The organism is Actinomyces sp. oral taxon 170 str. F0386 (genome assembly GCF_000195595.1).
Classification (GTDB): domain Bacteria; phylum Actinomycetota; class Actinomycetes; order Actinomycetales; family Actinomycetaceae; genus Actinomyces.
The window spans coordinates 173015-230027 of the sequence record NZ_GL882544.1; the positions used below are offsets into that span (position 1 = coordinate 173015).

Below are 57013 nucleotides of genomic sequence, written 5' to 3' on the forward strand. Positions count from 1 at the left end.
CGCGCTGGGCGTCGTATCCCTCGAGCCACTCGTTGGTCTCCGGGTCGAAGCCCTCGGGGTACTTGTAGTTGCCCTGCTCGTCGTACTCGGCCGCCATGCCGTAAAGGCTGGGGTCGAAGTCCTCGGAGGCGGGGTCGACGCCCTCGTTGGCCTGCTTCAGCGACAGAGAGATGCGACGACGCTCCAGGTCGATATCGATGACCTTGACGAAGACCTCGTCACCGACCTTGGCCACCTGCTCAGGCACCTCGACGTGGCGCTGAGCCAGCTCGGAGATGTGGACCAGGCCCTCGATACCGTCCTCGACGCGGACGAAGGCACCGAAGGGAACCAGCTTGGTGACCTTGCCGGGAACGACCTGGCCGATGGCGTGAGTACGGGCGAAGGCCTGCCACGGGTCCTCCTGGGTCGCCTTGAGCGACAGGGACACGCGCTCGCGGTCGAAGTCGACGTCCAGGACCTCGACCGTGACCTCGTTGCCGACCTCGACGACCTCGGAGGGGTGGTCGATGTGCTTCCAGGACAGCTCGGAGACGTGGACCAGACCATCGACGCCGCCCAGGTCCACGAAGGCACCGAAGTTGACGATCGATGACACGACGCCGGAGCGGACCTGTCCCTTCTGGAGGGTCTGGAGGAAGTTGGTGCGAACCTCGGACTGGGTCTGCTCGAGCCAGGCGCGGCGGGAGAGGACCACGTTGTTGCGGTTCTTGTCCAGCTCGATGATCTTCGCCTCGAGCTCGCGGCCCACGTAGGGCTGGAGGTCACGCACACGGCGCATCTCCACCAGGGAGGCGGGGAGGAAGCCGCGCAGACCGATGTCCAGAATGAGGCCACCCTTGACAACCTCGATGACGGACCCCGTGACGACGCCGTCCTCCTCCTTGATGCGCTCGATCGTGCCCCAGGCACGCTCGTACTGCGCACGCTTCTTGCTCAGGAGCAGACGGCCCTCCTTGTCCTCCTTCTGCAGGACAAGGGCCTCGATCTCATCGCCGACGGAGACGATCTCGTCAGGGTCGACGTCGTGCTTGATGGACAGCTCGCGAGCGAGGATGACGCCTTCGGTCTTGTAGCCGATGTCGAGGAGGACCTCATCGCGGTCGACCTTGACAACAGTGCCCTCGACGATGTCGCCGTCATCGAAGTACTTGATGGTCTCGTCAACGGCGGCGAGGATCTCCTCGGTCGAGCCGATGTCGTTGACGGCGACCGGGGCGGGGCTGGGCGTAGTGGTTGTCATTGAGTGGATGCTCCGAATGCGGATAGTTGGATCGGGTTGATAGAGACTGCGTGCTCCCCAGCGATGCAAACCGGCCCGGACCAATTCATCACCCTGGTTGGATTACTCTCATAGGAGACGCCCAGGAGCGCACGAGTGAACCTTAGCAGCACGTGACGAATCCGTAACTAGAGGATCCTCAAGCATTCTCCCGTACACGCGTGCAATCGCTCACGTCATCTGACAACTAGGTGTCAAAAGGATGACGCAGCGATCTCATTCACATATCAACGGCTTTCTCAGGCACTGATCGACGGCTTCTGGAGCAGATCTAGTGGGCTGCCTCACGCCAGGTGCGTCCCCGTCCGACAGCGACATCCAGAGGGACCGAGAGCTCGGCAGCCCCGCCCATCTGCTCCTTGAGGAGCGTCTCAACCGCCTCGACCTCTGCGGAGGCGACCTCGACCAAGAGCTCATCATGGATCTGCAGTAGAACACGACTGCTCAGTCCCTGCTCGCTCAGCGCGCGGTCAACATCGATCATGGCCTTCTTGACGATGTCGGCAGCACTGCCCTGGATGGGGGCGTTGAGAGCGGCCCGCTCAGCCATCTCTCGGCGTTGCCGGTTGTCGCTGGTCAGGTCGGGCAGGTAGCGACGGCGACCGAACATCGTCTGGGTGTAGCCATCGCGACGTGCCTGCTCCACCACGGACTCCAGGTAGTCATGAACTCGTCCGAACCTGGCGAAGTAGGCGTTCCTCAGGTCTGCGGCCTCAGCGTTACCGATACCGAGCTGACGGGCCAGTCCGAAGGTGGACAGACCGTAGGCCAGGCCGTAGCTCATGGCTTTGACATGGCTTCGCTGCTGGGCGGTGACGTCGTCGACATCGATGCCATGGACCAGGGCGGCGACGTAGCGGTGTAGATCCTCCCCGCTGCGGAAGGCCTCGATCAGCGCCTGGTCGCCGGACAGGTGCGCCATGATGCGCATCTCGATCTGGGAGTAGTCGGCGGTCATGAGGCACTCGTAGCCCTCGCCGACGGTGAAGGCCTGGCGGATACGCATCCCCTCCTCGTTGCGGGCTGGGATGTTCTGCAGATTGGGGTCGGTCGACGACAGCCGCCCTGTGGCGGCGATGGTCTGCTGGAAGGTGGTGTGGATGCGCCCGTCGCTCTGGATGGCCTTGCGCAGCCCTTCAACCGTCTGCCTCAGCTTGATGGCGTCGCGGTGCTCCAGAAGGTTCTCCAGGAAGGGGTGCGAGGTCTTGGCGTACAACCCGGCCAGAGCCTCGGCGTCGGTGGTGTAGCCGGTCTTGGTCTTGCGGGTCTTGGGCATCTTCAGCTCGTCGAACAGGACGGCCTGGAGCTGCTTGGGGCTGGAGAGGTTGAGCTCGCGCCCGGCTGCGGCGTAGGCACCCTCGGCTGCGTGCGTCACGCGGGCGTCGAGCTCAGTCTCGCGGACTGCGAGCACGGCGTCGTCGACGGCGATACCGACGTCCTCCATGACGGTCAGAGTCGCGGCCACAGGCATCTCCAGGTCGGCGAAGAGCCCCAAGGCATCACGATCCGCCATCTGCTCATCGAGCACGACCTGGAGCGGGAGCAGGACGGCGGCCCGACGCGCGCTGGCCAGGTGGGCCGCGGGGACGGCGTCGGAGGCGAGAGCATCGAGGTCGAAGGCGCTCTGGGACTGGCTGGAACCTGCATCCGCCTGATTCTGCCCCTCACCGACGACTGCCAGGTCGATGCCGAGCCAGCGCTGGGTGAGGGTATCGACGTCATAGCTGCGCTGCTCGGGGCGGCACAGGTATCCGGCCAGTGAGGGGTCCGCGACGACGCCGTCCATGGTGAGTCCCCGGGCTCTCAGAGCGTGCCAGCTTCCCTTGGCGTCTGCGACCAGCTTGGGGCGCTCGACGTCGGCCAGGAGCTCGGCCAGAGCAGCCTCGTCCTCGGGCAGGATCTTGGTGAGGTCGATGGCCACCGCGCGGACGCCGTCGGAGAGCGAGACGAGTGCAGCATCACCCTCCACAGGCTTGAGGACCCCGACGACGTCGACTCCCAGGAGACGGGAGCCATTGCCGTCGTCCGCCGACAGGTTGGTCTCCAGCCACTGAGACAGACCTCGCGCCGCGAGATCATGGCCAAGTGAGGCGAGCTCCAGGCTCTCCAGTGCTCCTAGAGGTCCGGATGCCTCGCCTTCGACGGGCTCGGCGTGGTTGGAGGTGTCGGTGAAGGTCAGGGTACGCAGCGCCCGCTGGTGCAGGGTGCGGAACTCCAGCGCCTCGAAGACGCGTGCCAGGTCGGCGCGGTCGGCGCCCGAGACGCGCAGGTCTTTTCGGGGGGCGACTCCCAGGTCCAGGTCGGTGAGCAGGTGGTTGAGACGGCGGTTGCGCATGACGTCGTCGAGGTGGTCTCGCAGTGACTGCCCGGCCTTGCCCTTGATCTGGTCGGCGTGAGCAATGACGCCGTCGAGTCCGTCGTAGAGGTTGATCCACTTGGCGGCGGTCTTGGGGCCCACGCCCGGAACCCCCGGTAGGTTATCGCTGGTCTCCCCCACGAGGGCGGCGAGGTGCGGGTAGCGCTCGGGCGTCACCCCGTAGCGACCCTCAACCTCCGCCGGCGTCATACGGCGCAGCGTGGAGACACCCTTGACCGGGTAGAGCACGGTGCACCGCTCGGTGACGGTCTGGAAGGAGTCCCGGTCTCCGGAACAGAGAAGCACCTCCATCCCCTCCGTCTGGGCAGAGGCCGCCAGGGTGGCCAGGATGTCGTCCGCCTCGTAGCCCGGGGCGGTAAGAGCCTTGACGCCCATGGCTTCCAGGACCTCCTCGATGAGCTCGACCTGCCCGAGGAAGGGCTGTGGCGTCTCATCGCGGGTTCCCTTGTACTCGGCGTACTCCTCGGTGCGAAAAGTGCCTCCCGGCAGGTCGAAGGCAACCGCCACATGCGTGGGTCGCTCGTTCTCCAGGAGCGAGAGGAACATGGAGACGAAGCCGTGGACCGCGTTGGTGGACTGGCCGGTCGATGTCGTGAAGTTGTCGACCGGCAGCGCGTAGAAGGCGCGGAAGGCCATGGAGTGGCCATCGATGAGAAGAAGCCGCTCGGGAACCGAGTCTGAGGGGCTCTGAGGTGTTGGGCTCGTCGCAGGGCTGGTCGCGGTGGTGCTCACCGTGCCAGCCTAGGCCCATGAGCCATCCACAGTCCGACTCGCCCCTCTCCCCCGTCAGCGGAGGAGAGCCCTTCGACTCTCAGGCTTCTCCCGTCTCCCCACCCTCTCCCGTATCCTCTACGCCTCTTGATCCCACCGGTTCCGCACAGTGCGGTAGGTCCGGTGAGCCCGTCTCCGCCGAGTCTCCCGTGAAGTCGGAGACGGTCGAGTCCGCAGACTCCTCCAGCTCACCTGCGATCGTGGGGCCGCTGGGTCCCGTGGGCCGCGTCACTGCGGCCTCCTACTCCGGTGCGAGCACCGCGGCCGTGGCCTTCCCGGACCCAGCCCGGCGCCCGTACCCCGATCCTCGTCCCGCCGGTTCCGCCGTCTCCGCCTCCTCCGCGCTGCACGCGGTGCTGGAGGACAGTGAGGAGGGAACGCTGATGGACACGCTCGGGATGGAGGTGGTGACCCGCGATCCGGACCGCACTGAGGTCCGGATGCCGGTTGAGAGAGCCCGACAAGTCGTGGGGATCCTTCACGGCGGCGCCACGGCCGCGCTCATTGAGACAGCCGCCTCTGTAGCAGCACGTGCGGCGGCGCCCGAAGGCGTCATCCCGGTCGGGGCGGAGCTGACGGTCAGTCACCTGCGTTCCGTGTCCCGGGGCTGGGTGACGGCCACTGCATCCCCCCTGCATCGCGGTCGTCGTACGGTGGTTTACCAGGTGGCAGTGACTGACGAGGACGAGCGGACAATCGCCGTCGGGACGCTCCGCAGCCTGTTCACCTGACACAGCGGGAAGGACGCGTTCAGTCCTTCTTGCCAGCCCCCACCTGCTCGATGACGGCGTCGGCCACCTCGCGCATGGTCAGACGTCGGTTCATGGAGGTCTTCTGCAGCCACCGGAATGCCTCCGGCTCGCTCAGTCCCATGCGCTCCATGAGCAGGCCCTTGGCCCGATCAACGCGCTTACGGGTCTCAAAACGCTCAGTGAGGTCAGAAATCTCACTTTCCAGAGAGATGATCTCCTCGTGGCGGGACATAGCGATCTCAAGCGCCGGAATGAGGTCCGCCGGGGTGAAGGGCTTGACGACGTAGGCCATGGCACCGGCGGCGCTGGCTCGCTCCACCAGTTCGGTCTGGGAAAAGGCAGTCAGCATGACGACGGCGCAGTTGTGCTTCTCAAGAATCCTCTCGGCCGCCGTGATGCCGTCCGTCACCGGCATCTTGACATCAAGAACGCACAGGTCAGGCGTGTGTTCGTCGGCCAGATGGACGGCCTCCTCCCCATCTGAGGCCTCAGCGACGACCTCGTACCCGGCGTCGGTGAGGGTCTCGACGATGTCGAGGCGGATGAGGGTCTCGTCCTCAGCGACGAGTACCCGACGGGATCTGGTGGTGCTGGACTCATTGCTCACGGCTGCGATCCTAGTATGATCTCGCTGTTGGCGCCCCCGCAGAGCGGGAACCACACGCCTCCGTAGCCCAATTGGCAGAGGCATCCGACTCAAAATCGGAGTGTTGTGGGTTCGAATCCCACCGGAGGTACTCATCATCAAGAGGGGCCTCCCACCATGAAGGTGGGAGGCCCCTCTCAGTTGTTCAGCGGCGACGCTCAGACCTTGTAGTCGACCGTCTCACCCACGGTGTGAACACGGATCGAGTTGGTGGAGCCAGGCGTGCCCGGGGGCATACCGGCCACGATGACGACGGTGTCGCCTGGCTGCGCCAGGTGCTTGTCCTGGAGGATCTCGTCGACCTGAGCCACCATGTCATCGGTGTGCTCAACCTCGGGAACCTCGTAGCACTGCACGCCCCAGGAGACAGCGAGCTGGTTGCGCGTCTCATGCAGAGGTGTGAAGGCCAGCAGCGGCAAAGGCGAGCGCAGACGCGAAAGGCGCCTGGCGGTATCACCGGACTGGGTGAAGGTCACCAGGTAGGTGACGTCGAGGTGCTCACCCATCTCGGCGGCGGCGCGGGTCAGGGCCCCGCCGCGCGTCTGCGGGTAGGAGCCCAGGCCGGGAATGCGCTCCCCACCGTGCTCCTCGACGTTCTCGATAATGCTGGCCATGGTACGAACAGCCTCGATCGGGTAGGCGCCCACGGAGGTCTCTCCGGAGAGCATGACCGCGTCGGCGCCGTCGAGGATCGCGTTGGCGCAGTCGGAGGCCTCGGCGCGGGTGGGGCGCGGATTCTGGATCATGGACTCCAGCACCTGGGTGGCCACGATGACTGGCTTGGCCTGACGGCGCGCCAGCTCGATGGCGCGCTTCTGTACCAGCGGGACAGCTTCGAGGGGCATCTCCACACCAAGGTCGCCACGGGCCACCATGATGCCGTCGAAAGTGGAGACGATGTCGAAGAGGTTTTCCACCGCCTGAGGCTTCTCGATCTTGGCGATGACTGGGATGCGAACGCCGACCTCGTCCATGATCTCGTGGACGTCCTTGATGTCGTCGGCATCGCGCACGAAGGACAGCGCAATGAGATCGGCGCCGATCTTGAGCGCCCAGCGCAGGTCCTCGCGGTCCTTCTCGCTGAGGGCAGGAACCGAGACGGCGACACCGGGCAGGTTGATGCCCTTGTTGTTGGAGACGTAGCCGGGCACCTCAACCTTGGTGACGACGTCGGTGTCCGTGACGGCGACGACACGTACCGCGACGTTGCCGTCGTCGATGAGGAGCCGGTCGCCGGGGCGGCAGTCTCCGGGAAGTCCCTTGAAGGTGGTGGAGGCGCGCTTGACGGTGCCGAGGACGTCATCGATGGTGATCGTGAACTCGTCACCCTTGTTGAGCATGACCTTCTGATCATCGACGAATCGGCCCAGACGGATCTTGGGACCCTGGAGGTCCACCAGGACGGCGACGGCGCGACCGGAGGCGGCTGCGGCCTCGCGGATACGGGCGATGACCTCCTCCTGGTCCTCGGCACGGCCGTGGGAGCGGTTGATGCGCGCGACGTTCATGCCAGCGTCCACGAGCGCTTGCACCTGCTCGGGAGAATCAGTGGCGGGTCCGAGGGTACATACGATCTTGGCTCTACGCATGGGCTCAGGATACGGGACGCCGGGCCCTGTGCACGAGGACGAATCCCGGCACTCGTCAGGTTGCGACCATCCTCACCCGGATTCCTTCCACCCGAGAGGCAGGCCGGCTGCCCGAGTGGGTCTCTACGCCTCTACCTCATCGTGAACGGCTGACGCCGCAGCGCCGGATTCCACCGGCGAGGTGCCCTCGGGTGAGTCCTCCTCAGAGGCGTCGTCTTCTTCCGCATCACCCTTCTGCGTCTCCAGCCCGGATCGCTCGATGGCGCCACTGAGGGGCCGTCGGGACGAGATTGCCAGACCAATGGCGCCGACGAGGAAGATGACGATGGACGTCCACACGTTCAGGCGCAGGCCGAGAATCGTCTCGGCCTCGTCAATGCGCAACATCTCGATCCACACCCGGCCAGCGGTATAGACCATGAGGTAGACCCACAGCAGCCTGCCTCCGGTGAGCCCGCGGCGGGCCAGCATCCTTCGTCCGATCCACACCAGCAGGGCGGCCCCGGCGAGGTTCCACAGGGCCTCGTAGAGGAAGGTCGGGTGAAACAGGGTACCGGGCGGGTAGGTGGAGCCGGCAGGCAGATGGGCGTCATCGATCTGGAGTCCCCAGGGCAGCGTCGTCGGCGCACCGTAGAGCTCCTGGTTGAACCAGTTTCCCAAGCGGCCGATCGCCTGCGCGACCAGCAGCGCCGGGGCTACGGCGTCGGCCAGAGGGGCCACACGTAGGCCGCGGTGGCGCAGGAGAAGCACTCCGGCCAGGACACCACCTGCGATGCCGCCCCAGATGCCCAGGCCCCCCAACCACACCTGCGGAATCAGTGCCAGGTCACCGTTCGGACCGAAGTAGGCCTCGGGCGAGGACAGGACGTGATAGATCCGGGCCCCGATGATTCCAGCCGGGACGGCCACAATGGCGACGTCGAGAACGACCTCCGGTTCTCCTCCTCGCGCCCGGTAGCGTCGATCAGACCACCACACGGCCACGAAGACCCCGGTGAGGATGCACAGGGCGTACGCCCTGATCGGGATGGGACCGATATGCCAGACACCCGAGGAGGGGCTCGGTATACCGGCGGGTATCGTTGCCGTGACCGACATCGCTGACATCATGGTGGAAAGCGTGGTGACAGGCACTCAGAGGACCTCTCGATGGGCGGAGGGGATCAGTGCTGGGTGGGCACCGGCGGCGACCAGCTCAGCGACGAACTGCTGGGGATCGGTGGAGCGGATGATCGCCTCACCGACGAGGACGACGTCGGCGCCGCAGCGGGCGAAACTCATGACGTCGTGAGGTCCCCGGACTCCCCCGGCCGCGATGCGTACAACCTGCGTGGGCAGAACATCCGTGACCTGATCGAACAGGCTGCAGTCGACGGCGAGCGTGTCAGGATCCCGGGTATCGATAGCGACGATACGGGCACCCGCATCGACCGCTGCCAGTGCCTCTCGGCGGGTTCTGGCCTCGACAACGGCACTCATGCCCAGGGAGTGGACTCTCTCAATGAGCCCTTCGAGCACCAGGGTCTCGAGACGGGCATCGAGCATGAGCAGGTCGGCGCCGTGAGCCCGAGCCTCATGCACCTGGTACGGGGTGACCACAAGGTCGTTGGCAAGGACGGGAAGGTCCACTGCCGCCCTGACGGCATCCAGGTCCTTGAGCGATCCTCGCGTCGCGCTGGGCCCGGTGACCACGGAGACGCAGGCGGCACCACCGGCGGCATAGAAGCAGGCCAGCATCCCGGGATCGCCGACTCCACTGAGGTCTGCAAAAGTCGCCGTCGAACGCTTGACCTCCGCGATGACCGTGACCGCGCGGTCGTCGGTGCGAAGTCTGGACAGGGCGCTGATGGCGCCGGGGGCCAGGCGTGAGGACTCTCGCAGACGAGTCAACGGGACGCACGAAGCCCGGCGGTCGACTGCCGCTCTGGCCTCGGCCACCATCGCCTCGAACGAGGTCATCACGCACCTCCTCGACCTCAGCTACCGGCGCTCCAGGAGGGCGCCCGTCCGTATCCATCGTGACGGCCTGAGGCCGTCTGTTGCAAATCGCTGAACCGCGTCGCCTGAGGAGCGCTCAATCAGGACGCTCTCCCACTCGCGCACCCAGATCACCGCCGGCCAGGAAGCAGGTGTGCTCGCCGGTGTGGCAGGCCGCTCCGACCTGGTCGACCTCAACCAGAACTGCGTCCCCATCGCAGTCCAGGTGAACAGCCTTGACGTACTGAGCATGCCCGGAGGTGTCCCCCTTGCGCCAGTACTCACGCCGAGACCGCGACCAGAAGGTCACCCGCCCCTCGGTCAGGGTGCGCCGGAGCGCCTCGTCGTCCATCCAGCCCACCATGAGCACATCACGTGAGTCGTGCTGCTGCACGACGGCGCAGACCAGACCATCTGCGTTGCGCTTCAGACGTGTAGAGATTTGAGAATCGAGAGCCACAGCTGCATTATGCACACTGATCCCCCGTCACCCCGGGGGGGGCCGAGCAGGGGCCCGAGGTAGACCCACATTCCTGGAAGGTTTCGCACCACGGCAAAAGCAGCGCACATCGCACCAAGAAGGATGGCCTCTCTCCCCGTGACGAGCTGCCGGCGCCGGCCTCTGGCGAATGCGAGCAGCCAGCGCACAACCAGGGCGACGGCGAGCACCTCCACCACGAGTGCGAAAGGGTTGTAGCCCAGAGCCGTCCACACGTCGCCGTGAATGAGCTCCCGAGTCGCCCGGGTGCCACCGCACAGAGGGCACCACAACCCCGTGATCCGATGAAGCGGACAAAGGTCCGGAAGTCCCGGAGAGTCTCGAGGCAGCGTTAGTGTCCGTAGGACGATGAAGCCGCCCGGCGCAGCCGCGAGTGCCATCAGAAGCCCCAGGCCTATTCGGCTGCGAAGAGGGAGGCGACCACGACACCTATCAAGACTTCTAACCATGAATCCCTCAGATCCCCAACATGCTAAAGTATATGATGAGGAAAGACACATAAATGACGTTGAACGCAGTGAAGATGCTCCCCATAGCCACTCCGGCGATCGACATTCCTTTATTCGTGGCACGCCCTTCATCCGCGGCACGCATCCCCTTCACGCCGACAACGATTGCAGGAATCCCGCACAATGCCCCGAGGTAGCAGTTGAAGAACACGCTCGCGATACCGAGTCCGAGCGCCCAGCCTCCCAGGGCATTGTCCTCGTAACGCCGCGGATCATAGACCCCGCCCCAGTACGCGCTAGGACCGTACGGCATGTAGGGGCCATAAGGAGTGGGCGGATATGGGTACTGCTGACTATACGGCTGGCCATAGGGCTGATGATACTGTTGGCCATAGGATTGCTGAGGTGGCCCCGAGTACGGAGTCATATGACTTCCAGCAGGAGACAGGTACGGGTCGGGCTGACTGCTCGAAGCATAGCCGGCACTGTAGTATCCGGCTCCACCGGCGAGTGAGCTTGTCCCACCCGAGAACGGATACTCTTGCGCAGACAGATCAGCATGATCGCCAGCATTTCCCTGCGAGTAAGGACCCGCCTGATAAGGATTCAAGTCACTCATTGTTCCCCCAGAGGACGAAGTACACTGTGCAGACTACATGACCAGGGGCATCACATCACCGTGACCGCACTCTGTCCTATGGGGACTACACCCCACCAGCGTCGCCTGAGAAATATCCCACCTCAAGGAATCAGCTCAAGACTGAAACAGCGGAACATGTGATGACCTCAATACATCACCATCTCGAGGGCGACCGCAATATGCGACCGCGTGATGATGGATTTTTTCGCTCTCCATGAGCTTAACGCACGGGGTGGCCGGCATCTCGTAGGGACTCCTTGGCCTCGGCAATGGTCATCGTTCCGTAGTGGAAGACTGAGGCCGCCAGGACGGCGTCGGCACCATGGTCTGCTGCGATGGCGAAGTCCTCAGGGGCTCCGGCGCCGCCTGAGGCGATGAGAGGAACTCGAACCTGCTCGCGGACGGCGTCGAGCATCTCGGTGTCGAACCCCTCGGTGACGCCGTCGGCGTCCATGGAGTTCAGGAGAATCTCCCCGGCGCCGAGCTGCGCGCCTCGAACCGCCCAGGTGACGGCGTCGATCCCGGTGGAGGTGCGTCCGCCGTGGATGGTCACCTCGTAGCCGGAGGGTGTGGAGACTCCGAGCGGGCACCGGCGTGCGTCGACCGACAGAACGACCACTTGGTTTCCGAAGCGCTGCGCCACCTCCGCCAGCAGCTCGGGACGAGTGATGGCAGCGGTGTTGATGCCGACTTTGTCCGCGCCCGCCCGTAGAAGCTGGTCCACATCGTTGACCGAGCGCACTCCCCCACCAACAGTCAGGGGGACGAACACCTGCTCGGCGGTACGGGACACCACGTCCAGCATGGTGGCGCGTCCTTCATGCGAGGCCGACACGTCCAGGAAGGTGATCTCGTCGGCCCCCTGAGCGTCATAGCGAGCAGCCAGCTCCACCGGGTCTCCGGCATCCTTGAGGCCCTGGAAGTTGACACCTTTGACGACACGGCCGTCGTGGACGTCAAGGCAGGGGATAACGCGGATGGCCACGCTCATGACTGATCCTGGGTTGTGGGGCGAGGAGATGCGGAGGCCTGGGGTGTAGCGGCCGGTGTTCCGCCCGTCTTTCCTTCGGAGGATCCGGAGGACTTGGCTGAGTCAATGGCGAGGACGTCAATGACCACGACAACGGGCTCGTTTCCCTGTGCCTGCTCCGCCGGCAGGGAGAGGACCACTCGCGAACCGACCGTGATATCGACCAGGTTCTGGGAGACGCCCACCAGCGCATTACTCATGTCGAGCTGCTTGGGCGGGGTCTGATAGCCGAAGGTCGATTCCTCAAGAGGCTGGCCTGTCGCCCAGCTGACCATCGTGGTGCGAGCGATGAGCTTGTTCTGCGGGCCGATCTGAGGACCGGTGCCCTTGATGAGAACTGACGTGGAAGCGCGAGTAGGAGCCGGGAGGCCAGCACTGCTGACCGTGATGGACCCGTCCGTTCCTTCACTGACGGTAGGGGCGCCGGGGGCAGGCTCCTTGGCCTCCCCGGTCGCCGTGGTGGGGAGGAGGTCGACGATGGTGATCTTCGTTGTCCTGGAACCGTCCTGCTCATCGGCGGGTTCACGAAGAACGATCCGTGTCCCTTCACGCTGGCCTGAGACCGCCGCGTTGATGTAGTCGCCCACCGCGGGACCCAGCATCCCCTGCCAGAGCTTGTAGCCGTCGGCGCTGCCGGTCGTGTTGCGCCCATCAAGGCCGGAGAACTGGGATACCTGAAGGATCACCGGCGAGCCCTCTGAGACCGCGCGACCCTGGCCTGTCTCGACGACGTCTGTCAGCACGTCACTGGGGGCTGACAGGGAGGCCTCATTGTTCAGGGCGATGGAGGGGGCCGAGCCCGAGCCGATTCGACCGCTGATCGTCAGCAGCTGGTTCAAGGGGGCACTGCCATCCAGCACGGTTGACTGGGCCACAGTGCTGTCCCCCGAGCCGTTCCTGCCCGAGATGAGCTTGTTGACGGCCAGGGGCACCAGGATCATCGCGAGGATGACGACACCGACAAGGGCGACGGCCAAGGGCCCCCTGGGCATACGGCCCAGAGGGCCTCCCAGGGCGCGCCGCGGCCTCGCCTGTGACTCATCTGACTCATCAACACCGCCACCTTGATGCTCAGGCTCGTCGTAATCGCCTTGCGGGTCGTTCGGGTAGGCGACACGGTGATAGCGGCTCTGGTCACCACCGGTCCTCGGTCTCATGGGTGGCGGACCGTTATCCACCGTCCGCTGAGGAGGAAGTCCTTGAGGCGAGGGGACGTTGATCTGCCAGTGAGCCTGCGGCTCGACGGCGGACGACGCCGTTGCGCCAGTGAGACGTGAGCCGGTGAATCGTGCCTCCTCTGCAGGTTGGGAGATCGCCGGCAGGTTCTCGGTGTGCGCGTCCTGCTGATTCTGCTGAGCCATCTCCTGAGCTCGTTCGAGCGCACGGCGCTGACGCCGGGTCAGGGGAACGCCTGCTCCGGAGTCCGGGCTGGAGGTAGTGCTCATGCTGTGTCTTCCGTCGGTCAACTCACCAGTGCTGTCAACGTTGCCATTCACACCCCGGTGGGGAGGTCGGTTACCGAGTGTTCCATGCTCTCCAGGAGTGCGTCGATGCGCTCATCCGCGGCGCGGAAAGGATCACTCAGGGTAACAGTCGGGGAGGCGCCGTCGTCGAGTCGAACGCCCACCCAGTCGACCGTCAGGTCACGGCGCAGGTCCTCGGCTCTGGCCACGACCGCACCGCGCAGGTGCGCGCGCGTTGTGGCAGGCGGGGTACTCATCGCACGTCGGCACGCCTCATCGTCGATGAAGCGGCGCAGCATGCCTGCGCTCTCCAGACGTTGGCGCAGACCCTGCCCGGGTGAGACGTCGTGATAGGCCAGGATCAGCCGGGTCACCCGCGGATCAGTGAGGTCAGTACCGTGCCGCTGACAGTAGCGGGTCACCAGCTGGTGCTTGGCCGCCCAGTCCAGTTCCGTGGCCACGCGTTCGGGCTGCTGAAGGCGGACGGCCTCAAGGCCTCGCTCCCACAGGTCCAGTGCGGCGGCGTGCAGGCCCGTCACCTCGATGTCTCCTCTGAGGGCGTGGTCACGCAGCCGCTCGAGGTGCTCGGCCTGCATCTCCAGCGCCGTCAGGGTGCGACCGTCGGAGCGCTCCAGAAGCGCACCCCCACTCAGATCGCGACAGGTTTCGCGAATGGCCCGCATGGGATCGGCCAGGGCCAGGTCCCTCAGGTCTCCCCCGGCCTCCAGATAGTCCAGAAGCAGGTCCATGGCCGCCACCTTGAGCAGGGTGGATCCCTGGGCGATGTTGGAGTCCCCGACGATGACGTGCATGCGGCGGTAGCGCTCGGCGTCAGCATGTGGCTCGTCACGAGTGTTGATCAGCGGTCTGGCGCGGGTCGTGGCCGAGGAGACGGCGTCCCACATCTGGTCGGCCCGCTGGGAGAAGACGTACCCCGAGTGTCCGGGACCGGCGAGGTGAGCCACGGGGCGCCTCTCGGCATCTCCTGTGATGTGGCCGGCACCAACGAGGATCTGCCGGGTCACCAGGTGTGGGACGAGGGTGCGCGCATCGTTCCAGAAGTCGCCTCGGCGGCGCACGAGGTAGTTCTCATGACAGCCGAAGCCGTTGCCCTCGGCGTCGAGGTTGTTCTTCAGCAGGTGGATCCGCCCGGGGACGCCTGCAGCGGACAGCCGGGCGTTGGCCTGCTGGGCAAGATCAGCCATGACCAGCTCGCCGGCGCGGTCCTGAGCGAGCAGATCCTCAAGGCGATCGCACTCGGCGGTGGCGAACTCCGGGTGTGAGCCCACGTCCAGGTAGAGTCGGGCGCCACCGCGGGTGAAGACGTTCGAGGAGCGCGATCGCTGAACCACCGGTTCAAAGAGTTCGCGAGCGGCGTGGTCGGCGTCCAGGGGCGGCAGGCCGTCCCCCGTGGGGGCGCAGGTGATGCCGTACTCGGTCTCCACCCCGATGATGCGACGTGCCGGGGGCCGCGAGCCGCTCATGCTCACTGGCCGCCCTTCTGGATGAACCCCTGGACGAAGGCCGCCGCATTGGACTCGATGACCGAGTCGATCTCATCGAGGATGCTGTCGACGTCACTGAACGGGCCGGCCACTGCTGCCTGCGCCGACGTCGATGTCCCGGCACCGACCTCCTCCTCGGTGTCCTCGGCGGTGGACTCGACGCCGGCGCGACGAACCTGTCCGTGAGACTGATCGGCATGCTGCGGCGTCATCAGGGCTCTCCTTCACTCGTCCTCTGGGACAGCGCGTCGGTGACGAGCGCTGTCAGGCTCAGTCTCTCGCAGGTGCTGCCCGACGACCAATTTCCTCCAGGATGGTTGCCGTCTCACCCGCTCCGACGGCGACGTCGTCGGGCAGGCGCAGACGCAGCAGGTCAGGGGCACCAGGGACGTCGAGAACGAGGCAGGTCCAGGAGGCGCTCACGATCTGCGGGTAACGGTTGATGGCGGTTCCGCGGATGGTAGCGCGCGTGCCCTCAGGAGCCACGTCGGCGGCGCGCTGGACCTCGGCCTCAGTGACCAGACGATGGATCCGGCCAGCAGCATCGAGCTTGTCGACGACGGAGCGTCCCGGGCGCAGATCAGCCCACTGGATATCAAGCGCAGCCAGGCGGGGATCGTCCCATCCGGTTCCCGACCGGCGGCGCATTCCCTCGCAGAGCTCGTACTTGGCGACCCACTCCACGAGCTGGGCGGCCGGGCCCGATCCATCGCTGCGCCACTGCTCCAGGGCGTCGAGGATCTGTCCCCACAGGAGCAGGGCGCGCTGTGCCTCTCGCTCGCCGGTGCGCTTCACGACTGGAGTAATGATCTCCAGATAGGCGCGCTGGATCGCCAGGGCGCTCATGGCTCCACCCTGTGTGGTCAGCTCGTAGGAGAGAGTGGGGTCGTGGGACACGGCCCAGTGCTCCTCAACGGGGTCACCGATGATCGCCAGGCGCCCCAGGTCACTCATGGTGTCCTTGAGCACGCCGGAGCCCTCCGCGTGTGCCTGCTCCAGGAGCCACACGAGCAGGTCGGTTGTGGCGACCTTGAGGTAGATGGGGACGTCGAAGCGGTTGGCGTCGCCGTTGATGACGTGCAGCCGGCGCCAGCGCGCGTCGTCGGCGTGCGGCTCGTCCCGGGTGTTGATGATGGGGCGGTTGAAAGTGGTCTGCAGGCCGATCTCGGACTCGACATAGTCGGCACGCTGGCTGATCTGGAAACCGGGCCGCTCACTGCGCTGGCCGATACCGACCCGCCCGGCGCCCACCAGCACGGGCCGGGTGATGAGGAAGGGGGTGAGGACCGCCGCCAGCTCCTCGAAGGGCAGCTCGCGTCTCACGAGGTAGTTCTCATGGGAACCGTAGGCGGCGCCCTTGCCATCGACATTGTTCTTGTACAGGACGACCTCCACTGGTGCACCGGCTGCGCCGGCGCCGCTACCACCGTCGCTCAGAGCCGTCATAGCGCGCCTGGCCACCACCTCTCCGGCCCGGTCCCAGATGACGGCGTCGTGGGGAGTGAGGACCTCCGGTGAGGAGTACTCGGGGTGGGCATGGTCCACGTACAGGCGAGCCCCGTTGACAAGGACTGCCGTCGTGGCACGGGGAAGCGCCGCCTCGGCGGCGCCGGGCCGGGCACGTGAGCCCCAAGGAGCCGGCGGCGGAGCGTCACCTGACGGCGCCGGACACGTAGGGTCGTCGGTGAGCTGGCTGGGATGGGCTGCCGACCGCTGAATCCTCCCACCACGCAGGTCGGCCAGAGGATCCTCCCCCTCGTAGTCCCATCGCACCGCGGGCACGTCGGCAGCGGTGCAGTAGGCCTCCACCATCTGGCTGGAGAGGACCACGGGGTTGGCGTAAGGGTCGTCCGGGCGCAGGACTCCGAACTCAGTCTCCAGGCCGATGGGGCGCCTCACCGGCCCCGGCTGAAAGCCGCCGTCGCTCATGTGCTCTCCCTTCCGAGCCTGCGCACGCTGCGGATCTGCAAGGCAGTGGCGCCGATGAGTCGGGCCCACCCCTCGGGGGTGGTGGCGCCGGTGATCTCCTCGTTCTGCCGGGCCTCGACCTCAACGGCCGAGCGGAGCCTGTTCGTGCTCAGTCCCCCCTCTCCCCCGGCGAGCTCGTCCTTGACGGAGGCCATCTTGGCCCGCGAGACGATAGCGGCCAGCAAAGCGCCACTGGCCAGGTCGGCGAGATGGACAGTGCGAGTGGTGGCGCTATCAGAAGCCGCGTGCGCCTCGGTGATCTCCAGGACAGCGGTGGTCTCGTTTCGCGCGTAGAGCGTCTCAACCACGACGCGACGCAGCGAGGCCGCAGCAGCCTCACGGTCTCCTCCGTGAGCCGCGAGCTCAGCGGGAGCCAGAGGCAGGTCGGCGGTGAGGTGTCGAGCGAGGATCTCCTCGGCGCCGGTCTCATCAGGCCGGTTGATGCGAACTTTCACGTCCAGGCGCCCGGGGCGCAGGATCGCGGGATCGATCATGTCCTCCCGGTTGGAGGCACCGATGATCACGACATTGCGCAGGGACTCCACGCCGTCGATCTCCGCGAGGACCTGCGGCACGATCATGGTCTCGACATCGGAGGACACACCGGTGCCGCGGGTGCGGAAGAGCGCCTCCATCTCATCGAAGAAGATGACCACCGGCCGGTCCTCGGCGGCGGCCTTGCGGGCCTGGTCGAAGATGGCGCGGATCTGACGCTCGGTCTCGCCGACGAACTTGCTCAGCAGTTCGGGGCCCTTGATGTTGAGGAACGCCGCCGCGCGTCCGTTCACGCCGGAGGTGCCTCCGGAACCGGCCAGCGAGGTGGCCACGGCCTTGGCAATGAGGGTCTTGCCGCAACCCGGTGGACCGTAGAGCAGCAGCCCCTTGGGCGCGCGCAACCCGTAGGCCTGGAAGAGCCGCGGGTGAGTGAAAGGCAGCTCGAGGGCGTCGCGGATCTGCTCGATCTGCGGCCCCAGTCCCCCGATGTCGGCCCAGGAGACGTCAGGGGTCTCTGCGACGACGAGCTGCTCGACGCTGGTGCGTTCGACGAGAGCCGTGGCGATGTCGGCGCGCAGGTCGGCGGCCAGGGTGTCCCCGGGCTTGAGCCCCTCTCCGGTCCCGGCTACGTGGCGCAGTGAGGAGGACAGGGTGAGGATCCTTGTACCCCCTCCACCGGTGGTCACCAGGACGCGGGCGTCGTCGAGACTCTCCTCGAGGGTGACGGCCTCGCCGGTGCGGGGCTCGGGCAGGATGGCGACGACGAGCATCTGGTCGTTGACGGCCACGAGCCGCCCGACCCTCAGGTCGGCGTCGTCCACGCCCGGGTGAACGTGTAGGAGCATCTGGCGGCCCGACAGGCTCACGGCAACCTCACGCTCCCGGGCCGTGTCTTCTCCGGCCCGCTCGGTGCTGCCGACGTCGGAGAGGCCCTGCGTGCCGGGAAGTCCGGTGAGCAGCCCCAGGGTGACCGGGGGGCGGGTGACGGCGTCGAGCTGCTGGCCGAGCTCGGTGATGCGCTCGCGGGCGGTGCCCAGGGCGGCGACGAGGCGCTCGTTCTTGGTGGCCAGGCTCACGGCCTGGGCGCGGGCCTCGCGCAGCTGGTAGCTGGTGAAGTCCTTGGCCGGCATGCGCAGGGACTGAGGCATTCCAGCTCCTGCTTCGGGGGCCTCAGACATCATCGCCGTCCTGGGCTTCATCGTCACACCCGCTCTGGACCGGCGTGGCGTCGGTGGGCTGTTTGGTCCGGCAGTCGCGCAGGACGCGACGGACCTTCTTGTCGGTGCTGGTGCGTTCTTTGACGTCGTCGGGCAGCCAGTAGCCGCCCTCGTCGTAGGCGCCGCGGGCGGGTGGACGCCTACGGGGCAGGGGCCGGGATCCGGCGGCCAGGCGACGAGCGGTCAGGAGGAACCCGGTGTGCGCCACCATGCGGTGGTCTGGGCGCACGGCCAGCCCGTCGACGTTCCAGGTGCGCACCATGGACTCCCAGGACTCGGGCTCGGTGAACAGCCCGCTGTGGCGCAGGGCCTCCACGGTACGCGAGAGCTGGGTGACGGTGGCGACGTAGGCCAGGAAGAGCCCGCCTGGGGCCAGGGCCGAGGACGCGGCCCCGACGTTCTCCCAGGGCGCGAGCATGTCCAGCACCACCCTGTCGATGCTGCCCGGTTCCACCCGAGAGGCGACGACGTCGGCGAAGTTCCCAGTACACAGCTCCCAGGCCGGATGGTGACGGCCGAACCAGGCGTCCACGTTGGAGGCGGCGATCTGGGCGAAGTCCTCACGGCGCTCGATGGACAGCAGATGGCCGTTCTCGCCGATGGCGGAGAGCAGGTTCATGGTCAGCGCGCCCGAACCGACCCCGGCCTCCAGGACACGGGCACCGGGGAAGATGTCACCCACGGCGATGATCTGCCCGGAGTCCTTGGGGTAGACCACCTGCGCGCCGCGAGGCATGGAGAGCACGTAGTCGGCCAGGAGCGGGCGCAGCAGGAGCAGCTCGTGGCCGGTGTCCGTCTCAATGACGCTGCCCTCGTCCAGACCGACGACGTCACGGTGGTGGAAGGAGCCGCGCACGGACTGGAAATAGCCCTGGGGGTCGAGCAGGAAGGTGTTCTTGCGGCCTTTGGTATCAGTGACCTGGATGCGTTCGCCGTAGCGAAAGGGGCCGCGGCGGCCGGCCTGGCCCAGGACCTCCTGAGGGTCCGGGCGCCGGGAGGGCGGTTGCTCTGTGGGGGCATCATGCTCTGGGGCGGACTCGTACTGGCTCATCACCGAGCAGTGTAGTCAGGGCCCATGACGCGGCACCTACGTAGATCCTACGGCCGGGACCCGCCCGGCCGGCGGGCAACGACGACGAGCTGAGAGGCAGCATGTCGCGCATCGCCGGGTCGGTGAAGCGGTAACCGCCTTCGCAGGGCTCCATGAGGTCGGGCCAGCGGTACCAGGCACTCACACGGGCCTCGCTCACCTCCTCCAGGACGAGGCCCGCCCCCAGCAGGGCGGTGAGGATCTCCCCCCACCGCGTGGTTCCACTGGTGGCTGCGGGTGTGGGTGATCGGCGCGGCGCCCTCGGGGGCCTCCACGTAGGAGTCCTCTTTCTCCCAGGTCATGGGCTCCTCCTGCTGGAAGCAGGGCTCGTGGAGGCTGAGCCCCTGGGAGGTGTCGTCTCCGACAGCCATGAAGACGGGGTGGTCATCGCGCAGGACGAGGCGTCCGCCAGGGCGCAGCAGACGGGCCACGACACGCGCCCAGAGGTCGATGTCGGGCAGCCAGCACAGAACGCCCAGCGTGGTGTAAACCAGGTCGAAGTCCCCAGTCACGGCTTCACGGGCTGCGTAGACGTTGGACTCGACCAACTCGATGCGGGCACCAGCCCGCCGCGCCAGCTCCCGAGCCCGCTCCAGTGACCGCGGGGACAGGTCGAGACCGACAACGCGCCGCGCCCCCAGCCGGGACAGGCTGATCGTGTCGAGCCCCAGGTGGCACTGGAGATGGATGACGTCGAGGTCGACCAGATCCCCCAGGAGCTCCCGGTCATCGGTGACGTCCTTGGTGAGCGCTGTGGGCGAGGCGAGAAGCTCGGCGATGCCGTAGCCGGAGGCCTCGTGGAGCGTGGCACGGTCGTCCCAGTTGGCGCGGTTATCGACGAAGTGGGTGCGGTGCACGGTATCGGGGTCCGGCTCTGTCATGCCGCCAGCGTAGCGGGGAGCCGGCTGGCGCCGCTGCTCCTCAGCGCGCACCGGTGGGCACGGCTCCGCTCAGGGTCCCCGAGTCCACTAGCACCAGCCAACGAGAGACCTCCCGAGCCCGTTTCATGGCGTCTGCGGCCGCCTGCCCGGTCAGCTCGCTGGTCACCGCCGCGGCGGGCAGCACCGTGCAGACCTGGCCCGCGGTCACACCGGCATCGGAGGCGGAGTCCGCTGTGTCACCGAGCCCAACCTCGTCGAGGGACGCCTCGTCGATCGCGCCCACGAGCTCGGTCCCGTCAATCACCAGAACCAGGGCGGCTCCACCGGCAATCGCCTTGCGAGCCTGGGACAGGGACGCATCGGGTCCGACGACGTGCACAGGCCGGGACAGCTCGCGCAGGTCTAGCCTCGAGGCGGCCCGGGCACCTCCCCCGAGCTCGAGCACCTGCCGGCTGGAGTCCACGATCGACCAACTTACCATGATGACCAGGACGAGGTTGAAGGCGCCGGGCTGGCGGCCGTACAGCACAAGTGGGCGCAGGATCCACCACCACACGACACCGCCGACCACGATGAGTCCGCCCCAGCCGGCGGCCTTGAGGCCGAGCCGGCGATCTCCGGTCACCTGGACCACGAGCGCCGCCAGAGCGTAGCCGCCGTCGAGGGGCAGTCCCGGCAGGGCGTTGAAAATGGCCAGAGCCAGGTTGACCAGGGTCACGGCCCACACGGCGAAGGCTACGGGAACGGACAGATCATCAGATTTCTGCATCTGCGTACCGACCAGCCAGATGAGCAGATTGGTTGCTGGACCGGACAGGGAGGTGACCAGGTCCTTCCAAGCGGTCCACTCGTCTGCCGGCCCGAAAGACGTACGCCCGCCCCACAGGTAGAGCTCGTAGCGTGTGGGGCGACGCCCCATCAGGGTGCCCGTCATCCCGTGGGCCAGCTCGTGCAGCAGGACCGAGGCGGCCACGCCCAAGACCGTGGCGACCACCACGAGCAGCACCGTTGCGGTTCCGAAGGGCCCCAGGGCGGCGGAGACCAGTGGGTACCAGCTGCCGGCAATGAGCAGGCCGAGCAGGAGCGAGGTCGGCGAAATGACGACGGGGGCACCACCGATGCGGGCGATCACCCACTCGCCGGTTGATGTGGAGGCAGGCATGGGCGCGAGCCTAACGCTGTCAAGGGCAGCACACCGCATGCGCCCGACCTGCCCGGGGCCACAGCCAGCTCCGATGCCCAATGAGAGGGCATGCTGTGGACGAGTCACCTCCCAGATCCGACGCCACGTCACCTCCTCGCGGTAGCGTCACCTTCATGCCCAGCGACCCTCATATCGTCACCAGATCATCGGCCCACACCGACAGCAGACCCACTGGGCCGGGAGCGGGCGGCAACCCGGGGCGAGGTTCCGGCGGTGGACGCCGCGCAGCCCTGTCCCCCTCCCGAGCCAGGGACTTCATGCAGTGCCCGCTCATGTTCCGCCTGCGCACGGTCGATCGGCTCCCCGAGCCCGGTTCCCTGGCTACGCACAAGGGAACGGTCGTTCACGGCGTGCTGGAACGTCTCTACGACCTACCGGTCTCCGAACGCCGCGTTGAGGTGGCTCTCGAACTGCTGCCCGGTCAGTGGGAGTCTCATCGGGAGAAGAGTCCGGAGGTCATGGGACTGTTCGAGGATCCGACTCAGGTGGAGACCTGGCTGGAGGAAGCGCGTGGACTCATTCGTACCTACTTCACCCTGGAGAACCCGCAGCGTCTGGAACCCGCGGAGCGCGAGCTCTTCGTCCAGGCCGAGACCAGTGATGGTCTGCTCCTGCGGGGCTTTGTCGACCGCCTGGATGTGGCGCCCGACGGCGCCATGCGCGTGGTCGACTATAAGACCGGCCGCAGCCCGGGCACGCGCTTCGTGGAGGAGGCGCTGTTCCAGATGCGCTTCTACGCCCTGGTCCTGTGGCGCCTGCGGGGTCGGGCACCGACCCGGCTCCAGCTGGTCTACCTCAAGGACGGGCGTGTTCTGACCCACGACCCTCGCCTGGCCGAGCTGGAACGGACCGAGACCCGCCTGACACATCTGTGGGATGAGGTCGAGGACTGTGCCCGCACCGGGTCCTTCCGCCCTCAACGCTCCCGCCTGTGCGACTGGTGCGCCTTCCATGCCCAGTGCCCAATCTTCGGCGGTACCACGCCGCAGATCCCCGACGACGGGCTCGCCCGTCTCCTGAGTGCCCGACGCACTGCCGCCTGATCTCGGCCTCCGTTCCAGAATTGCTACAGGGCAAGCTCTCGTCTACAGTCCGTGGCAGTTGACAACCGTCGTCAACCACGTCGCAACGGAGAAGCACATGAACGTCGCCCAGGCTCGTACCGCCCGCATCGCCCTGCGCGGGGCCGGCATGTGTATGCGCTGCCTGGTTCGGGCGTTCTGAGACGGTCTCAGACAGATCGTTCTCTCCGGCTCCCGGCGCCCCTGAGACGGCGCCCGGACAACCGCGTCCAGCCAGGTCTCCTCCTCACTCCCCCACCGGATGACGTGGCTTGTTGTCTCAGTCTTTTCCACGCTTGCGCTGCGTCACCGGTCCCCCACGCAGGCTGCTTGCGTCTCAAAGCAGCAGCCGGACAAGGACCACATCATGCCGTCACCTACCGTCCTGACCGGGCTCGCCGTTGGAGCCGTTCTCGGATTCATCCTCCAACGCGGCCGTTTCTGCATCACCGGAGCCTTCCGTGACCTATGGGTCTCCCGCTCCTGGCGCTGGTTCACAGCCTTCCTGCTGGCCATCACCATTCAGGCGGTCGGAGTCGCCGCCCTCACCGGAGTCGGCTTCATCAACCCTGAGATCCCCAGGTTGTCAGTGGTCGCCACCGTCGCCGGTTCCTTTTTCTTCGGAGTCGGGATCGTCCTGGCCGGAGGCTGCGCCACAGGCACCTACTACCGCGCCGGCGAAGGCCTGGTCGGCTCCTGGTTCGCGCTCGTGTCCTACGCCACCACCGCAGCTGCGTCGAAGACGGGAGTCCTGTCCGGCCTCACCACATGGGTCAAGGGACTGTGGGTCACCAACCTCACCACGATCCCCGCCACCATAGGTGTGCCTGACTGGGCCGGCGTCGTCATCCTGGCCGGAATCACCGGGGTCGTCGTGCACCGGTTCGTCGTTCTGGGGCGCAGTCGCCCCGCCCAGGTCCAGCTGCCCGCACAGCGTACGGGACTGGCCCACCTGCTGCTGGAGAAGCAGTGGAACCCACTGGTCACGGGACTCCTCGTCGGGATCGTCGCCATCGTCGCCTGGCCCACGTCCTGGGCCTCGGGGCGTCAGGACGGGCTCGGAATCACGACTCCGTCGTCAAACCTGGTAGGACTCATCGTCACTGGTGACACCAAGCGACTCGACTGGGGCGTACTCCTGGTCCTGGGAATCCTGATCGGCTCCTACATAGCGGCCAAGACCTCCGGCGAGTTCCGTGTCCGCGTGCCCAACGCCCAGATCATCCAGCGCTCCATCACCGGCGGCATTCTCATGGGAGTCGGCGCCGTCTGGGCCGGCGGCTGCTCGATTGGCAACGCCCTGGTGCAGACCTCGCTCCTGTCATGGCAAGGCTGGATCGCCCTCGTCTTCCAGGTTCTGGGGGTCGGGGCAGCCGCATGGTTCCTCCTCATCAGCCCCCGGCAACGGCGTCGCGCCGAGCGCGCCGCTACCCGCGTCCCCACCGCCGTCTGACACCGCGTCGGCACCTCATCAGCACCACACCGTCACCAAGGAGAGATTCATGCGCACTGTTCTGGAAACCACTGGCCAGGTCTGCCCCTTCCCCGTCATCGAGGCCGAAGAGGCCATGGAGGACCTCGACATCGGCGACGAACTCGTCATCGGATTCGACTGCACCCAGGGAACGCAGTCCCTGCCGGCCTGGGCTGCTGACAACGGCTACACCGTCACTGAGTTCGAGCGCACCGGCGACGCAGCCTGGACCATCACCGTACGCAAGTAGGCCGAACCGCTACGGTTGGGCCTATGGAGCACAGGAGACTCGGCCGGACCGGCCTGCGCGTGTCCTCCGTGGGCCTGGGCACGATGACCTGGGGCCGGGACACCGACGAGCTCGAGGCCAAGGAGCAGCTCGACATCTTCCTCGACGCTGGGGGCACCCTCGTGGATACCGCCGCCTCCTACGGCGAAGGCGTCAGCGAGGAGGTCATCGGCGCGCTCCTGCGCGAGCACGTGGATCGCCAGGACCTCGTCCTGGTCTCCAAGGCCGGGGTACGCACCTGGCGCACCGGGGAGCGGTCCTCTGTGGCCGACGCCTCGCGCGGCTCGCTGCTCGACACTCTCGATACCAGCCTGGCCCGGCTGGGCACCGACCACCTCGACCTGCTGCTGGTTCAGGTGCCCGACCCCACCACCTCCCTGGAGGAGACGGCCCACGCTCTGAGCCTGGCCGTCTCCTCCGGGCGCACCCGTTACGTGGGCATCGCCAACCACCCGGCCTGGGCCTCGGTGCGCATGCACGACCTGCTTAGCGAGGCCGGCCGAGGGCCGGGACTGGGGGCCGTCGAGGTCGAGCACTCACTGCTCTCCCGGGGCATCGAGCGCGAGCTCATGCCAGCCTCCCAGGCCCTGGGTTTCGGCATCCTGGGGTACGCGCCCCTGGGACGAGGAGTCCTCACGGGCAAGTACCGGGCGACCATCCCTCCGGACTCGAGGGCGGCCTCACCCCACCTGCGTTCCTACATCTCCCCCTACCTGGGCGACCCTCACCGAGGGGTCGTCGAGGCCGTGGCCACCGCCGCATCGGGTCTGGACCGTAAGCCGGCGGAAGTGGCCCTGGCCTGGGCCCGCGATGCCACCGGGGTCTCCTCGACCATCGTGGGGGCGCGCACCCCGGCTCAGCTCCAGGGCGTGCTCTCAGCCGATGATCTGGAGCTTCCGGTCCAGATCCGCCATGCCCTGGACGAGGTCACCTCCGTGCAACTCGGATATCCTGAGCGCTTCTGAGCCGCGAAGCGGTGGGGCCCGCGCACCTGGCGCGGGCCCCACCGCTGAGCGACAGCTGAGTGAGAAGAAGTCAGTCAGTCCTCGTCGTCGTAGTCCTCGTCATCCTCGTCGTAGTCGTCTTCTTCATCATCTTCGTCATACTCGCCGTCGTCGTAGTCCTCGTCGTCATCGTCATCGCTGTCGGAGTCGAAGGCCTCAAAGGGAAGTTCGATGCCATAGGCGGTGAACAGCGAGTCGTCGTAGGTGAAGAAGGCGTCCTGGAGGGCGTTCTCAGCCGCAACCACGGCCGGGGAGAGCTCGTCACCGGTCGCGGCAGCATCCAGGTGCGCCTCGAAGGCGGCGATGAGTCGGTTGAGCGCGGACCGCGGATCGTTCGTCATGTAGGACACACTACCGGCTCTCCCTCGCCCAGCACACAGGCGCAACTCAACACGGGGACGCGTCGCGTCCGATTACGCCTCCTGCTCAATCCCCAGCTCCTGGCGGATGAAGCCCAGGAAGAGGTCCTCTCCCTTGATCCTGCTGGTCTCCTCAGATCCGACGACGACGCGCACGCCGTCGCGCAGGATCTGTGAGGCGCCCCCGTCGGGCCCCAGGGGCAGGATGATCCGTTCGGTTCCCGGCGTGTAGGTCGTACCGGGCTCCCGCCCCGCGATGAGGTCGGTGATGTTCTGGGCGACGACTCGGGCATGGGCCCGGGCGGCGTCGGCGCGCTTGGACTCGCGCACGTCGGTGATGTCACCGATCGCCCAGACGCCGGGGTGGTCGACCACTCGCAGGTAGTCGTCGACGCGGATCGTGCCGTCATAGTGACGCACCTCGTCGTAGTCCTCGCTGAGGAATCCGGTGGCTGCCGCCGAGCCGTAGGCGCGGAACCACATGTCGGCCTCAAGGGGGCGCCCGCCCTGAGTGGTGACCCGGAAGGGCGAGAGAACGCCGACATCGACCGGCGGCAGGAAGCTGAGAGAGTCACCGGTGATGACCTCCACCCCGCGCTGGGCGAGCTGGTCGGAGATCGCCTCGCGGATCTCCGGTTTGTAGTCGCCGGCCGGCAGGATCCTGTCGGCGGACTCCAGCATGGTCACCTTGATGTTCGGGAAGGCCGAGGTGATCTCACCGGACAACTCGATGCCGACTGCGCCGGCTCCCACGACAAGTACCCTCGAGGACTGCTCGAGGTTGGCGTGAACCCGCTCGATACGAGCCTTGGCGATGACAGATGAGGACTCCATGTGCTTGGCCGGGAAGGGGTAGGCGGTCCCGGTCGCCAGCACCAGGTAGTCGGCCTCGATCGGTCCGTGCCCGGAGACCTCGACGGTGGTGCCGCGGACAGCCAGCGCCGTTCCATGAACAACGTGTCCGTTGGCCAGCAGCCGGTCGTAGGGCAGGAAGATCTTCTCCGCCCAGTCGCGGTCGACCGCTGCCCGCAGCGCTGCGGCGTGGCTGACAAACGTGTCCTTCTGCTCCACGAGGGTAACCTCGGCGACGTCGTCGAGGGCCTTGGCGACGGTGATGCCGCCGTATCCACCGCCGACGATGGTGACGCGAGCCATAGTGTGTTCCTTCCGGTGATGAGAGGGTGAGAATGCGGACTGCGCCCGTCAGGTGAGTCCGCGACGTTGAAGAAGAGGCAGGATGCTGGGGTCGCGCCCGGCGAAGGCGCGGTAGGAGACCAGGGGATCCCGGGAGTCGCCGTGGGAGAGGAACTCGCGACGAAAGGCATCCCCTGCCTGACGGTTCAGGCCGAGGTCGCCGTCGATCGCTCCATCGGTGGTGAACCACGCGATGGCGTCGGCGTCCATGACCTCGCTCCAGATGTAGGCGTAGTAGGCCGCGCTGTAGCCGCCGGCGAAGATGTGGGAGAAGTACGTGGTGCGGTAACGCGGAGGCACGAGCGCGTCATTGATCCCGGCCTTGGCCAGAGCTCGGTGCTCGAGCTGCTCGACCTGATGGACGTCCCTTGGGACCTCATCCGGGGCGAGCGTGTGCCAGGCCTGGTCGAGCAGGGCTGCTCCCAGGTACTCCGTAGTGGCGTACCCCTGACCGAAGGTGCCTTGGCCGCGCAGCTGCTCGGCCAGCTCGACCGGCAGAGGCATACCGGTGTCCACGTGGCGTGCGTAGCTGGACAGCACCTCGGGATGAAGGGCCCATTTCTCGTTGAGCTGGCTGGGGAACTCGACGACGTCCCGAGGCACGGCGGTCCCCGAGGCCGAGGGGTAGCGGGCCTTGGAGAACAGGGCGTGCAGGGCGTGTCCGAACTCGTGGAAGCAGGTGATGACTTCGTCCCAGGTCAGCAGGGCCGGGCCGGAGGTGGGCTGCTCGATGTTGCAGCAGTTGATGACGACCGGCCTGCGGCCGGTGAGTGTTGAGCCGGTGACGAGGCTGTCCATCCAGGCCCCTCCGGACTTACCGGCTCGCGCGTAGTAGTCACCGACGAAGAGCCCGAGAACCGGCGCGTCAGTCCCCTCGCCGTCGCGTACCTCCCAGACCCGGATGCCCGGTGCGTACATGTGCTCGGCCAGGTCCTCACGCTCATGGAAGGTGATGCCGTAAAGGCGGGTGGCGGCGTAGAAGACACCCTTGGTGACCACGCTCCACAGCTCCAGGTAGGGGGCCAGAACCTCATCGTCGACACCGAAGCGGTTCTTGCGCTCGGCGGCCTCGTAGAGAGGCCAGTCAGCAGGGCCGAAGGTCTCTCCCGACTGGGTCTGGGGGTCACTGTCCATGCGGGCGGCGTAGACCTGGGCATCGCGACGGGCATTGGCCATGGCGAGAGGGGTGAGGCGGGCCAGCATCTCGGACACCGCCTCGGTGGTTCGGGCGGCCGACTCGGCGGCCACGAGAGCGGCGTGGTGCGGGTAGCCCAGGAGAGCAGCCCGTTCGGCGCGCAGTACCGCGAGCTCCAGGACGATACCTCGAGTGTCGCCAGCACCGCCCTGCCCGCCCAGTCCCCGGCTCATGGACTTCTCCAGGAGGGCGAGCCGGGCGGGGTGGGGGCGCGTAGTGGCCAGAACAGGCGGGACCGTGACGTTGGAGACACCAGCGGCGTGCATGGCCTCAGTGGCCAGGACGGAGAAACGCATCTTGAGCGCGTTGACGCGGGCATTGATCTCCTTGAGGGCGTCGGTCTCCGACTCGTTCAGACCGACGCCGTTGCGTTCGAACTCCTCGACGGTCAGGCGGATGAGACGGGCGGTCTCGGCGTCAATGACTGCGCCGTCGGCGTCGCGCGCCTGCTCGCCATCGGACGCGGCAGCGACGAGGTCGTCGAGTGCCTTGAAGCGCTCATAGAGACGTGAGTCAAGGTGGTAGGCGTCGGAGTGCGCCGCCAGCTCGGGAGCGAGCGCCTCCTCGAGCTGATCAAGGTCCGGGCAGTCGGTGGCGGAGGTCAGTGCGTCCAGAACCGTCAGCGCCCGCTCGAGGAGATCTCCGGATCGCTCCAGGACATCAACGGTGTTGGCGATCGTGGGTTCGGCCTTGTTGGTAGCGATGGCCTCCCACTCCTGGCGTTCGGCAGCCATCCCTGCCCGGATGGCCGGCTCGATATCAGCGTGGTCCACGGCCGTGAAGCCGGGCAGGCCCAGGTCGAGCAGCCATGGCCTGGCGAAGACGTTCGACTCCGGGAGGTCGGTGCCGTCAGTGGTCTCGCTCATGGGCCCATCGTGCCATGAGCCTGGGCCTTCTCAAGCACAACAAGCAGACATTTGTGGGTCGTTAGTCCTTACCGGAAGATCTGCCACGTACCTGGTCAGGCGCGTTTCCCGCCGCTAGGGACACGATAAGACCGGCGATGGCGGGGTCATCGGGGTCCTGGTTGTCACTGTCGACAGCGCGGTTCGCCCACCATCCATCCACTGCCAGCAGTGCCACACGTTGCATCGGGGTCAGCTCAGAGGTCTCCCCAACCCACTCGTGGCGCAGCGCGTCCCAGGCGTCCTTGAGCATCTCCGCCTCTGGCGTCGCCGAGAGCATGAAGCTGACCTCCCCGGGCAGGATCTCACCGTCGACGACGGAGCGCACCAGAGCCTCGATGCGCTCGGCCCGGCTTGCCTCCTCCAACGGCTTTCCCAGTGCTTCCAAGGCCTCGGCCCGCCAGCGCTCGAAGAAGGCGCTCGCAATGCCTTCCAGGAGCTCGGTCTTGTTGCGGAAGTGGTAGATGACTCCACCGCGCGTCAGCCCGACGTGCTCGGCCAGGGCGTCGAAGGTGAGCGTGTCGAAGCCGTCGCGGTGGGCGAGCTCGAGCGCTCCGGCGATGATGCGGTCCCGTTTCGAGGTTCTCACGAGGTCTCCTCACTCGTAGCCGGAACATGACGCGCTGCCATGACGCCTGCCACCAGGAGGATCGCCGCGGCAATGACGGCTGTGACCTGCATGGCGTGGATGAAGGCGGTCTGAGCGTGTGCCATCAGCTGGGCCTGTGCGGGGTCAGTCGGATCGATGACGCCAGACAAGGTTGCCAGCGACTGCTCAGCGGCGTCGACCACCCGACTCGGAAGACCCGAGAGGGCAGGCCCGAGCATGAGCCGGTAGCCGACGTCCTGGGTCGTTCCCAGCACGGCGATTCCCAGGGCGACACCGAGCTCAAAGCCGGTCTCTGAGATGGCGGAGGCGGCTCCGGCCCGGTCCGCCGGCACCGACCCCAGGACCGCGCCGGTGGAGACTGTGAAGGCCAGGCCAATGCCGGCACCGATGATGAGCAGACCGACGCAGATCACGATGATCCCGCCGTAGGACTCGCCCACAGCAACGACGAGGAGGCCCACTGCCGCCAGAATCAGGCCTCCTCCGAGCGCCCGGCCGTTTCCGAGTCGGCGTACCACCGAGGCTACGACCACCACGACGGCGATGGAGGCCAGAGAGGTCGGGAGCTCGGTCAGGCCCGCCTGGAGCGTGGAGTAGCCCCGGACGAGCTGCAGATACTGGGAGAAGAAGTACAGCAGACCGGCCAGGGAGAAGATCGCCAGCACGGTGGCGATGATCGCCCAGGTGAAGGCGGGCCGCTTGAACAGATCGACGTCGATCAGCGGCGTGGCCAGCGTGCGCTGGCGCCGTAGGAAGACCCCTCCGGCGCCGAGGCCTGCGAGCAGGGCAGCCACGGCGATGACCGTCAGACCGTTGTGGGCGAAGGACTTGACGGCATAGACGATCGGCACGATCGCCAGAACGGACAGCATCGCAGAAACTACATCCACCGGGGCGCCCTGATCGTTCTTCGACTCGGGCAAGAGCCACAGTCCGGTGATGACGACGGCCGCCATGACGGGAACATTGATGAGGAAGACGCTGCCCCACCAGAAGTTCTCCAGCAGGACCCCACCGACCAGCGGCCCCAGTGCGGTGCCACCGGAGCTTCCGGCCGACCAGATCGCGATGGCGGTGGCGCGGTGATTGGCATTGGGGAAGATGTTGCGGATGAGGGAAAGGGTGGAGGGCATGATGGTGGCACCGCCGATGCCCAGCAGTGCACGCGTTGCGATGAGAGTTCCCGCGCTCGGCGCGAAGGCTGCTATGACGCTGGCCGCACCGAAGCCGAGGGTCCCGATGAGCAGGAGACGTCGCCTGCCGATACGGTCAGCAACGTTGCCCATGGTCACCAGCAGGCCCGCCAGGGTGAAGGAGTAGATGTCACCGATCCACAGCAGCTGGCTGGCCGTGGGCCTCAGGTCCGCGCTCAGCGAGGGAATCGCCAGGGCCAGCACCGTGGAGTCGATGGCCAGCAGGGTCACGGCGAGAGTCAGGACGGCCAGAGCCGCCCAGGCACGAAGTCCGGGAGAACGAGTCACAACCATAACTTTACTGTATGTACAGTTCAGTTTCGGCGTGACGATGCACTCCACTCAGCGCAGGCGACGGTGACGCAGCACCTGGGCCACGTCCGGCGCGAAGTAGCCCGGACCTTTGAGCACCTTGCCGTCCTCGCGATAGATCGGCTTTCCGTCGGCGCCCAGCTTGGACATGTTGGAGCGCTGCACCTCCGCCAGCACGGCCGCCAGATCGATCCCGGTTTCCAACGCCATGCCGTAGATGACGTAAACGAGGTCCGCCAGGGCGTCGGCAGCCTCGACGGCGTCACGACCACCGCCATCGACGGCCACAGCGCTTCGGTAACCCGACTCAACCTCGTTGCGCGCGGCCTGCCCGTAGACGGCGCCGACGAGCTCGGCGAACTCCTCGGCGATGAGACTCATGCGCATGTGCAGGCTCTCACGCTCGAGGCTGGCGCCGTCGGTCTGGACGGGAAGTCCGTAGACGTGATGGAAGCGGCGCACGAGGGCCTCGGGATCATTGCCTTCGCGCTCTCCGACGCCGTCGTGCGCCACGAGGGGCACAGTGCCGTCGGCATCGACAGGGCCGTCCCAGGGTGCTTGCGGTTCGCGCGGGTCATCGGGGAGCAGGGTGGCTATCCAGCCGTCGTGAAGCGCTCCGTCATTGAGCAGGAATCGGCGTACTCGTCCCTCACGCTGGAAGCCGAGCGACCAGGCGACCTTCCAGGAGGCCCAGTTGGGGACCGGACCGCGCCCCGAGTCATGGATGTCGCAGCGCCACCGCAGTGCAGACAGGTTCAGGGGACCGTCCGGATCGAAGGCCATATCGATGAGGGCAGCAACGGCGCGGGTCATGGTGCCGCGACCTCGCGCGGCACCAGTGAGCCAGTAGCCGACTTCTCCCGTCCGACTACCTTCAGGGCCACTCAGGGTGACACTGAGCATCCCCACGAGGGTTGCCGACGAGCCGTCCGCACCGGCCTCACGCACGGCCCAGGTGAGCGTACTCCCCTCGATCCAGCCCTTGACGACGATCTCCTCGACGAAGATCCGGGCGTCACTGCGCTGATATCCGCGGGGGATGACGGTCCACTCCTGGATGTCGGCCTCCTGGCAGATCTCGGCGATGCGGTCGACGTCGTCGCCGGTCGGGACCGACAGGACAAGAGCGGGCAGACCGGGTTCGGCAGCAACAGTCATCTCAAAGTGCTCCATGGAGGCCGATGCTAACGCCTCTCCCCTGCCTCACTCTTGACGAGACCCTCAAATCCTCTCCCAGGTCATTTCGTGGGCCTATGCTCGAGGGCGACGCCCCCGACGAAAAGAGCCTGAGTGACTACCGCCCCCACACCTGAGAGCCAACGCCACGGTCCCGCAATCCCCCGTTGGAAGCTGCCCACGGTGCACGTACGCAGACAGGGCGACGTCATCACGGTCGAGCAGAGGGTTCCCGCCCGCGTCGTCAGAGTCGAACAGCACAGGTACGGCGTGGACAACGCTGGCGAAACGGGTTCGGCAAGGTCTCGTGACACTGTCTCCTCGCCACTGAGGCCTTCTCCGTACCGGACCAGGCGAGTCCCCTATTACGAGTCCGGTCTGACGTCGGCAAAGACTCTCCCCCTGGTGCGCGAGCGTCTCACCGTCCCAGCGTCTGCCGTTGACGAGCAGCGCGTCCGCCAGGCGGTCGATACCGCAGTCAGCTCCTACGATCCTGGATCCGCTGCACTTTCGGCCCAGGTCAGCTCCGGCGTAGTCCGCCATGTGGTGCAGGGGCTCCTTGGCCTCGCCATCGTGACTGCCGCCATCTTCATCGCGGTGCGCATCCAGCTGGCCTTCTCCAGCTCCCCGGCTCCCGCTGGATTCGATCCGCGTAGCATCTTTCTGATCCCGATCATCATCTTCATGCTGATCGGAGCGCTTCTGGCCACTGCCAACCTCCGCCGGGCCTGGATACTGCGAACTCCCCCGTTTGTTGCAGAGGAGCAGTGGGGGCTACTTCGCACCACGCTGACACAGATGACTGGGCAGGAACCCGGCTCGTCGCGTCCTCTGGACATTGAGGCTGGGCGGCGACGGGACCTCATCACTCATCCGGGCGGTGGCACCGTTGCACGTGGCGCCACGCGTGACGGCCGTATGGGGCCGACCTGGCCCGATTCCTCAGATATCGCCAGACTTCGCCGAGAAGCACGGGGCCGAGCAGCCAAGGCAGCCGTCATCTTCTCCTGTTTTCTGGTCCTCGGCTCCTTGGTCATCGGGTCGTTCGTGCGACTTGGTGTACTGCCTGTTCTTCCCTTCGTGCTCCTGGGCTCAGGAATCGCCGCTGTCGTCATCATCGGGTCGATGCGGGTGTGCGACCGAAAGCTGCTGGCTCATCCCGCCGCGATTCCCGGAGAGGAGCAGCCTTACCGCCTGCAGGTTGAGGATATTGACGTGGCGAGCCTTGAACCCTGGTGCGCAGCACGACGCCGGGAGGACACCTGGCGTGTGATGACAGCCGCGTTCTGGCCGCCGATGGCTGTTGGCTTTCTTCTCGCCTTCTACGCCTTCGCGCATTTCGACACCGAGGCGATATTCGACTCCTCACCTTCAGCGCCGCAGCTACCTCTCACAACCCCCGTGATCGTATCGCTGACGATCGCACTGGCGTTGTTGACCCTTGCTATCGGCCATCTCTGGGCCCGACACCGTGACACTGAGCGCCGACGTCGGGCAGGACTCGTCTGAGCCCTTCCCATCACCCCATGGAGACAAGCCATCATGAGTATGATCAACCCTGCTGAAAGTCGTCGCTATGGCCTCGCAATCGCCCGCTGGAAGCTCCCGGCTGTGCGAGTACGCCAGGAAGGCGCCGTCGTCACAGTTCAGCAGAGGGTTCCCGCCCGCGTCAGCAATATCTCGGTGAGCACCACGACTGGTAGCAATGGACAGCCGCACACCCAGCGCACGTACTACTACGAGTCGGGGCTCGGATCCGATTCCAGACTGCCCCTGGTTCGTGAGCGTCTCACTGTCCCTGCATCCATTGCCGGCCGCGAACAGGTCGAGCAGGCGGTCAAGGCCGCCGTCTCCTCCTACAATCCCGGAACAGCGGCGCCCGGCAAGCAATGGGGCTCGGGGATGTGGAGCAGGTTGGCAGTGGCCGGCTTCGGGGTGTTCTTCTCCCTCATCTCTTTCTTCATTCTCAGCATGGCCGTACCTATGATGAGGATCGACGAAGAGGCGTACGGACGTGTTTCGACGTTTAGCTCTCCGATGCTGTTCGTGCCCGCAGGATTCGTCGTCCTGGGCTTACTCATCACGGCCGTGGGGCTCCGAAGCGCCTGGATCCTGCGGACACCTGAGTTCATCGCCGAGGAGCAGTGGCAGCTCCTGCGCTCGACCCTCACCCGGCTGACCGGGCAGCAGCCGGGATCATCACGCCCGCTCGACGTGGAGGCGGGGCTACGTCCAGACCTCGTCACCCACCCCCACGGGGAGACGCGCAGGCGGGGCGTCACACTTGACGGCCGTATGGGTCCGGCCTGGCCCGACGCCTACAGCATCGCGAAGAGCGTCAGGAAGGGCAGGATGAGAGTCGTTGCCACGTCACTAACAGTGATGGCCATCATCGGCCTTTACTACGTCTTCTTCAAGGGCGGGGAGATGTTGAGCACCGGTCGGGTAGCGACCGCAATGATGGTCGGCGCAGGAATGGTGGGAATGGCCATCATTCCATCACTCCAGTCATGCGATCGGCTCCTGGCCGCCTATCCGACGCACGTTCCCGGGGATGATGCTCCCCGCCGAGTAGGCCTGCGAGACGTCGACGTCGACAGTCTGCCCGGATGGTGCGCGGCGCGCCTTCGCCGGGACCGCTGGAACGTGACGGCCCGCACCTTCTGGGCCCTGTGCGGGGTGGGCGGCATCCTGCTCTTCATTCAGCGCCGTTCAGAAGGCTCGACGGACGCCTCGGGAGCATCAGCATTCCTCCTGAGCGCTCCCGTGTGCATCGGAATCGCAGTGATCGCTGTTGTCGCCACCATCGTGGCCGGTATCGTCTGGGCCCGTCAACGAGACGCAGAACGACGACGCAGGATCGGCCAGCAGGTGACCATGATGAGGCCTCCCAGCAATCCGTAGGCAAGGGCCACCCACAGCCCGTGACTATCGGCGAGCCAGCCGACAACCGGTGGGGCCAGAAGGCCGGTGAGACGGGCCAGCCAGGACACGATGGTCAGCCCCAGCCCGGGCGGGAGACCTTCGACGTCGTCGGCCGCAGAGTAGGTCACGGGTACGGCGACGGCGCAGCCTGCTCCGGAGATGGCCATTCCTATGAGCGTTCCGGGGACGGAGGAGAGCAGGAGGGAGACGCTCATGCCGAGGGTCACAAGCGCTCCACCCCAGGCGATGACGGCGCGCCGACCGACGGTGTCGATGATCCGGTCGCCCACCAGGCGCCCCACGATCATCGTCCCCTGGAGCGCCACAAGCCCAAGCCCCACGTGGCCGGCTGCTGCGCCCTGCTCGGACAGGAGCAAGGATGACCAGTTCATGGCGACGTCCTCGGGAAACATGGATGCTGCGCACAGCACCCCGACGACGCTGAGAACAAGAGCCGTCACTGGGAACGGACGACGAGACGAAGCCATCGGTGGCTCATGGTTGAAGTCATTGGAGGTGTCAAAGACCTCGGCGTGGTCGGAGGTGCGCTCCTCAGAGTCGTGACCGGGCAGAAACCAGCCCGCAAGCAGGGGCCCTACCGAGATGGCCAGCAGTATCACAGCTACCAGCATCATGTGGGCTCCCGGTCCCACACCGGCTCCAGCCGCGGCCTGCCCCATGGCCGCGCCCAGGACCGCCCCCAGCGACCAGGACCGCCCCCAGCGACCAGGCCGCGTGGAAGCTCGTCACGATCGATGCACCCCAACGGCGCTGGACCCGCAGGCCGTGGGCGTTCTGTGCGACGTCGACGATGGCGTCCGTCCCGCCCACGACCAGCAGGCAGCCGGCCAGGACGATCCATGAGCGGGCCAGGCCTGCGCCAAGAAGTGCCAGAGCCACGACGAGCATGCCCAGGCTGGCAACCCTGGCCGAGGTCAGGCGGGAGATGAGCCAGGACGCGGCCAGCCCTGCCACCAGTGCTCCGACGCTGGCCGCCGCCACGGCCTGCCCGAAGGCCGCTTTGCTCAGACCCAGCTGCTCCACGATCTCCGGGAAGCGTGGAACCAGGTTCGCGAAGCCCAGCCCATTGGCCAGAAACACGAGGTAGACCCCGGATCGTGCGCGTATCAGCTCAGGGCTCCGGTCCGTACTCAGACGGTTGCCCAGAGGATCAGCGGAACGCATCGATACAGACTACCGGAGAGCAACGAGATTCTCGGGCAGTACTGCCCATGAGATATGTCTGAGCAGGGATGGTCACAACGATGCCCAACGCCTAGGCTAGCGGTGGCAGAGCGTTCGTGCACCACAAGAGTTGTTGGCTCTTGCGCATATGCCCACAATCCCTCGACCTCGTCTTACATGGAGGATGAATGTCTTACGGAAGCGGACCTACCCCGTACCCTGCCAACCAGCCCCCTTACGGCGCTCCTCAACAGTTCGGGGCTCCGGGCCTGGCTCCCGATATCGCTCCTCTGCCGGGTGCGAGCTTCGGCGAGGCTATTAAGCGCTACTTCCAGCGCTACGCCCAGTTCCGCGGCTACGCCTCCCGCTCGGAGTACTGGTGGCCGTGGCTGATGAACTTCGTCATCAGCTGCGCCTTCTCCCTGTTCATGATCATTCCGATACTGAGCGCCATGTCCACCGTCATCGAGGCGGCCCAGAACGGCGACCCCACAGTGACGCCTGTGTATCCCAGCAGTGTTTACATCGCGTCCGGCATCTCCTCGCTTTACAGTCTCGCAGTTTTGCTCCCCAATCTCTCTTCTTTGGTACGGCGCCTGCACGACACTGGAAAATCAGGACTCTGGTTCTTCATCCTGCTCGTACCAGTAGCCGGGCCGATCTGGTTGCTGGTCCTTCTTGCGTCAGAGTCCCGCCCGGATCTCTACCGCCCCGAGTGGAGCTGACGTCCGCCCTCTTCTCAGAGCAGCGTGATCCCCAGAACCTCAAGGTTCTGGGGATCACGTGTTAATTGCTCCGTCGTGGAACAAGACCCGTCAAGTCAAGAGGGCTGGGAGGACAAGAGGAAGTTCTCCCCACTTCACGATGCGTTGTCAAGATGACAGCGAAGGGCTTCTACCTCTAGGCTGCCTGCGCCATGCTGACCCGCGTATGGCTCTGTATCTCCCTCGAGACGCCATGGATGCATTGCTCCCCAACGTCTCTCAGTCTCACTTGGAGGATTCATGTCCTATGAAGCGGCCCTGCACCCTATGGCGGCCAGGCGCCCTACGGCGCTCCCAACCAGTTCGGATTCGGGACTCCGCCCCTGACCCCCGATATTGCCCCTCTCCCGGGTGCGAGCTTCGGCGACGCCGCCAAGCGCTACTTCCAGCGCTACGCCCAGTTCCGCGGCTACGCCTCCCCGTCCGAGTTCTGGTGGTCTTTCCTGCTGTACCAGGTAATCATCCCCACTGTTCTCGGCGTACTGGCCGTTGCCATCATTCTTGCGGGAGCAGGGACGGGCTCAGAGGACGCAGCCGCTGGAGCGCTTCTCGGCAGCGGCCTGGTTCTGCTTCTGTACAGTGTCTACGCCCTTGTGATCCTTGTACCGTCCCTCGCCGTCATGGTGCGTCGTCTTCATGACAACGGGAAGTCAGGATGGTTCGTCCTGCTGGGCCTCGTTGGACTGGGAATCGTGCCGCTCATCCTGTGCTGCTTCGAGTCCCGCCCGGACCTCTACCGTCCAGAATGGAGCTGACGCCGATCTAGCGCCAGCCCGAACATGAAGTGATCCCCGGAACCTCAGGGTTCCGGGGATCATATGCTTGGTGGTGTCCGAGGGGGGACTTGAACCCCCACGCCCGTTTAATAAGGCACTAGCACCTCAAGCTAGCGCGTCTACCTATTCCGCCACTCGGACTCATGTTGTCTGTTCCGCCTTTCAGCGGTGCCACCGGGATCTCGCTCCGGCGACGCAGAGAAACTTAGCATGACGGCCACCAAGGCCACCAAACCACCTTCAAGTGCTTCCCATCACACTCCGGCATTCTCGACGCTCAGGGTCACCTGCATTGACCAGCTCGCCCCGGGCTCGATGGTGGGTGCGTGCTCTCGCACCGCTCCGCTCTCGACGCAGACCATGGTGGGGAACTCGTCGTCGGCCATGTCCGGCAGCGGGGCGCTGTAGGTTGACCAGGGGTTCCACACGATGGTGGAGGGGGCGTTGCGCTTGTCGATATGGATCGCGCGTCGGTGCCCGGGGTCGGTCACCGTGACCGGCTCAGCGGAGTCGTAGATGCGGTCCACCGGTCCGGTGATTCTCACGTCACCGTCCTGCACCTGGCGGAGCTCCTGCGGACTGCGAGCCAGATTGTCACTGTAGGAGGCACCGGCCAGTCCGCTGACGAGGCTGGCGGTGACGTCGTGGACCGACAGGTAGGTGTGGGCAGCAGCCTCTACCGTGCGGGGCTCGGTCCCATCGTTGCGAAGACTGAGGCCCAGGCGAAGAGTCTCGCCGATCTGGATCTCACAGAGCGCCGTCAGGTGATCGCGGCTGACACTCAGAAGAGCACGGACGCCGCCGTCATCGGTACTGGTGACCGTCCGCAGTCGCCAGGGGGCGATGCGCGCCCAACCGTGCTTTGGTACGGCATCTCCGTTGATGCCGGCACCGAACTCGGGCAGGCACAGAGGAATTCCTCCACGAATAGCGGTAGCGCCGTCGAAGACCGCCTGCCGTGAGGTGAAGATGACTTCTGCCCCACCGCGTGGCACCCACGAGGTCACGGTGGCGCCGTGAAGGTAGATCTCCGCGGCCCCGGCCGGAGCGTCGATGAGGAGCCGTGGCTGTTCTCCCCGCCCCGGTCCCAGCGCAGCGGTGCGTGGCAGACGCACCTGGTTCGCCGTCGCGGCGGAGCGAGTCGGATTGCTGACATTCGGGGCGGTCATGGGGCCACGCTAGTAGGCTGTCCGTGTTTCGTCAGCCCGATGACCAGCGAAGGACTGAACGTTTACCCCATGGCAACAAGCAGCTCTCCGTCAGAAGATTCGTCAGAGGACGTGCCCGTTCGAGCTCCCGAGTCCTCGCAGTGCTCCAGCTCCCACCAGTCGGGTAGCACACCTGATTCGGGAACGAAGTCGTCCCGAGTGAGCAGCAGTGGCCTTCTTGGGCGGCTCAGAAGTGCTCGCTCGGTCCTGGATCGGGGGATCGACTGGGCGGAGAGGCGCAGGCAGGCGGACCGCGACTACCAGTTGCACTGGGAGCCCATCGCAGCCGAGGAGACGACCACGAGCTCCGCTCCCCCTGTGTCCACCACCCACGTCCGGGTGGCGCCGTCGGTGTCCTTCCCGGAAACGGTGACGACTCGTTCCTCTGTCATGAGCTCCCTCCCCTCCTGGCTGGTGCAAGGCGGCATAGGGGCCTGGCTGGGACTGGGCATCATCATTGTCATCGGTCTTGTCTTCTACGCCACCTCCCAGGTGATCCCAGTCTTCATCGGACTGTTCATGGCGCTGGTGTTCACCTCTATCCTCCAGCCGATGGTCAACCTCTTCGCCAGGATCATGCCCCGCTACCCGGCGACCTTTCTGGCTCTACTGACTACTATCGGGGCGATCGCCGGACTGGTGACTTACGTGGTCACCTCGGTCACCAGCCAGTGGAACTCCCTGGCCTCCCAGTTCAGTGACGGCCTCGACACGATCATGGAGTTCCTGGAGCGCGGTCCGCTTCATCTGACGCAGCAGCAGGTCTATCACCAGCTCCAGCTCTGGCTCCGCCAGGGGCAGCACTATCTGCAGTCCAACGCCCCTTCCCTGGCCTCTGAAGTCGTCTCCAACGCGAGCGCAGTCGTTGACGTGCTCACGGTCCTGGCCCTGGCACTGTTTGTGACAATCTTCTTCCTCGCCTCCGGGGGGAGGATGTGGCGCTGGTTCCTCAACGAGCTGCCCGCCACGATGCGCGAGTCGACCCACCGGGCTGCGGGTGCGGGCTGGTACACCTTCGCCGGGTACGCACGCGGCACTGTGCTGGTGGCACTGACCGACGCCATCATGGCCGGGATCTTTCTGCAGCTGGTGGGGATCCCGCTGGCGGCCCCCTTGGCAGTACTCGTGTTCATCGGCGCCTTCATCCCGATCATCGGTGCACCGTTGGCGATGCTTGTGGCCATGGTGGTGGCGTTGGCCTCGGGCGGCTTCGTCACCATGATCGTCGTCGGCGTAGGAGTAGCCGGCATCGGCCAGATCGAGGGACATATTCTTCAGCCCCTCATCATGGGCCGGCAGGTGTCGCTGCACCCGGTGGTGGTGATCATCGGCGTGGCTCTGGGTACCTACGCCTCCGGACTGCTCGGGGCGATCGTCGCGGTGCCGCTGATCAGCGTGGCCTGGTCCGTCTACTCCGAGCTGCATACCAAGGACGCTCCGGTCACTGGCGAGCTGCCCGCGTACTCCTCCCGCAGAGAGTAGACGTCCACTCAGGCGCTCAGCACCAGTCCCGGCTGCCGGTGACGGGAACGCCGGAAAGGGCCTGGAGGTGCTCTGCCATGAGGGCAACGACGCCGTCGCCCCTCTCCACGGTACCGCGCACGATAAGGGCGCTGGCGCGTCTGCCGATGCTGCGGTAGCGGCGCCACATGCCGGCTCGACAGGCGACGTTGAGCAGGCCGGTCTCATCCTCCAGGTTGAGGAAGATCATGCCGGATGCCGTATGGGGTCGCTGCCGATGGGTGACGACACCGGCAACCCGCACCCGGTTCCCGTGCTCCTGGCCGGAGAGGTCAGCCGCAGTCAGCACGCCGTCCGCCGCCAGTCCGGGACGCAGAGATGTCAGGGGCGAGCCCTGGGTGGATACTCCGGTCAGGTTCAGGTCAGCTGCTTGTCGCTCACGACCGGTCATGATCGGCAGGGGCGGGGCGATGGCTCCGACGGCGGTGCCCGCAAGCGTGGGCTGGAACCATGCACCTTGTTCCCGACGGGAGGCCCCGCGGATCTGACCGTGCTCATCGGACAGAACCCCGGCGGCCCACAGTGCCCGACGGCGCTCCACTCCCAGACTGTCCAAGGCCCCTGAGGCTGCCAGCGCCTCAAGGCGGGATCGGCTCAGACTCACGCGCCGGGCGAGGTCAGTCAGGTCCTGGTAGGGGCCGTGGGCGCATCTCTCGGTGACGATGGCCTGCGCGAGCCGCTCCCCCAGTCCCTTGATCGGAGCCAGACCGAGTCGCACTGCGAGATCGTCGTGGACGTCAAGTGATGACGGGACGGCAGGATGGGGTACCAGTGGCTCCCACTGATCTGATCGGTTTGCCTCCCGGCGGTCTTCTCTCTGCTCGACGGTGGCCTGCGCCAGAGAGCGGTTGACGTCTGCGGGTAGCACGCGCACCCCGTGGCGGCGGGCGTCGGCCACGAGGGACTGCGGGGACCAGAAGCCCATGGGCTGGGCGGCGAGAACCCCGGCATAGAAGTCCTCGGGCTTGCGAGCCTTGAGCCAGGCCGAGGCGTAGACCAGGTAGGCGAAGGAGAAGGCGTGGGACTCGGGGAAGCCGAACTCGGCGAAGGACCTCAGCTTGCTGTAGATCTTCTCGGCGGTGGGCTCGTCGATACCTTGAGCCTTCATACCGGCCACGAGCCTGCCGTGGAGGGCGTCCATGCGCTCGATGGACCGTTTGGCCCCCATGGCCTGACGCAGGGTGTCGGCCTCAGCGGGACTGAACCCTGCGGCGTCGACAGCGATCTGCATGAGCTGCTCCTGGAAGAGCGGTACGCCCAGGGTCCTGGCCAGGGCAGGTTTGAGGGAGTCGTGCAGATAGGTGACCTGCTCACGCTTCAGTCTGCGGCGGATATAGGGGTTGACGGCGTCGCCCTGGATGGGACCCGGGCGGATGAGAGCGACCTCGACGACGATGTCGTAGAACTCCTTGGGTCGCAGACGGGGCAGGGTGGCCATCTGCGCGCGCGACTCGACCTGAAAGACCCCGACCGTGTCCGCAGCAGTGAGCAGTCGGTAGACGGCCGGGTCCTCCTCGGGCAGGGTGTGCAGTCCCCAGGGACGGCCGGTCTGAGAGGTGCGCAGCTCTCCCTCCTCGACGGCGTCGGGGACGGTCTGGCCGCGCTCGGCCAGAGTCGCGAATGCCAGGCGCAGGGCGGTGAGTGATCCGAGGCCTAGGAGGTCGAACTTGACCAGGCCGGCCTCGGCGCAGTCGTCCTTGTCCCACTGGAGGACGGAGCGGTTGTCCATGGTGGCCCAGCGCACCGGGCAGACCTCGGTGACGGGGCGTCCGCACAGGACCATGCCCCCAGGGTGGACCCCCAGGTGACGGGGTAGGCGCAGCAGCTTCTCGGCGACGTCGAGGACCGGTGCGGGAACCTCATCACTCCGCCCTGTGAGTCCTCCGGGACGCACCGTGGCCCACCGATCCATCTCCTTGGCCCAGGCGTCCTGCACGCCGGCGGGGTGCCCAAGGGCTCGGGCGGCGTCGCGCACAGCGGATCGGGGGCGGTAGGAGATGACGTTGGCGACTTGGGCCGCGCAGTCGCGCCCATAGCGGGAGTAGACGTGCTGGATGACCTCCTCTCGACGGCAGGCCTCGATGTCGAGGTCGATATCCGGGTAACCGCCTCGCTCCGGAGACAGGAACCGTTCGAAGAGCATCTTGTGTCTGACGGCGTCGACGGCGGTGATTCCCAGGGCGTAGCAGACTGCGGAGTTGGCGGCGGACCCTCTTCCCTGGCACAGGATCCCCGACTGCCTGCAGAACTCGACGATGGAGTGCACGATGAGGAAGTAGCCGGGGAAGCCCAGGGACTCGATGACGTCGAGCTCGTGGTTGAGCACCTCCCAGGCCCGAGGGTGCTCCTGTGGGGTGCCGTAATGGCGGGTAGCGCCTTGGCGGGTGAGCTCACGCAGCCATGTGGTGGGGGTATACCCTTCCGGAACATCAGCATCAGGCAGGTCCGGAGCGATGAGGGACAGATCGAAGGCGAGGTCGGAGGCAAGGTCTGCGGCCAGGTCGACGGCGTCGGGACTGCGTCGGTGGAGTCTGGCCATGTCCTGGGCTCCTCGTAGCCAGCGACCGATGGCAGGAAGGTGACCGCGGGCTCCTTCCAGGTCGGTGACCAGACGGGTCGCGGTGAGGACGTCGGCAAGACGAGCGTCGGTGGGGCGAGCACAGCGCACCGCGCCGGTGGCTACAAGCGGCAACCGGTGAGCGTGAGCCAGTCGGGCCAGGATCTTGGTGAGAGCGGCGTCGGTGGGTCCACCGTCCAGAGTGAGCTCGACGGCCAGGCCGACGGCAGCATCCCCTTCCACGTGGCCACCTCCTTCCACGTGTGTTGTATGGGCCGTGGCGCTGGATCCGACTGGGCGGCCGCGGTCGGGAGCGGCGAAGAGCTCGGCGAGATGACCCAGGCAGGTGTCTGCCGCCGCCAGGTCCCAGGTTCCGGGGCGGTGGGGATCACCCAGGGCCCGGCGCAGGGGGCCGTTGACGGTACCAGTGAGGATGAGGCAGGTTCCGGAAGTCCCCCCGGTATGGCTGGTGGGGACGGCACGGAGGGCTGAGGCAAGAGTGGGCAGGTCATGAGCGGGATCTCGGCGTTCTCCAGCATCCAGGTTGTGTTGGGAGATTGCTGAGACCAGGAGGTGATACCCGGCAGGGTTGCGAGCCAGGACGGGTAGGTGGGAGCCGTCAGCCAGGGTGAGCTCGGTGCCGTGAACAGTGGGCAGACCGTGAGCACGACCAGCCTGGGCATGCTTGACGATTCCGGGCACACCATTGTGATCGGTGAGGGCGAGGGCCTCCAGACCAAGCTCGATGGCGGCTGAGGCCAAGTCATCGGGCTCGTTGGCTCCATCCAGGAAGGAGTAGGTGGAGTGAGCGTGCAGCTCGGCGTAGCGGTGTCGGTTGGTCATGACTGTCCGTAGCACCTCAGAGCTTTTAGAAAGGTGGGTGTGGTCGATGAGGAGTGCCAAGCCCAGGGTGTGGGTGGCGTTCGGGTAGGGGGTCTCGTAGTCTCCGGCTCTTTGGCCGGAGTATGGGCCGCGGGTCGTGAGCCGGGCGCCGCCGCTACCATCGACACCGGGGCGGGAGGCGGCGTTGTTGAGGACCTGGTTGAGGCGGTCGATGGTCTCGGGGCTGATCTGCTTGCTCAAGTCCGTGGGGACGACGGCGCCGGGAGCGTGGTGCTGGATCTCCAGCACCACCGGAACCGGCATCCCCTCCAGGCGGCGGGTCACAAGGAAGCACATCGCCATCGAACATACGTACAGTATAGCCACGCCCTCCATCGCCCGCACGACGAGCTAACTCCCGATGTTTACTGAGATTGCAACATAAAACCCAACTCTCCAGAGCAACTCACCCAGCGGCACCCAGTGGAACGCCGGAGACGTCACAGCCGGAAGATCAACGACAAAGGCCGCACCATGCCAACGACAGACAGCCCTCAAGAGACGTTGCACCAGCCATGCCTACCGCACGTACCACCTCTTCCACTAACTCAGGCGAGGTGAATGGCCACCGCGCCCAAGACCGCCAGGATCCAGGAGGCGAAAGAACCGATGAGGAACTCCTCAGCCTTCTGCCCTCCGTCATCCTCTTTCACATCCTGACTGATCTCGGGGAATCGGATGACACCCTTGGCGGCAACGATTGCGGCGACAGCAGCAGGCGCCTCGATGGAAGCAAGCAGGAGAATGAGAATTCGCTCAAGCGGACCGATCCAACGACCACCACGCATTGACGCCCCTGTTTTGCCCCGTTTCTCATTCTTCTGCGGGGACTGGCGAGCAACAGCAAGGACGTCGGAGACGATTCGATTAGCAGGCACAGTCAGGAAAACAGCGACTCCGACGGTGGCAGCCACCTTGGCGGCTCTGGAACCAAGCGGCTCGGACGCGAGGGCGCAGACCGTCACGACAAGGAGCAGGAGAGCCGCACAGGTCAGTCGCACGCGAGGCAGCACATGCCCCAGGCCCTCCCTGAAACCCTCGCACCCCATCCGGTCCTGCTGGCGGAATCCCGGCAGCCTTGCCCACCATCGCCGTGGAACCAGGTTCCAGGACAGCCACGCCACTGCCATCAGAACAGCAGCAACGACGGCCTCACCGCGGAGATGAAGAACCGGCCATCCGACCAGAACGCCAAGGACAGTCAGAACCGAGACCGTCACCAAGAGCCCTACCGTCAGCCGCGAACCCCACAGCCTTCGCCCCGCCCGAACGCAGTCGTCGAGCACAGAAGCCATGGCAAGCAGAAGAATAAGAAGAGCCGTCATTCACCGCCACCTCTCCCACTCCGCGCAGCCACTCCGTCGAGGATCTTTTGAACCTCCAGCAAGGAGGATCCGGCACCGCGAGCAAAATCAGAGACGGCCTGCTGACTCACTTTCTCCCGACGGGCGACCTCGACCTGGGTCGCCCCCATGAGAAGCCCGGCCATCATGCGCCGCTGACGCGGCTGAAAACGGAATACGGTTTGGTCGCGCAGGATCAGCAAGGAATTGACGAGCCCCTCGCGCTCACCCCACTTCCCTCCTGATCCGTTCTCCGCATCCGAGTGGATACGCAGCCAGGTGCGGGCATACGATCTCCCTTCGTCCTGGAGAGCGTGAGCCCTCTCGATCGCCTCCCGAGCAGCCCACCACGCCGAGCCGTCCTGGATAGGGTGCGCTGCCGCGCCTCCAGGACTCCCTTCAACTACGCCGTCGATCTCGGAGATCGTTCCGACACCGACGCCGAAACGCAGGCCGAGGCCTTCGGGTAGAAGCAGGTGCGTGCGCACCGTGAGAGCAAGAGCATCGGCGAGGGTTGCCGAGACCGCCTGCAGCTCGTCACCAACGGTGGCGTACGGGCGCTGCGTCAGCGCCAGCCCCTCGGCGGCCCGCCCCAGAGCTTCATAGACGGCCTGCTGAGCGAGTCGCCGATCAGGCAGCTCTCGTGAACCGACGATGTCTGCGATGAGCGCATAGGAGACGTCCACAGGTTCACAATAGCACTTGTATTGCATTCAATACAAGTGAAATCTCGGAACATTCTCAGTTCTCCCATCACGCTTCGCCTTGTATCCCTCCCAGAACAAGCGCCACCCCGGAACTTGGCTCACTGACAGAGGAGCCTCCCACCAGCGGCGAGGTAGCACTTTCCGCACAGCGACTCGTAGGTGACGTCCCCGGAGTCGATGGCCACCTGGTCGCCGTCGAAGACGAAGGACTCCCCCACCTTGCGGGCATTGAAGACTGCCTTGCGCCCGCAGCGGCAGATGGTCTTCAGCTCCTCCAGGGAGTGGGCGATCTCCAGCAGTCTCCGCGACCCGGGAAAACTGACCGTACGGAAGTCGGTACGGATCCCATAGGCCAGAACGGGGACATCGTCGACCAGCACGATCTCCATGAGCTGGTCCACCTGAAGAGCCGTGAGGAACTGGGCCTCATCGATAAGCACGCAGTCCAGGACCTCCCGCAACGGCACCGTCTCCTGCTGTTCCCATCCCCCTTCCGAGACGGCCTGCGCCCCAGCCAGGGCCCGCCGGCGCACCAGGGCACGCAGGTCGTCATCGGCGTCGACAAGAAGGTCCACACGGCGAGACACCCCGAGCCGGGAGACCACGAAGTCCTCCCCCTTGGTGTCGACCACCGCCTTGATGAGCAGGACGCGCTGACCACGTTCCTCGTAGTTGTAGGCGGTCTGCAGCAGCCCGATGGACTTACCGGAGTTCATGGCGCCGTAGCGGAAGTAGAGCTTGGCCACGCGGGTCCTCCTGAGCCGGATCCGATCACTCGGCCCGGATGCTACCCGCAGAACGCTGTGGGCGCGGGCAACACCACTCAGCCGGCCCACGGCGCACACATAGCCCCACCCAGACCACCATAGATAGCCTCACCCTCATGCTCTCACTCGATCACTTACCCGGCACCTGGCGCACCAGACGCGCCGGCGCGCTGGCCGTGACCGCTGTCATCACGCTGTCGACCTTCTGCTGGCTGGCTATCACCACAAGCGTCGGAACAGGACTGGCACCCCACGACCAGGGAGTCACCGCCTGGGCCGTGGACGGACGTCACCCAGCCCTGACCGTCATCATGCAGGTGTTCACCGCCCTGGGCTCCACCGTGGGACTGACGGTCCTGACCGCGCTCTGCGCCACTCTCCTCTTCATGCGGGGGCACCGCGTGCGCGCCCTGGTCCTGACCTTGACGATGCTCGGCTCCAGCCTACTGACAGTGGCTCTCAAAGGGATCCTCGGGCGCACACGTCCCTCAACCGACACCCTCCTGGGCCCGCCCGCCACAACCACCTCCTTCCCCTCGGGGCACTCCTTCAACACGGCCGTCTTCACAGGACTGCTGGCGGGAATGGTCCTGCTGTCCACGACGGCGGTGGTACACCGGACACTGGCGATCATGGCAGCGGCAGGGGCAACCCTCCTGGTGGGCACCTCCCGCGTCTATCTGGGCTACCACTGGATGACTGATGTCATGGCGGGATGGTCCCTGGGACTGGCCTGGTTGTGCCTGGCCACACTGGCGATTCTGTGGCTGCAGGGACGACGGCGCCCGCCTCAGGCTCATTCCAACGATCCCTCGGGCGCATCATCAGCGACGACCTCAGGAGTACACGGCGTCGAGCCACCATCGGCCTGAGCGCACCAGCAGACGAGGCGGTCCGACGTCAGTGACCACCTGGAGGTAGGCACGACGCGAAGGGCCCTGCGGAGTCCACCAGCCCTCGTCGACAGGCCAGGGCCCGGCCCACGCAAGCACGGACTCCAAGCCCCCACCATTGGCGCCGCCACCGATGACGCCACCACCTTCCTCGGCATCATCGCCGATGGCCAGGAAGCCGGGAACGCCGTCGAGCTGACCGTGGATGTCGACGCCGAGCTCGCACCCCTGGGCATCAGTGAGACGCACAGGAACCGGCCGGGGCAGGATGATTGAGGGCGAGGGCTCGGGCAGGGAACCGCTCCAGGGCGCCGAGGCGCCACCAGAGGGCTCACCTACACGCTCCTCCTCACCCCAGAAGATCAGACGCACCCGCGAGCGCGGGTCGCGTCCGGGAACGACTGTGGGGATCTGGACGGTGCCGGCTCCGATGAGGGACTCCACGCGCTCGGCGGCGCGGTGGGCGCGTGCCTGGGTCTGTTGGCCGGGCGCTTGCCACAGTCCTGTCTGGGAGGTTGTGGCGGGACTCAGCTCGAGGGCCGTCAGGCTCAGGTGGGTCAGTCCGGAGGAGGGCGGTCGCCCGGAGCGCCCGGAGAGCCAGCCCTCGAGCTGCCAGCGCACACGGTCGGCGAGCTCTGCGGTGGTGGGGGTGGTCTCCAGCATCCAGGTTCGGGCCAGGTCGGCGCCGTCCTCGCAGCGGGCCTGCACGCAGAGGCATCCGACGGCGAGACCTTGGGACAGGAGCCGGGTGACCAGGTTCTCGGCGAGGTGGCGGGCGGCGAAGGCGGCGGTGTCCGCGCGTTCCACGGGTGGGTCGAGATCGGAGGTGACGGTGATGTCCTGGGCGGGTCGAGTCATGGCGGGAGCCTCGTGGTGGGTGCCGGCGGCCAGGTGGTGGAGTCTTTCTCCCATGGGGCCGAAGCGGGCGACGACGTCTTTTCGGGGCAGGGAGGCCAGGTCCGCCAGGGTGCGCAGGCCGAGCCGGGTGAAGGTCTCCAGCAGGGGGCGAGCCTCGCGTCGCAGGCGTCTGAGGGGTAGACATGCCAGGAGCGCTTCCAGGGGCCAGGGGGCGAGGAAGTCCGGGGTCTGTCCCGGTTTGACGATGATTCCCTGGCGGGCGGCGAGGACGGCTCCGGACAGGGAGTCGGCGATACCGACTTGGCACTCGGTATCGGCCTCCTGGGCGACGGCCTCGACGAGGGCTGCGGCAAGAAGCTCTTCTCCGCCGGCCCAGGTGGCAGGTCCTTTGGCTCCGGACAGGGCCAGTCCGGGACGGGCCACGATGGGCTCCGCGAGGAGAGAGGTGAGGGCCTCCATGACGGTTTCGAAGGCGCGACCCTCGCGTTCCTCCTGGGGAGGTAGGACGGTGAGTCCGGGGCACAGGGACCGGGCGGCGCGCAGTCGCATACCGGTGGTGATTCCGGCGCTGCGGGCGGGGGCGGAGGCGGCGAGGACTCCGCGGACGCCGACGACGGCGACGGGCTCGGTGGCTGGGTCCAGTAGGCGCAGATCACTCTGGTGGGCGCGGTGGTGGCGGCGCTGCCGGCGGGCCTCCATGGTGAGGGCGACGACGGGCCAGTCGGGGACCCAGATGGCCACGAGCCGGGCAGCGGGCAGTCCGGGTGGCAGGCTCGGTTGCGACCGGCTCATCCGGCTGCCTCCTGCGGTCCGGCGGCCGGTTCGGCGGCCCCGTGGGACCGGGCCTGCAAGCCCTGGGCGGTCAGGGAGAGCGTGAGGGCGCCCGTGGTGGCGGTCTGTGGGCGCCGAGGGTCGGTCAGTGTCCAGGTGAGGCGGCGCAGGTATCCGGCCGGTATCTCCACCGCTTGTGCCGGAGCACGTGAGGTCCTTCGCCCGATGGGGATGACGACGCCGTCGGTGGAGGGCTCCGCAGGGGCCTGGGTAGAGGCTCCGTCTTCGCTTCCGGTGTCGGAGGCCAGGGGGTGGGCCTGGAGAATACGTGCTCCTTCCCAAGGGGCGGAGGTCAGGATGAGGTGGCCGCGTTCGCGCGCCCGAGCCAGAAGGCGTCTGCGGTGCTGGGGACGCAGGCGCTCGGCGACGGTGGAGCCGATGAGGAGGGCGTCGACGCCGTCGAGCAGGGTGGAGACGACGGTGGGGATGGAGGCGTCATCGAGAGCTGATGCGGGGACAGTCAGGACCCGGTCGAGGTCGAGGCCGACCTCGACGGCCGCGCACCATCCCACCTCGTCTGCTCCAACGGCGGCGCACCAGCCGGCACTTCCCTGGCGCAGAGCGAGGGCGGCCAGGAGAAGGGTGGCGGAGCCTTGCAGGCTGAGCGCACCTGAGTCCTGCGCGGCCGTGAGCGCCATGAGGGACGCCGTCTGAGACGAGCCGGCCGCAGCACTCGCGGCGCTCATTGACGGGCTGGTTGGCGCCGAGGAGACGGCGCGTTGCACCTCCAGGGCTGCTGCGTCACGCAGACCTGTGCGCTCCTCAGCCAGTCTCAGGGCGAGGCGGGCCTGGACGAGGCGGTCCCGAGCGCCTGATGGTACGAGTGCGGTCACGGCTGTCACGACACCTTTCTCCATGTCGAACAAGTGTTCGATGATGAGGTCCAGAATAGCGCTCCGGTGTGACATCAATCAGGGCCGGCAGTAACAAACTATCCTCAAGGCAGTGACAAACTCCTTGGAGGTCTTCCACAGGAGATCCACAGGGACGGGTTTACGCAGGGGCGTCTACAGTGGTGGCCGTGCCCTCACGGAAGGTCACCACCCTCATCCATATCCTGCCTGGAGGTACACCTATGACAGCCGACCTCACTCGCCCTCGTCCGCCGGCCCCCACCGGCTTCCTGCCCACGGTCCCCACCTTCACCCTGACCTCTGCGGACCTGACCGAGCAGGGACGGATCCCGGATGTCTTCACCGGCGTCCATGACAACGTCTCCCCGGCCCTGAGCTGGTCGGGGTTCCCCGAGCAGACACAGTCCTTTGTCGTGTCCTGCTTCGACCCGGACGCTCCGACCATGTCCGGCTGGTGGCACTGGACCATCGTGGACCTGGACGCCTCGGTCACCTCGCTGGAGCGGGGTGCGGGGGCCAGTGACCTTCAGCTCGATGGTGCCGCCTTCCACCTGGCCGGGGACTCAGGCGACCACGCCTGGTTCGGCCCCTACCCGCCAGCGGGCGACGGCGACCACCGCTACGTCTTCACCGTCTCCGCCCTGGACGTGAACACCCTGGGCCTGAGTGACGAGGCCAGTCCCACCATGGCGGCTTTCACCATGGCCCCGCACTGCATCGCCCGGGCCACGCTCACCGCCATCTACTCCGTGCCCGGTGAGACCGGGGCTGCAGCCTTTCTCAGGGACGGCAAGTGAGCCCGCAGATCGCCCAGGTCGATACCGCAGTCTCCAAGTCGGGTCGACGGCGTAGACAGGGCGAGTCCGTGCCCTTCACTCCCGCCCGCGGTTTCACGCGCCCGGGCTCCGGCCGCCACCAGCGCCGCCCCATCGCCCTCATCACCGGGGCGACCTCCGGGATCGGCCTGGCCGTGTCCAGGGACCTGGCCCGGGACCACAACCTCATCCTGCTGGCCCGTTCCACCAATGACCTTGAGGAGCTGGCGCTCGCCCTGGAGGAGGAGTCGCAGACCGCGGTCCTCATCTGCCCGGTCGACCTGACCGATGACACGGCCCTGGCCAGGCTGATCAGCCGGATCGACATCGAGAGCCTCGACGTGCTGGTGCACAGTGCGGGAATGGAGGCTCCCGGAGCGGTCGACAGGATCACGCCCACGCGCTGGCGCGCGGTGCTCAACCTCAACCTGGTGGCGGCGGCGTACCTGACGAGCCTGCTGTTGCCGGCGCTGCGGGAGGCCCATGGGCTGGCGGTGTTCATCAACTCCGGTGCCGGAGTGAGCCCTCGTTCGGGCAACGCCCTCTACTCCGCCTCCAAGGCGGGGCTGAAGTCCCTGGCCGACACGCTGCGTCAGGAGGAGGCGGGCAAGGTGCGGGTGACCTCGATCTACCCGGGTCGGGTGGACACCCCCATGCAGGAGCGGTTGCACGCCTTCAACGCGGCGCGCCTGCGCACCGAGGGAATCATGGCGACCCCCGCGTACCGGGCGGCGGACCATATGGCGCCGCAGTCGGTGGCCGCGGCCGTGCGCCTGGCCGTGGACACCCCGCTGGACGCGGTTGTGGAGGACCTGGCAATCCGCCCCGCCGGCATGCTCTGAGGCGGCGGGGCCTGGGACAGGACCTCAGGCTCCACCGGCAAAGTCCAGGGAGCGCCAGGCCTCGTACAGGCCGATGGCGGCGGAGTTGGCCAGGTTGAGGGAGCGGTTGCCCTCCACCATGGGGATGCGCAGATGGGCGCTCACCCTCGGATGGTCGAGGATCTCCTGGGGCAGACCGGTGGGTTCGGGGCCGAACAGGAGGGTGTCGTCGTCGCGCCAGTCGACCTGGGTGTAGAGACGCTCGGTGTGGGAGGTGAAGGCGAAGATGCGCCCAGGGACATGCTCCAGACACTCCTGCCAGGTGGCGTGGACAAGCGTGTTGGCCAGGTCGTGGTAGTCCAGGCCGGCGCGACGCAGCTTGGCATCGTCCATGTCGAACAGGGGGTCCACGAGGTGAAGCATGGAGCCGGTGTTGGCGCTCAGGCGGATCGCCGCCCCGGTGTTGCCCGGGATGCGCGGGGAGAAGAAGATGACGTGCAGCACGGGGACAATGAGACCACATGCTGAGGCCGGCCTCCTCAGATGATCTCCTCAGATGGTGTCGGTGCGTTGGCCCTGCCGGAGTCGGGTGATGGCTCGGCGGGTGACGGCCAGTCCGATCCCGGCCCACGCGGCGGCGACCGCGAGATCCCGGCCCAGCAGAACGGGGACGGCGTCGACCGGTGCGTCCAGGACCGTCAGGGTTCCGCTGACCGGAACTACCCGGGCCAGGGCCTGCAACCAGGCGGGGCACTGCTCGAGCGGCACGATGACGCCGGTAAGCAGTGGCAGGAACGTCGCGATAATCGTGGTCCCCAGGTAGGGGTCGGGCAGGCTGACGCCGACGCCGGCAGCGGCGATCCCCATAAGCAGCCCGCACACGATCGCCGGAGCCGCCAGCACGATGACGCGCCCCAGCATCGCCGGATCATGCTGCGGCGACAGGGTGAAGACAGCTCCGATCGCGACGACGGCCGTCAAGGCGGCCAGGAGCGCCGGCACAACGGCAACGGCCAGCCAGTAGGCGACGTCGAGGCGCCTGCGGGTGTGAACCTCTTGGAAGACGCCCAGCATCCGGTCTGTGGCCACGGTGCTCACCACGCCGGAGGCCACCGAGACGGACAGCGCTACCAGGACCGCGGCGTAGCCAGTGCGCACCAGGTCGGGTGCGGAGAGGTCCGAGCCCATGAGAACGTCGAAGAGCACGTCCAGCAGCGGCAACACCAGTAGCGTCACCACGGCCGTCCCCAGGGTCGCGAAGGCCGTCGACGAGGCCCAGGACACCCTCACCCCGGAGGCGAAACGGTGGACGAAGGCCAGAGCCTGAGCGCGCATCATACTACCTCCAGGGTCCCGGCCCGCGTCGCCAGCCGCAGCGCTCGTCGCCCCAGGAAGGAGGAGACCCCTAGCCACGCGGCGGTGCACACCAGCCAGCCGCCCAGGGCAGCCACGCTCGTCACTCGACCTAGCAGTAGCTCGAAGGGCACCGACAGCGGCAGGAATCGACTCGCCGCGGCCAGCCAGGCGGGCGGCGCCGCCGAGGTGAACACGATGCCCGAGGCAACGAACACCGGCACCAGCAGCAGCCCCTCGTACTGGATCGCGTTGGGAGTGAGCACGAACAGCGCCGCGATGACCAGGCTCAGGGCCACGCAGCCGGCCAGCAGCATGAGAGCACCCACGACCAGGCGTGCCCAGACCTCCCATCCCGGCCCCGTGAAGGACACCGACGCCGACAGCAGCGCCCACGTGCACCAGGCCACCGGGAAGGCGGCCAGCCCGAAGGAGGCCGCCGCGCATACCACGGCCGCCAGCGATCGCAGTGCCCCCACCGGAGCCAAGATCAGGTGGACGAGAGTACCCTTGTACCGCTCAAAGCCGATAATCCCCGCTGCACAGGTCGTCGTCGTCCACATCCCGACAACGCCCCCACGCACCCAGCCCTGCATCGGGGTGATCCCGCCCCAGGCCGAGGCCGCTAGGAACTGCACCAGCGTGGTCGCAGTCGTGGTCATGACCATGAGCTGGATAAAGTAGGGCACCGAGACGAACTGACGGACGTGAAAGGCCGTCATCCTCAGCTGGCGTTTCATCGGACGAGCCTGTCTGCCAGGGCCAGATAGGCCTCTTCCAGCGAGGCCGGCCGCGTCACCAGGTCCGACGGCACCCCCACGCCGGCCTCGGCCAGGACCTGTCGAACCCGCTCGTCCGCGTCGGTGGTGTCAGCAGCCTCGGCTGCCCAGTAGACCGTGACCGCCCACCTGGCCGAGGAGGCGCGTTGATCCACTGTCGCCCGCGATCCCAGACGACCGCGAATCGCCTCAACAGCGTCCCCGTGACGGGCCAGCAGCGTGAAGGTCGTTGTGGCACTCACCCCGGCGAAGGCGGACACGTCACCGACGCCGCCGCGCACAACGATCCGGCCTGCACCGATCACCGAGATGACGTCGGCCAATTCCTCGACCTCTGGCATCGAGTGCGAGGTCAGCAGCACCCCGGTTCCTCGCTGCGCCAACTCACGCACCAGGTCACGTACCTGCAGCGCCACGTCCGGATCCAGGCCGATGGTGGGCTCGTCCAGCAGCAGGAGCGAGGGCGAACCGAGCAGCGCCCGAGCCAGGTGAAGACGCTGACGCATCCCTCGAGAGAGCTCGGCGGTCTTACGGGACGCCGCCTCGGCCAGCCCCACACGCTCCAGGGCGTCCATGACCGAGCTCTGTCGTCGTCGGGCATCAAGCCCCTGCAGGTCGGCGAAGAACAGCAGGTTGTCGCGCGCCGTGGCCCTCGGATAGAAACCCAGCTCACCGCCCAGGACCAGGCCGAGCCGAGACCTGGCCCGCTCCGGATGGCGCACCGCGTCGATACCCTCAACCCAGACCTCGCCCGATGTCGGAGCCAGAAGCGTGGCGCACATCCGCACCGTCGTCGTCTTACCGGCGCCGTTGGGCCCCAGCAGGCCGTGAACCTGACCCGCCCCCACATCCAGGGACACGTCCTCCACGGCGACGAAGGTCTTGTCTTTTTTCCCGAAAGAGCGAACCAGACGGGAAGCACGCAGCAGCAACAGATTCTCATCAAATGAGGCCATAGATTCCTTCCAACCCCAAAGGATCACGTTCAAAAACTTCAACCACTCTCTCAGCCTTACCCTCTGATCCTAACTTAAAATGACATGCGGCCATAATTTCACGAACCGATTTCATGGCACTTAAAGATCCTATTTGTTGGAATCGCCAGAAGGCATCTGGCCCAATATCAAGCACAGCATCATACTCTTCATTTAAGTACATAACATAACAATACTCAGCCAATGCCTCAGGGAAATATTCATACGATTCTTCATAAATAAACCGAATGTTGTCCTTCAAGATTTTCAAAGCATCAAGAGGCTTACTAGACGCCACTCGTAGTTGCGCCTGATTAATTGCTATTTGACTTCGATACCTACCTGCCATCGACCATGTATCTAAATCAAAATCTTCTCGACACACACTTGAAGATTCTAGGCATTCACACGCCTTCACCATGAACTCCACAGATCGAGGATCCCCTAGTTTGAGGTATCCGAGAGCCATGAGATTATACATCAATGCCTGATCTAAAATTTGTCGAAAATTATTCGAACAAACGTAGCGCTCGCCAGCAATATTCAATCGTTGTAACGCCTTGTTGGATGCCGAAAGTTTCTTGATTTCAAATGCGGCCGAACGATGTGCTGCCGCATAGGCATTCGTTGGATTATGTGCGACACATTCAGCTTCATCAAAAAACTCTATCGCTTTCACGTCGCCACACGCACCAGTTACCACACCACAGTATATCAACAACTCGTAGTCACCAGATCCAAGTATCTCTGAAGAACGCTCACGAATAGCATCAATAACGGTCTCGTAGTCGCCAAAAAACAGAATGGCTGCATCAATCCTATGCTTTAGATTATCGAGCTTGGACTTGTGAATAAAATCTTTGAGAGCGGATCTCGGAATTGCCTCGGTGTTGGCAAGTTTTAGATGAGCGTCATAAAATAGACGTGGATCATCAAACAATCTAACACCCATGTCTGTCACATAATATGGAGCACCTACGGAACGCCCGGAAAAATCGACTCCACTATCGAGCGAATCCCATAAAAAACGAAACCTCTCGGCGAACGCCGGAGATATAGGACGACCACTCAGATGAGTATTCAACTCATTTAAATGATCTTGAATGTTCTGATGACACATTTCTAACCTCCCATACCTCCGACGTTCACCAAATTAATCATGTGCACAGAAACACGGTTCCAGCCACCATCACTGCGGCGCGGGGCCGTGGTTCCACCCCATCATCATAGCAGCGAACACCCGAGTCTTATCATCCTCGAGCTTGCTGACAATTTTGTCGACCTTCTGCATCGCTAAAGTCACCCCCTTTCATCAAGTAAACGAAACCGCCCGAAAATACATCAGGACCGCAAGATACGCGAACCAAGCGGTTGCAGATATTCAAGCAACCAGTCTTGAGCCACAGCAAGAGGATCTCAAAATATGACACATTTACTATTAAAATTTGCATTTTTCAATATTTTTGATTAAACATCGTACAAGACTCGGAAAGATGACATGCGGCACAGGGACAATGAGACCACATGCTGAAGCATCCCGACGATGACCGCGCTGCGGCTGGCATGATCGGGACATGAGCACCGCCCGGTATC

51 protein-coding genes, 2 tRNA genes and 1 pseudogene (2 of these 54 cut by a window edge) are annotated in these 57013 nt (G+C 65.9%); 16 read left to right on the forward strand and 38 right to left on the reverse strand.

The features are described 5' to 3' along the window. Together rpsA and polA are read right to left on the reverse strand one after the other, a co-directional pair. A protein-coding gene (rpsA, locus tag HMPREF9056_RS08810) for a 30S ribosomal protein S1 (protein ID WP_009404553.1) crosses the window boundary here: on the reverse strand, positions 1-1243 show its 5' portion. 212 nt of this gene lie to the left of the window's left edge; only the first 1243 of its 1455 coding nucleotides appear in the window; it begins with the start codon at positions 1241-1243; its stop codon lies beyond the left edge, outside the window. A 310-nt stretch (positions 1244-1553) separates the two neighbouring features. Further along, the gene (gene polA / locus HMPREF9056_RS08815) at positions 1554-4391 is read right to left on the reverse strand and encodes a DNA polymerase I (protein WP_034514331.1); all 2838 of its coding nucleotides are present in this window, start codon (positions 4389-4391) and stop codon (positions 1554-1556) included. A gap of 17 nt (positions 4392-4408) precedes the next feature. Between polA and HMPREF9056_RS08820 the strand changes: the two genes are divergently transcribed. Next, positions 4409-5161 carry a PaaI family thioesterase gene (locus HMPREF9056_RS08820; RefSeq protein ID WP_253269993.1) on the forward strand — a complete coding sequence of 251 codons (753 nt, stop codon included), beginning with the start codon at positions 4409-4411 and terminating at the stop codon, positions 5159-5161. Positions 5162-5180: 19 nt separating this feature from the next. Here the strand turns inward: HMPREF9056_RS08820 and HMPREF9056_RS08825 are convergent, their stop codons facing one another. Then, the gene (locus HMPREF9056_RS08825) at positions 5181-5789 is read right to left on the reverse strand and encodes an ANTAR domain-containing response regulator (protein ID WP_009404559.1); all 609 of its coding nucleotides are present in this window, start codon (positions 5787-5789) and stop codon (positions 5181-5183) included. 56 nt (positions 5790-5845) lie between these two features. Here HMPREF9056_RS08825 and HMPREF9056_RS08830 point away from each other — a divergent pair. Then, a tRNA-Leu gene (locus tag HMPREF9056_RS08830) sits at positions 5846-5919 on the forward strand. A gap of 67 nt (positions 5920-5986) precedes the next feature. Here HMPREF9056_RS08830 and pyk read toward each other — a convergent pair. From pyk to HMPREF9056_RS08905, 15 genes are all read right to left on the reverse strand, one after another. Further along, on the reverse strand, positions 5987-7417 hold the full coding sequence (gene pyk, locus HMPREF9056_RS08835) for a pyruvate kinase (protein ID WP_009404561.1): 1431 nt from the start codon (positions 7415-7417) through the stop codon (positions 5987-5989). Between the two features lie 123 nt (positions 7418-7540). After that, positions 7541-8527 (reverse strand): prolipoprotein diacylglyceryl transferase, encoded by a 987-nt coding sequence (gene lgt / locus HMPREF9056_RS08840; protein WP_009404563.1) that lies wholly within the window; start codon positions 8525-8527, stop codon positions 7541-7543. Between the two features lie 24 nt (positions 8528-8551). Then, complete coding sequence (locus HMPREF9056_RS08845; protein ID WP_009404564.1) at positions 8552-9376, reverse strand: indole-3-glycerol-phosphate synthase; 825 nt, start codon at positions 9374-9376, stop codon at positions 8552-8554. Positions 9377-9491: 115 nt separating this feature from the next. Next, a complete protein-coding gene (hisI, locus tag HMPREF9056_RS08850; protein ID WP_172635258.1) occupies positions 9492-9854 on the reverse strand; it encodes a phosphoribosyl-AMP cyclohydrolase in 363 nt (120 codons plus the stop codon). Further along, positions 9821-10273 (reverse strand): DUF2752 domain-containing protein, encoded by a 453-nt coding sequence (locus HMPREF9056_RS08855; protein WP_050793031.1) that lies wholly within the window; start codon positions 10271-10273, stop codon positions 9821-9823. The genes hisI and HMPREF9056_RS08855 overlap by 34 nt, the downstream gene beginning before the upstream one ends. Positions 10274-10349: 76 nt before the next feature. After that, positions 10350-10961: a DUF4190 domain-containing protein gene (locus HMPREF9056_RS08860; protein ID WP_366789009.1), complete on the reverse strand. Its 612-nt coding sequence runs from the start codon at positions 10959-10961 to the stop codon at positions 10350-10352. A 241-nt stretch (positions 10962-11202) separates the two neighbouring features. Further along, complete coding sequence (gene hisF / locus HMPREF9056_RS08865) at positions 11203-11973, reverse strand: imidazole glycerol phosphate synthase subunit HisF (protein WP_009404583.1); 771 nt, start codon at positions 11971-11973, stop codon at positions 11203-11205. After that, positions 11970-13457 (reverse strand): hypothetical protein, encoded by a 1488-nt coding sequence (locus tag HMPREF9056_RS08870; protein ID WP_253269994.1) that lies wholly within the window; start codon positions 13455-13457, stop codon positions 11970-11972. The genes hisF and HMPREF9056_RS08870 overlap by 4 nt, the downstream gene beginning before the upstream one ends. A 47-nt stretch (positions 13458-13504) precedes the next feature. Further along, positions 13505-14965, reverse strand: coding sequence for a Pup--protein ligase (gene pafA / locus HMPREF9056_RS08875; protein ID WP_034514333.1), 1461 nt, complete (start codon positions 14963-14965; stop codon positions 13505-13507). Continuing rightward, the gene (locus HMPREF9056_RS08880; protein ID WP_009404589.1) at positions 14962-15192 is read right to left on the reverse strand and encodes a ubiquitin-like protein Pup; all 231 of its coding nucleotides are present in this window, start codon (positions 15190-15192) and stop codon (positions 14962-14964) included. Before HMPREF9056_RS08880 ends, pafA begins: the two co-directional genes overlap by 4 nt. 58 nt (positions 15193-15250) lie before the next feature. Beyond that, positions 15251-16909 (reverse strand): depupylase/deamidase Dop, encoded by a 1659-nt coding sequence (gene dop, locus HMPREF9056_RS08885; protein ID WP_009404591.1) that lies wholly within the window; start codon positions 16907-16909, stop codon positions 15251-15253. Then, a complete protein-coding gene (gene arc / locus HMPREF9056_RS08890; RefSeq protein ID WP_034514334.1) occupies positions 16906-18621 on the reverse strand; it encodes a proteasome ATPase in 1716 nt (571 codons plus the stop codon). Before arc ends, dop begins: the two co-directional genes overlap by 4 nt. Further along, on the reverse strand, positions 18614-19711 hold the full coding sequence (locus tag HMPREF9056_RS08895; protein WP_009404597.1) for a tRNA (adenine-N1)-methyltransferase: 1098 nt from the start codon (positions 19709-19711) through the stop codon (positions 18614-18616). The genes arc and HMPREF9056_RS08895 overlap by 8 nt, the downstream gene beginning before the upstream one ends. A gap of 47 nt (positions 19712-19758) precedes the next feature. Next, positions 19759-20631 carry a bifunctional 2-polyprenyl-6-hydroxyphenol methylase/3-demethylubiquinol 3-O-methyltransferase UbiG gene (locus HMPREF9056_RS08900; protein WP_253269995.1) on the reverse strand — a complete coding sequence of 291 codons (873 nt, stop codon included), beginning with the start codon at positions 20629-20631 and terminating at the stop codon, positions 19759-19761. A gap of 40 nt (positions 20632-20671) precedes the next feature. Continuing rightward, positions 20672-21793: a peptidase M50 gene (locus tag HMPREF9056_RS08905; protein ID WP_034514335.1), complete on the reverse strand. Its 1122-nt coding sequence runs from the start codon at positions 21791-21793 to the stop codon at positions 20672-20674. Positions 21794-21948: 155 nt separating this feature from the next. On the opposite strand from HMPREF9056_RS08905, the gene HMPREF9056_RS08910 reads away from it, so the two are divergent. The 5 genes from HMPREF9056_RS08910 (at position 21949) to HMPREF9056_RS08925 (ending at position 25624) form a co-directional block, all read left to right on the forward strand. Further along, on the forward strand, positions 21949-22878 hold the full coding sequence (locus HMPREF9056_RS08910) for a PD-(D/E)XK nuclease family protein (RefSeq protein ID WP_253269996.1): 930 nt from the start codon (positions 21949-21951) through the stop codon (positions 22876-22878). A 58-nt stretch (positions 22879-22936) separates the two neighbouring features. Further along, positions 22937-23059 carry a hypothetical protein gene (locus HMPREF9056_RS14900; protein WP_296496472.1) on the forward strand — a complete coding sequence of 41 codons (123 nt, stop codon included), beginning with the start codon at positions 22937-22939 and terminating at the stop codon, positions 23057-23059. A 204-nt stretch (positions 23060-23263) separates the two neighbouring features. Continuing rightward, on the forward strand, positions 23264-24349 hold the full coding sequence (locus HMPREF9056_RS08915; RefSeq protein ID WP_034514336.1) for a YeeE/YedE family protein: 1086 nt from the start codon (positions 23264-23266) through the stop codon (positions 24347-24349). Positions 24350-24398: 49 nt separating this feature from the next. Beyond that, on the forward strand, positions 24399-24620 hold the full coding sequence (locus tag HMPREF9056_RS08920) for a sulfurtransferase TusA family protein (RefSeq protein WP_009232856.1): 222 nt from the start codon (positions 24399-24401) through the stop codon (positions 24618-24620). A 23-nt stretch (positions 24621-24643) separates the two neighbouring features. Continuing rightward, positions 24644-25624 (forward strand): aldo/keto reductase, encoded by a 981-nt coding sequence (locus HMPREF9056_RS08925; RefSeq protein ID WP_009404611.1) that lies wholly within the window; start codon positions 24644-24646, stop codon positions 25622-25624. A gap of 74 nt (positions 25625-25698) precedes the next feature. Here the strand turns inward: HMPREF9056_RS08925 and HMPREF9056_RS08930 are convergent, their stop codons facing one another. The 6 genes from HMPREF9056_RS08930 to HMPREF9056_RS08955 form a co-directional block, all read right to left on the reverse strand. After that, positions 25699-26004: a hypothetical protein gene (locus tag HMPREF9056_RS08930; RefSeq protein WP_009404613.1), complete on the reverse strand. Its 306-nt coding sequence runs from the start codon at positions 26002-26004 to the stop codon at positions 25699-25701. A gap of 72 nt (positions 26005-26076) precedes the next feature. Continuing rightward, a complete protein-coding gene (locus HMPREF9056_RS08935) occupies positions 26077-27177 on the reverse strand; it encodes an NAD(P)/FAD-dependent oxidoreductase (RefSeq protein WP_009404615.1) in 1101 nt (366 codons plus the stop codon). A gap of 48 nt (positions 27178-27225) precedes the next feature. Continuing rightward, positions 27226-29277: a M3 family metallopeptidase gene (locus HMPREF9056_RS08940; RefSeq protein ID WP_009404617.1), complete on the reverse strand. Its 2052-nt coding sequence runs from the start codon at positions 29275-29277 to the stop codon at positions 27226-27228. A gap of 61 nt (positions 29278-29338) precedes the next feature. Continuing rightward, positions 29339-29905 carry a TetR/AcrR family transcriptional regulator gene (locus HMPREF9056_RS08945; RefSeq protein WP_009404619.1) on the reverse strand — a complete coding sequence of 189 codons (567 nt, stop codon included), beginning with the start codon at positions 29903-29905 and terminating at the stop codon, positions 29339-29341. Beyond that, positions 29902-31413 carry an MFS transporter gene (locus HMPREF9056_RS08950; RefSeq protein WP_009404621.1) on the reverse strand — a complete coding sequence of 504 codons (1512 nt, stop codon included), beginning with the start codon at positions 31411-31413 and terminating at the stop codon, positions 29902-29904. Before HMPREF9056_RS08950 ends, HMPREF9056_RS08945 begins: the two co-directional genes overlap by 4 nt. Positions 31414-31461: 48 nt before the next feature. Beyond that, positions 31462-32604 (reverse strand): bifunctional GNAT family N-acetyltransferase/nucleoside triphosphate pyrophosphohydrolase family protein, encoded by a 1143-nt coding sequence (locus tag HMPREF9056_RS08955; RefSeq protein ID WP_009404637.1) that lies wholly within the window; start codon positions 32602-32604, stop codon positions 31462-31464. 408 nt (positions 32605-33012) lie between these two features. On the opposite strand from HMPREF9056_RS08955, the gene HMPREF9056_RS08960 reads away from it, so the two are divergent. Both HMPREF9056_RS08960 and HMPREF9056_RS08965 read left to right on the forward strand, forming a co-directional pair. Then, entirely contained in the window at positions 33013-34116 is a 1104-nt protein-coding gene (locus HMPREF9056_RS08960; protein ID WP_009404638.1) for a hypothetical protein, read from the forward strand. 174 nt (positions 34117-34290) lie between these two features. Beyond that, positions 34291-35511 (forward strand): hypothetical protein, encoded by a 1221-nt coding sequence (locus tag HMPREF9056_RS08965; protein ID WP_253269997.1) that lies wholly within the window; start codon positions 34291-34293, stop codon positions 35509-35511. Here the strand turns inward: HMPREF9056_RS08965 and HMPREF9056_RS08970 are convergent. Then, positions 35439-36717 (reverse strand): annotated as a pseudogene (locus HMPREF9056_RS08970) (MFS transporter). The gene HMPREF9056_RS08965 and the pseudogene HMPREF9056_RS08970 overlap by 73 nt on opposite strands. A gap of 188 nt (positions 36718-36905) precedes the next feature. Between HMPREF9056_RS08970 and HMPREF9056_RS08975 the strand changes: the two are divergent. Both HMPREF9056_RS08975 and HMPREF9056_RS13730 read left to right on the forward strand, forming a co-directional pair. After that, positions 36906-37442 carry a DUF805 domain-containing protein gene (locus HMPREF9056_RS08975; RefSeq protein WP_009404644.1) on the forward strand — a complete coding sequence of 179 codons (537 nt, stop codon included), beginning with the start codon at positions 36906-36908 and terminating at the stop codon, positions 37440-37442. A 374-nt stretch (positions 37443-37816) separates the two neighbouring features. Continuing rightward, a complete protein-coding gene (locus HMPREF9056_RS13730; protein WP_296496440.1) occupies positions 37817-38236 on the forward strand; it encodes a DUF805 domain-containing protein in 420 nt (139 codons plus the stop codon). 71 nt (positions 38237-38307) lie between these two features. Here HMPREF9056_RS13730 and HMPREF9056_RS08980 read toward each other — a convergent pair. After that, positions 38308-38398, reverse strand: a tRNA-Leu gene (locus HMPREF9056_RS08980). A 113-nt stretch (positions 38399-38511) separates the two neighbouring features. Then, positions 38512-39426: a D-hexose-6-phosphate mutarotase gene (locus HMPREF9056_RS08985; protein ID WP_009404647.1), complete on the reverse strand. Its 915-nt coding sequence runs from the start codon at positions 39424-39426 to the stop codon at positions 38512-38514. Between the two features lie 69 nt (positions 39427-39495). Between HMPREF9056_RS08985 and HMPREF9056_RS08990 the strand changes: the two genes are divergently transcribed. Then, complete coding sequence (locus HMPREF9056_RS08990) at positions 39496-40947, forward strand: AI-2E family transporter (protein WP_034514338.1); 1452 nt, start codon at positions 39496-39498, stop codon at positions 40945-40947. 16 nt (positions 40948-40963) lie between these two features. Here the strand turns inward: HMPREF9056_RS08990 and HMPREF9056_RS08995 are convergent, their stop codons facing one another. The 4 genes from HMPREF9056_RS08995 to HMPREF9056_RS09010 form a co-directional block, all read right to left on the reverse strand. Next, complete coding sequence (locus HMPREF9056_RS08995) at positions 40964-44386, reverse strand: error-prone DNA polymerase (RefSeq protein WP_050793043.1); 3423 nt, start codon at positions 44384-44386, stop codon at positions 40964-40966. 587 nt (positions 44387-44973) lie between these two features. Beyond that, complete coding sequence (locus tag HMPREF9056_RS09000) at positions 44974-45750, reverse strand: hypothetical protein (protein ID WP_009404652.1); 777 nt, start codon at positions 45748-45750, stop codon at positions 44974-44976. Continuing rightward, positions 45747-46454 carry a SatD family protein gene (locus HMPREF9056_RS09005; RefSeq protein WP_034514340.1) on the reverse strand — a complete coding sequence of 236 codons (708 nt, stop codon included), beginning with the start codon at positions 46452-46454 and terminating at the stop codon, positions 45747-45749. Before HMPREF9056_RS09005 ends, HMPREF9056_RS09000 begins: the two co-directional genes overlap by 4 nt. Before the next feature lie 119 nt (positions 46455-46573). Then, the gene (locus tag HMPREF9056_RS09010; RefSeq protein ID WP_009404656.1) at positions 46574-47221 is read right to left on the reverse strand and encodes a thymidine kinase; all 648 of its coding nucleotides are present in this window, start codon (positions 47219-47221) and stop codon (positions 46574-46576) included. 137 nt (positions 47222-47358) lie between these two features. Between HMPREF9056_RS09010 and HMPREF9056_RS09015 the strand changes: the two genes are divergently transcribed. Beyond that, positions 47359-48114 (forward strand): phosphatase PAP2 family protein, encoded by a 756-nt coding sequence (locus tag HMPREF9056_RS09015; protein ID WP_034514341.1) that lies wholly within the window; start codon positions 47359-47361, stop codon positions 48112-48114. On the opposite strand, the gene HMPREF9056_RS09020 is transcribed toward HMPREF9056_RS09015, so the two are convergent. Then, on the reverse strand, positions 48079-49785 hold the full coding sequence (locus tag HMPREF9056_RS09020; protein ID WP_009404667.1) for a DNA polymerase Y family protein: 1707 nt from the start codon (positions 49783-49785) through the stop codon (positions 48079-48081). The genes HMPREF9056_RS09015 and HMPREF9056_RS09020 overlap by 36 nt on opposite strands. Next, a complete protein-coding gene (locus HMPREF9056_RS09025) occupies positions 49782-50657 on the reverse strand; it encodes a hypothetical protein (protein ID WP_253269998.1) in 876 nt (291 codons plus the stop codon). Before HMPREF9056_RS09025 ends, HMPREF9056_RS09020 begins: the two co-directional genes overlap by 4 nt. A 242-nt stretch (positions 50658-50899) precedes the next feature. On the opposite strand from HMPREF9056_RS09025, the gene HMPREF9056_RS09030 reads away from it, so the two are divergent. Continuing rightward, positions 50900-51475 carry a YbhB/YbcL family Raf kinase inhibitor-like protein gene (locus HMPREF9056_RS09030; RefSeq protein WP_009404670.1) on the forward strand — a complete coding sequence of 192 codons (576 nt, stop codon included), beginning with the start codon at positions 50900-50902 and terminating at the stop codon, positions 51473-51475. Next, complete coding sequence (locus HMPREF9056_RS09035) at positions 51472-52335, forward strand: SDR family oxidoreductase (protein ID WP_009404671.1); 864 nt, start codon at positions 51472-51474, stop codon at positions 52333-52335. Before HMPREF9056_RS09030 ends, HMPREF9056_RS09035 begins: the two co-directional genes overlap by 4 nt. A 24-nt stretch (positions 52336-52359) precedes the next feature. Here the strand turns inward: HMPREF9056_RS09035 and HMPREF9056_RS09040 are convergent, their stop codons facing one another. The 5 genes from HMPREF9056_RS09040 to HMPREF9056_RS14145 are packed head-to-tail and all read right to left on the reverse strand — an operon-like array spanning position 52360 to position 56540. Then, entirely contained in the window at positions 52360-52818 is a 459-nt protein-coding gene (locus tag HMPREF9056_RS09040; protein WP_009404673.1) for a tRNA (cytidine(34)-2'-O)-methyltransferase, read from the reverse strand. Between the two features lie 48 nt (positions 52819-52866). Then, entirely contained in the window at positions 52867-53652 is a 786-nt protein-coding gene (locus HMPREF9056_RS09045) for an ABC transporter permease (protein WP_009404677.1), read from the reverse strand. After that, the gene (locus tag HMPREF9056_RS09050; protein WP_009404678.1) at positions 53649-54407 is read right to left on the reverse strand and encodes an ABC transporter permease; all 759 of its coding nucleotides are present in this window, start codon (positions 54405-54407) and stop codon (positions 53649-53651) included. Before HMPREF9056_RS09050 ends, HMPREF9056_RS09045 begins: the two co-directional genes overlap by 4 nt. Further along, the gene (locus tag HMPREF9056_RS09055) at positions 54404-55402 is read right to left on the reverse strand and encodes an ABC transporter ATP-binding protein (protein ID WP_009404680.1); all 999 of its coding nucleotides are present in this window, start codon (positions 55400-55402) and stop codon (positions 54404-54406) included. The genes HMPREF9056_RS09050 and HMPREF9056_RS09055 overlap by 4 nt, the downstream gene beginning before the upstream one ends. Next, entirely contained in the window at positions 55389-56540 is a 1152-nt protein-coding gene (locus tag HMPREF9056_RS14145) for a hypothetical protein (protein ID WP_009404681.1), read from the reverse strand. Before HMPREF9056_RS14145 ends, HMPREF9056_RS09055 begins: the two co-directional genes overlap by 14 nt. 454 nt (positions 56541-56994) lie before the next feature. Between HMPREF9056_RS14145 and HMPREF9056_RS09060 the strand changes: the two genes are divergently transcribed. Further along, positions 56995-57013 carry the 5' end (the start) of a GNAT family N-acetyltransferase gene (locus tag HMPREF9056_RS09060; protein WP_009404683.1) on the forward strand. 635 nt of this gene lie beyond the right edge of the window, so 19 of the gene's 654 nt are visible here — the first part of the coding sequence; the start codon lies at positions 56995-56997; its stop codon lies beyond the right edge, outside the window.

Excerpts from the sequence above, each read along its gene's own strand:
- HMPREF9056_RS08820 (WP_253269993.1), top strand. The coding sequence starts at position 4,409 with ATGAGCCATCCACAGTCCGACTCGCCCCTCTCCCCCGTCAGCGGAGGA.
- pyk (WP_009404561.1), bottom strand. The coding sequence starts at position 7,417 with ATGCGTAGAGCCAAGATCGTATGTACCCTCGGACCCGCCACTGATTCT.
- lgt (WP_009404563.1), bottom strand. The coding sequence starts at position 8,527 with ATGATGTCAGCGATGTCGGTCACGGCAACGATACCCGCCGGTATACCG.
- HMPREF9056_RS08845 (WP_009404564.1), bottom strand. The coding sequence starts at position 9,376 with ATGACCTCGTTCGAGGCGATGGTGGCCGAGGCCAGAGCGGCAGTCGAC.
- HMPREF9056_RS08855 (WP_050793031.1), bottom strand. The coding sequence starts at position 10,273 with ATGGCACTCGCGGCTGCGCCGGGCGGCTTCATCGTCCTACGGACACTA.
- HMPREF9056_RS08860 (WP_366789009.1), bottom strand. The coding sequence starts at position 10,961 with ATGAGTGACTTGAATCCTTATCAGGCGGGTCCTTACTCGCAGGGAAAT.
- hisF (WP_009404583.1), bottom strand. The coding sequence starts at position 11,973 with ATGAGCGTGGCCATCCGCGTTATCCCCTGCCTTGACGTCCACGACGGC.
- HMPREF9056_RS08870 (WP_253269994.1), bottom strand. The coding sequence starts at position 13,457 with ATGAGCACTACCTCCAGCCCGGACTCCGGAGCAGGCGTTCCCCTGACC.
- HMPREF9056_RS08880 (WP_009404589.1), bottom strand. The coding sequence starts at position 15,192 with ATGACGCCGCAGCATGCCGATCAGTCTCACGGACAGGTTCGTCGCGCC.
- dop (WP_009404591.1), bottom strand. The coding sequence starts at position 16,909 with ATGAGCGACGGCGGCTTTCAGCCGGGGCCGGTGAGGCGCCCCATCGGC.
- arc (WP_034514334.1), bottom strand. The coding sequence starts at position 18,621 with ATGTCTGAGGCCCCCGAAGCAGGAGCTGGAATGCCTCAGTCCCTGCGC.
- HMPREF9056_RS08895 (WP_009404597.1), bottom strand. The coding sequence starts at position 19,711 with ATGAGCCAGTACGAGTCCGCCCCAGAGCATGATGCCCCCACAGAGCAA.
- HMPREF9056_RS08900 (WP_253269995.1), bottom strand. The coding sequence starts at position 20,631 with ATGACAGAGCCGGACCCCGATACCGTGCACCGCACCCACTTCGTCGAT.
- HMPREF9056_RS08905 (WP_034514335.1), bottom strand. The coding sequence starts at position 21,793 with ATGCCTGCCTCCACATCAACCGGCGAGTGGGTGATCGCCCGCATCGGT.
- HMPREF9056_RS08910 (WP_253269996.1), top strand. The coding sequence starts at position 21,949 with ATGCCCAGCGACCCTCATATCGTCACCAGATCATCGGCCCACACCGAC.
- HMPREF9056_RS08915 (WP_034514336.1), top strand. The coding sequence starts at position 23,264 with ATGCCGTCACCTACCGTCCTGACCGGGCTCGCCGTTGGAGCCGTTCTC.
- HMPREF9056_RS08920 (WP_009232856.1), top strand. The coding sequence starts at position 24,399 with ATGCGCACTGTTCTGGAAACCACTGGCCAGGTCTGCCCCTTCCCCGTC.
- HMPREF9056_RS08925 (WP_009404611.1), top strand. The coding sequence starts at position 24,644 with ATGGAGCACAGGAGACTCGGCCGGACCGGCCTGCGCGTGTCCTCCGTG.
- HMPREF9056_RS08930 (WP_009404613.1), bottom strand. The coding sequence starts at position 26,004 with ATGACGAACGATCCGCGGTCCGCGCTCAACCGACTCATCGCCGCCTTC.
- HMPREF9056_RS08935 (WP_009404615.1), bottom strand. The coding sequence starts at position 27,177 with ATGGCTCGCGTCACCATCGTCGGCGGTGGATACGGCGGCATCACCGTC.
- HMPREF9056_RS08940 (WP_009404617.1), bottom strand. The coding sequence starts at position 29,277 with ATGAGCGAGACCACTGACGGCACCGACCTCCCGGAGTCGAACGTCTTC.
- HMPREF9056_RS08950 (WP_009404621.1), bottom strand. The coding sequence starts at position 31,413 with ATGGTTGTGACTCGTTCTCCCGGACTTCGTGCCTGGGCGGCTCTGGCC.
- HMPREF9056_RS08955 (WP_009404637.1), bottom strand. The coding sequence starts at position 32,604 with ATGGAGCACTTTGAGATGACTGTTGCTGCCGAACCCGGTCTGCCCGCT.
- HMPREF9056_RS08975 (WP_009404644.1), top strand. The coding sequence starts at position 36,906 with ATGTCTTACGGAAGCGGACCTACCCCGTACCCTGCCAACCAGCCCCCT.
- HMPREF9056_RS08985 (WP_009404647.1), bottom strand. The coding sequence starts at position 39,426 with ATGACCGCCCCGAATGTCAGCAATCCGACTCGCTCCGCCGCGACGGCG.
- HMPREF9056_RS08990 (WP_034514338.1), top strand. The coding sequence starts at position 39,496 with ATGGCAACAAGCAGCTCTCCGTCAGAAGATTCGTCAGAGGACGTGCCC.
- HMPREF9056_RS08995 (WP_050793043.1), bottom strand. The coding sequence starts at position 44,386 with ATGACCAACCGACACCGCTACGCCGAGCTGCACGCTCACTCCACCTAC.
- HMPREF9056_RS09000 (WP_009404652.1), bottom strand. The coding sequence starts at position 45,750 with ATGACGGCTCTTCTTATTCTTCTGCTTGCCATGGCTTCTGTGCTCGAC.
- HMPREF9056_RS09015 (WP_034514341.1), top strand. The coding sequence starts at position 47,359 with ATGCTCTCACTCGATCACTTACCCGGCACCTGGCGCACCAGACGCGCC.
- HMPREF9056_RS09020 (WP_009404667.1), bottom strand. The coding sequence starts at position 49,785 with ATGAGCCGGTCGCAACCGAGCCTGCCACCCGGACTGCCCGCTGCCCGG.
- HMPREF9056_RS09030 (WP_009404670.1), top strand. The coding sequence starts at position 50,900 with ATGACAGCCGACCTCACTCGCCCTCGTCCGCCGGCCCCCACCGGCTTC.
- HMPREF9056_RS09045 (WP_009404677.1), bottom strand. The coding sequence starts at position 53,652 with ATGATGCGCGCTCAGGCTCTGGCCTTCGTCCACCGTTTCGCCTCCGGG.
- HMPREF9056_RS09050 (WP_009404678.1), bottom strand. The coding sequence starts at position 54,407 with ATGAAACGCCAGCTGAGGATGACGGCCTTTCACGTCCGTCAGTTCGTC.
- HMPREF9056_RS09055 (WP_009404680.1), bottom strand. The coding sequence starts at position 55,402 with ATGGCCTCATTTGATGAGAATCTGTTGCTGCTGCGTGCTTCCCGTCTG.
- HMPREF9056_RS14145 (WP_009404681.1), bottom strand. The coding sequence starts at position 56,540 with ATGTGTCATCAGAACATTCAAGATCATTTAAATGAGTTGAATACTCAT.